Annotated in this window: 52 protein-coding genes (2 of these 52 only partly in view); 34 read left to right on the top strand and 18 right to left on the bottom strand. The window is 60.6% G+C overall.

Annotated features, from left to right (window positions below; genetic code table 11):
* The 6 genes from AC2FF8_RS03985 to AC2FF8_RS03960 all read left to right on the top strand — a co-directional run.
* Positions 1–1,268: the 3' portion of a UDP-N-acetylmuramoyl-L-alanyl-D-glutamate--2,6-diaminopimelate ligase gene (locus AC2FF8_RS03985; protein ID WP_496878970.1), read on the top strand. The gene continues 232 nt to the left of window position 1, outside the view; the window shows 1,268 of its 1,500 coding nt (coding positions 233–1,500); its start codon lies beyond the left edge, outside the window; the stop codon is at positions 1,266–1,268.
* On the top strand, positions 1,265–2,659 hold the full coding sequence (locus AC2FF8_RS03980) for a UDP-N-acetylmuramoyl-tripeptide--D-alanyl-D-alanine ligase (protein WP_496878969.1): 1,395 nt from the start codon (positions 1,265–1,267) through the stop codon (positions 2,657–2,659). The genes AC2FF8_RS03985 and AC2FF8_RS03980 overlap by 4 nt, the downstream gene beginning before the upstream one ends.
* A 36-nt stretch (positions 2,660–2,695) precedes the next feature.
* Positions 2,696–3,778, top strand: coding sequence for a phospho-N-acetylmuramoyl-pentapeptide-transferase (gene mraY / locus AC2FF8_RS03975; RefSeq protein WP_152458667.1), 1,083 nt, complete (start codon positions 2,696–2,698; stop codon positions 3,776–3,778).
* Positions 3,779–3,863: 85 nt separating this feature from the next.
* Positions 3,864–4,133, top strand: coding sequence for a hypothetical protein (locus tag AC2FF8_RS03970; protein WP_257599086.1), 270 nt, complete (start codon positions 3,864–3,866; stop codon positions 4,131–4,133).
* 3 nt (positions 4,134–4,136) lie between these two features.
* Complete coding sequence (gene murD / locus AC2FF8_RS03965; protein ID WP_496878968.1) at positions 4,137–5,537, top strand: UDP-N-acetylmuramoyl-L-alanine--D-glutamate ligase; 1,401 nt, start codon at positions 4,137–4,139, stop codon at positions 5,535–5,537.
* A 105-nt stretch (positions 5,538–5,642) separates the two neighbouring features.
* Positions 5,643–6,017, top strand: coding sequence for a glycine zipper family protein (locus AC2FF8_RS03960; RefSeq protein WP_245217959.1), 375 nt, complete (start codon positions 5,643–5,645; stop codon positions 6,015–6,017).
* Here AC2FF8_RS03960 and AC2FF8_RS03955 read toward each other — a convergent pair.
* The gene (locus AC2FF8_RS03955) at positions 6,014–7,195 is read right to left on the bottom strand and encodes a BaiN/RdsA family NAD(P)/FAD-dependent oxidoreductase (RefSeq protein ID WP_496878967.1); all 1,182 of its coding nucleotides are present in this window, start codon (positions 7,193–7,195) and stop codon (positions 6,014–6,016) included. The two genes, AC2FF8_RS03960 and AC2FF8_RS03955, sit on opposite strands and share 4 nt — an antisense overlap.
* Before the next feature lie 191 nt (positions 7,196–7,386).
* On the opposite strand from AC2FF8_RS03955, the gene AC2FF8_RS03950 reads away from it, so the two are divergent.
* From AC2FF8_RS03950 to AC2FF8_RS03870, 17 genes are all read left to right on the top strand, one after another.
* Positions 7,387–7,722 carry a cupin domain-containing protein gene (locus AC2FF8_RS03950; protein WP_170343711.1) on the top strand — a complete coding sequence of 112 codons (336 nt, stop codon included), beginning with the start codon at positions 7,387–7,389 and terminating at the stop codon, positions 7,720–7,722.
* Positions 7,723–7,951: 229 nt separating this feature from the next.
* Positions 7,952–9,115: a putative lipid II flippase FtsW gene (gene ftsW, locus AC2FF8_RS03945; protein WP_170343712.1), complete on the top strand. Its 1,164-nt coding sequence runs from the start codon at positions 7,952–7,954 to the stop codon at positions 9,113–9,115.
* Entirely contained in the window at positions 9,115–10,212 is a 1,098-nt protein-coding gene (locus AC2FF8_RS03940) for a UDP-N-acetylglucosamine--N-acetylmuramyl-(pentapeptide) pyrophosphoryl-undecaprenol N-acetylglucosamine transferase (protein WP_496878966.1), read from the top strand. The genes ftsW and AC2FF8_RS03940 overlap by 1 nt, the downstream gene beginning before the upstream one ends.
* Positions 10,209–11,618, top strand: a complete 1,410-nt coding sequence (murC, locus tag AC2FF8_RS03935) for a UDP-N-acetylmuramate--L-alanine ligase (protein ID WP_170343714.1) — start codon at positions 10,209–10,211, stop codon at positions 11,616–11,618. Before AC2FF8_RS03940 ends, murC begins: the two co-directional genes overlap by 4 nt.
* A gap of 76 nt (positions 11,619–11,694) precedes the next feature.
* Complete coding sequence (locus AC2FF8_RS03930; RefSeq protein WP_170343715.1) at positions 11,695–11,943, top strand: DUF2484 family protein; 249 nt, start codon at positions 11,695–11,697, stop codon at positions 11,941–11,943.
* A complete protein-coding gene (locus tag AC2FF8_RS03925; protein WP_170343716.1) occupies positions 11,940–12,206 on the top strand; it encodes a DUF2484 family protein in 267 nt (88 codons plus the stop codon). The genes AC2FF8_RS03930 and AC2FF8_RS03925 overlap by 4 nt, the downstream gene beginning before the upstream one ends.
* Positions 12,207–12,230: 24 nt before the next feature.
* On the top strand, positions 12,231–12,524 hold the full coding sequence (locus AC2FF8_RS03920) for a hypothetical protein (protein WP_496878965.1): 294 nt from the start codon (positions 12,231–12,233) through the stop codon (positions 12,522–12,524).
* The gene (murB, locus tag AC2FF8_RS03915; RefSeq protein ID WP_496878964.1) at positions 12,521–13,447 is read left to right on the top strand and encodes a UDP-N-acetylmuramate dehydrogenase; all 927 of its coding nucleotides are present in this window, start codon (positions 12,521–12,523) and stop codon (positions 13,445–13,447) included. Before AC2FF8_RS03920 ends, murB begins: the two co-directional genes overlap by 4 nt.
* Positions 13,448–13,549: 102 nt before the next feature.
* Positions 13,550–14,473, top strand: coding sequence for a D-alanine--D-alanine ligase (locus AC2FF8_RS03910; RefSeq protein ID WP_170343719.1), 924 nt, complete (start codon positions 13,550–13,552; stop codon positions 14,471–14,473).
* Positions 14,461–15,468 carry a cell division protein FtsQ/DivIB gene (locus AC2FF8_RS03905; RefSeq protein WP_496878963.1) on the top strand — a complete coding sequence of 336 codons (1,008 nt, stop codon included), beginning with the start codon at positions 14,461–14,463 and terminating at the stop codon, positions 15,466–15,468. Before AC2FF8_RS03910 ends, AC2FF8_RS03905 begins: the two co-directional genes overlap by 13 nt.
* Before the next feature lie 8 nt (positions 15,469–15,476).
* Positions 15,477–16,811, top strand: a complete 1,335-nt coding sequence (ftsA, locus tag AC2FF8_RS03900) for a cell division protein FtsA (RefSeq protein WP_170344711.1) — start codon at positions 15,477–15,479, stop codon at positions 16,809–16,811.
* On the top strand, positions 16,798–17,217 hold the full coding sequence (locus tag AC2FF8_RS03895) for a hypothetical protein (RefSeq protein ID WP_496878962.1): 420 nt from the start codon (positions 16,798–16,800) through the stop codon (positions 17,215–17,217). The genes ftsA and AC2FF8_RS03895 overlap by 14 nt, the downstream gene beginning before the upstream one ends.
* A gap of 348 nt (positions 17,218–17,565) precedes the next feature.
* A complete protein-coding gene (ftsZ, locus tag AC2FF8_RS03890; protein ID WP_496871836.1) occupies positions 17,566–19,170 on the top strand; it encodes a cell division protein FtsZ in 1,605 nt (534 codons plus the stop codon).
* A gap of 213 nt (positions 19,171–19,383) precedes the next feature.
* Positions 19,384–20,304, top strand: a complete 921-nt coding sequence (lpxC, locus tag AC2FF8_RS03885; protein ID WP_170343723.1) for a UDP-3-O-acyl-N-acetylglucosamine deacetylase — start codon at positions 19,384–19,386, stop codon at positions 20,302–20,304.
* Positions 20,305–20,430: 126 nt separating this feature from the next.
* Positions 20,431–21,294, top strand: a complete 864-nt coding sequence (locus AC2FF8_RS03880; RefSeq protein WP_170343724.1) for an outer membrane protein assembly factor BamD — start codon at positions 20,431–20,433, stop codon at positions 21,292–21,294.
* Positions 21,295–21,330: 36 nt separating this feature from the next.
* Positions 21,331–22,980: a DNA repair protein RecN gene (recN, locus tag AC2FF8_RS03875; RefSeq protein ID WP_496878961.1), complete on the top strand. Its 1,650-nt coding sequence runs from the start codon at positions 21,331–21,333 to the stop codon at positions 22,978–22,980.
* Positions 22,981–23,080: 100 nt separating this feature from the next.
* Positions 23,081–24,766 (top strand): chloride channel protein, encoded by a 1,686-nt coding sequence (locus AC2FF8_RS03870; protein WP_496878960.1) that lies wholly within the window; start codon positions 23,081–23,083, stop codon positions 24,764–24,766.
* A gap of 3 nt (positions 24,767–24,769) precedes the next feature.
* On the opposite strand, the gene AC2FF8_RS03865 is transcribed toward AC2FF8_RS03870, so the two are convergent.
* The 7 genes from AC2FF8_RS03865 to AC2FF8_RS03835 form a co-directional block, all read right to left on the bottom strand.
* Positions 24,770–26,137 carry a DUF3179 domain-containing protein gene (locus AC2FF8_RS03865; RefSeq protein WP_496878959.1) on the bottom strand — a complete coding sequence of 456 codons (1,368 nt, stop codon included), beginning with the start codon at positions 26,135–26,137 and terminating at the stop codon, positions 24,770–24,772.
* A 91-nt stretch (positions 26,138–26,228) separates the two neighbouring features.
* The gene (locus tag AC2FF8_RS03860) at positions 26,229–26,570 is read right to left on the bottom strand and encodes a DUF427 domain-containing protein (protein ID WP_257599073.1); all 342 of its coding nucleotides are present in this window, start codon (positions 26,568–26,570) and stop codon (positions 26,229–26,231) included.
* Between the two features lie 63 nt (positions 26,571–26,633).
* Positions 26,634–28,424: an aminopeptidase P family protein gene (locus tag AC2FF8_RS03855; protein WP_496878958.1), complete on the bottom strand. Its 1,791-nt coding sequence runs from the start codon at positions 28,422–28,424 to the stop codon at positions 26,634–26,636.
* 150 nt (positions 28,425–28,574) lie between these two features.
* Entirely contained in the window at positions 28,575–30,452 is a 1,878-nt protein-coding gene (gene cobT / locus AC2FF8_RS03850) for a cobaltochelatase subunit CobT (protein WP_170343730.1), read from the bottom strand.
* Between the two features lie 121 nt (positions 30,453–30,573).
* A complete protein-coding gene (cobS, locus tag AC2FF8_RS03845; protein ID WP_209832541.1) occupies positions 30,574–31,560 on the bottom strand; it encodes a cobaltochelatase subunit CobS in 987 nt (328 codons plus the stop codon).
* A gap of 190 nt (positions 31,561–31,750) precedes the next feature.
* On the bottom strand, positions 31,751–32,305 hold the full coding sequence (locus tag AC2FF8_RS03840; protein ID WP_496878957.1) for an NYN domain-containing protein: 555 nt from the start codon (positions 32,303–32,305) through the stop codon (positions 31,751–31,753).
* A 168-nt stretch (positions 32,306–32,473) separates the two neighbouring features.
* Positions 32,474–33,097 carry a J domain-containing protein gene (locus tag AC2FF8_RS03835; protein ID WP_170343733.1) on the bottom strand — a complete coding sequence of 208 codons (624 nt, stop codon included), beginning with the start codon at positions 33,095–33,097 and terminating at the stop codon, positions 32,474–32,476.
* Between the two features lie 107 nt (positions 33,098–33,204).
* On the opposite strand from AC2FF8_RS03835, the gene AC2FF8_RS03830 reads away from it, so the two are divergent.
* Entirely contained in the window at positions 33,205–33,459 is a 255-nt protein-coding gene (locus tag AC2FF8_RS03830) for a BolA family protein (protein ID WP_171167246.1), read from the top strand.
* 13 nt (positions 33,460–33,472) lie between these two features.
* Here AC2FF8_RS03830 and AC2FF8_RS03825 read toward each other — a convergent pair whose 3' ends face one another.
* The 7 genes from AC2FF8_RS03825 to pepN form a co-directional block, all read right to left on the bottom strand.
* On the bottom strand, positions 33,473–34,549 hold the full coding sequence (locus AC2FF8_RS03825; protein WP_496878956.1) for a PLP-dependent cysteine synthase family protein: 1,077 nt from the start codon (positions 34,547–34,549) through the stop codon (positions 33,473–33,475).
* 196 nt (positions 34,550–34,745) lie between these two features.
* Positions 34,746–35,165 (bottom strand): DUF4177 domain-containing protein, encoded by a 420-nt coding sequence (locus AC2FF8_RS03820; protein ID WP_170343736.1) that lies wholly within the window; start codon positions 35,163–35,165, stop codon positions 34,746–34,748.
* An 80-nt stretch (positions 35,166–35,245) separates the two neighbouring features.
* Complete coding sequence (gene pepT / locus AC2FF8_RS03815) at positions 35,246–36,502, bottom strand: peptidase T (RefSeq protein WP_496878955.1); 1,257 nt, start codon at positions 36,500–36,502, stop codon at positions 35,246–35,248.
* Positions 36,503–36,649: 147 nt separating this feature from the next.
* The gene (gene gatB, locus AC2FF8_RS03810; protein WP_496878954.1) at positions 36,650–38,161 is read right to left on the bottom strand and encodes an Asp-tRNA(Asn)/Glu-tRNA(Gln) amidotransferase subunit GatB; all 1,512 of its coding nucleotides are present in this window, start codon (positions 38,159–38,161) and stop codon (positions 36,650–36,652) included.
* Between the two features lie 81 nt (positions 38,162–38,242).
* Positions 38,243–39,502, bottom strand: a complete 1,260-nt coding sequence (locus tag AC2FF8_RS03805) for a hypothetical protein (RefSeq protein WP_496878953.1) — start codon at positions 39,500–39,502, stop codon at positions 38,243–38,245.
* Positions 39,503–39,631: 129 nt separating this feature from the next.
* Entirely contained in the window at positions 39,632–40,060 is a 429-nt protein-coding gene (locus AC2FF8_RS03800; protein WP_425078590.1) for a hypothetical protein, read from the bottom strand.
* Positions 40,057–42,609 carry an aminopeptidase N gene (gene pepN, locus AC2FF8_RS03795; protein ID WP_496878952.1) on the bottom strand — a complete coding sequence of 851 codons (2,553 nt, stop codon included), beginning with the start codon at positions 42,607–42,609 and terminating at the stop codon, positions 40,057–40,059. Before pepN ends, AC2FF8_RS03800 begins: the two co-directional genes overlap by 4 nt.
* Positions 42,610–42,815: 206 nt before the next feature.
* On the opposite strand from pepN, the gene AC2FF8_RS03790 reads away from it, so the two are divergent.
* From AC2FF8_RS03790 to AC2FF8_RS03780, 3 genes are all read left to right on the top strand, one after another.
* The gene (locus AC2FF8_RS03790) at positions 42,816–44,951 is read left to right on the top strand and encodes a malate synthase G (RefSeq protein ID WP_496878951.1); all 2,136 of its coding nucleotides are present in this window, start codon (positions 42,816–42,818) and stop codon (positions 44,949–44,951) included.
* A 71-nt stretch (positions 44,952–45,022) separates the two neighbouring features.
* Positions 45,023–45,448, top strand: coding sequence for a GlcG/HbpS family heme-binding protein (locus AC2FF8_RS03785; RefSeq protein ID WP_496878950.1), 426 nt, complete (start codon positions 45,023–45,025; stop codon positions 45,446–45,448).
* Between the two features lie 220 nt (positions 45,449–45,668).
* Positions 45,669–46,448 (top strand): gamma-glutamyl-gamma-aminobutyrate hydrolase family protein, encoded by a 780-nt coding sequence (locus AC2FF8_RS03780; RefSeq protein ID WP_496878949.1) that lies wholly within the window; start codon positions 45,669–45,671, stop codon positions 46,446–46,448.
* 46 nt (positions 46,449–46,494) lie between these two features.
* Here AC2FF8_RS03780 and AC2FF8_RS03775 read toward each other — a convergent pair whose 3' ends face one another.
* Positions 46,495–48,735, bottom strand: a complete 2,241-nt coding sequence (locus AC2FF8_RS03775; protein ID WP_496878948.1) for a xanthine dehydrogenase family protein molybdopterin-binding subunit — start codon at positions 48,733–48,735, stop codon at positions 46,495–46,497.
* Between the two features lie 3 nt (positions 48,736–48,738).
* Positions 48,739–49,203 carry a (2Fe-2S)-binding protein gene (locus tag AC2FF8_RS03770; protein ID WP_496871864.1) on the bottom strand — a complete coding sequence of 155 codons (465 nt, stop codon included), beginning with the start codon at positions 49,201–49,203 and terminating at the stop codon, positions 48,739–48,741.
* 99 nt (positions 49,204–49,302) lie between these two features.
* Here AC2FF8_RS03770 and AC2FF8_RS03765 point away from each other — a divergent pair, with 99 nt between their 5' ends.
* Positions 49,303–49,881 (top strand): TetR/AcrR family transcriptional regulator, encoded by a 579-nt coding sequence (locus AC2FF8_RS03765; protein ID WP_496878947.1) that lies wholly within the window; start codon positions 49,303–49,305, stop codon positions 49,879–49,881.
* Here the strand turns inward: AC2FF8_RS03765 and kynU are convergent.
* Positions 49,874–51,067 (bottom strand): kynureninase, encoded by a 1,194-nt coding sequence (gene kynU, locus AC2FF8_RS03760; protein WP_496878946.1) that lies wholly within the window; start codon positions 51,065–51,067, stop codon positions 49,874–49,876. The two genes, AC2FF8_RS03765 and kynU, sit on opposite strands and share 8 nt — an antisense overlap.
* Before the next feature lie 174 nt (positions 51,068–51,241).
* Between kynU and AC2FF8_RS03755 the strand changes: the two genes are divergently transcribed.
* The 6 genes from AC2FF8_RS03755 to AC2FF8_RS03730 form a co-directional block, all read left to right on the top strand.
* Positions 51,242–51,691: a methyltransferase family protein gene (locus AC2FF8_RS03755; RefSeq protein ID WP_496878945.1), complete on the top strand. Its 450-nt coding sequence runs from the start codon at positions 51,242–51,244 to the stop codon at positions 51,689–51,691.
* Between the two features lie 129 nt (positions 51,692–51,820).
* Positions 51,821–53,392 carry a Re/Si-specific NAD(P)(+) transhydrogenase subunit alpha gene (locus AC2FF8_RS03750; RefSeq protein ID WP_496878944.1) on the top strand — a complete coding sequence of 524 codons (1,572 nt, stop codon included), beginning with the start codon at positions 51,821–51,823 and terminating at the stop codon, positions 53,390–53,392.
* Between the two features lie 13 nt (positions 53,393–53,405).
* The gene (locus AC2FF8_RS03745) at positions 53,406–54,860 is read left to right on the top strand and encodes an NAD(P)(+) transhydrogenase (Re/Si-specific) subunit beta (RefSeq protein WP_152458621.1); all 1,455 of its coding nucleotides are present in this window, start codon (positions 53,406–53,408) and stop codon (positions 54,858–54,860) included.
* A 161-nt stretch (positions 54,861–55,021) separates the two neighbouring features.
* Entirely contained in the window at positions 55,022–55,378 is a 357-nt protein-coding gene (locus tag AC2FF8_RS03740; protein WP_480683935.1) for a VOC family protein, read from the top strand.
* Between the two features lie 107 nt (positions 55,379–55,485).
* The gene (locus AC2FF8_RS03735; RefSeq protein ID WP_496878943.1) at positions 55,486–56,763 is read left to right on the top strand and encodes a DUF3422 family protein; all 1,278 of its coding nucleotides are present in this window, start codon (positions 55,486–55,488) and stop codon (positions 56,761–56,763) included.
* 68 nt (positions 56,764–56,831) lie between these two features.
* Positions 56,832–56,834: the start of an MFS transporter gene (locus AC2FF8_RS03730; protein WP_170343752.1), read on the top strand. Its footprint extends 1,140 nt past the window's final position; the window shows 3 of its 1,143 coding nt (coding positions 1–3); the start codon lies at positions 56,832–56,834; the stop codon falls past the right edge of the window.

Here is a 56,834-nt window from a genome sequence, read left to right as displayed (position 1 = left end):
TGGCAGCCTCGGACGCAGCGCTGGTCGTGGTGGAAGACCCGCGTCAGGCGCTGGCCGGTGCCGCGGCGCTGTGGTTCGGGGCGCAGCCGCAAACCATCGTGGCCGTCACGGGAACGAATGGCAAAACGTCTGTTTCCACCTTTGTCCGGCAGATCTGGACCGAGCTTGGCCATGCCGCCATCAACCTCGGCACTACCGGGGTCGAGGGTGCCTGGACAGCGCCGCTGGCCCATACCACGCCCGAGCCGATCACCTTGCACCGCTGTCTGGCCGAGGCGGCCGAGAACGGCGTGACCCATGCCGCAATGGAGGCGTCGTCCCACGGCCTTGAACAGCGCCGTCTTGATGGCGTTCACCTGACCGCCGCCGGTTTCTCGAACTTCACGCAGGATCATCTGGATTACCACGAAACCTTCGAGGCTTATTTCAACGCAAAGGCTGGTCTGTTCGACCGGGTTTTGCCGCAGGACGGAACAGCTGTCGTCAACCTGAGCGACCCTAAAGGGGCTCAGATCAGGCGGATTGCCGAGGCACGTGGTCAGTCGGTGCTGACGGTCGGGCTGGGCGATGCTGACCTGTGCCTGATCAACCAACGGTTCGACGCCACGGGGCAAGACCTGCGCTTTGCGTGGCAGGGCCGAACGTTCCAGACCCGCCTGAACCTGATCGGCGGGTTTCAGGCCGAAAACATCCTGCTGGCCTGTGGGCTGGTGATCGCAGCCGGGGACGGCCCCGAACGCGTTTTTGAAACTCTGCCCCACCTGACGACGGTTCGCGGGCGGATGCAACTGGCCGCCACGCGTGACAATGGCGCGACGGTGTTCGTGGATTATGCCCACACGCCTGACGCTGTCGCCACAGCACTCAAGGCGCTGCGCCCGCATGTGATGGGCCGTCTGATTGCCATTGTTGGCGCGGGCGGGGATCGCGACGCCACCAAGCGCCCGTTGATGGGCAAGGCGGCAGCCAACCATGCAGATGTGGTCTTTGTCACTGACGACAACCCGCGCAGCGAAGATCCTGCTGTCATCCGTGCGGCCGTGATGGCGGGCGCTTCGGAGGCCGCCGGCGACGCCAGCGTGACCGAAGTCGGCGACCGCGCCGAGGCCATCCTGCGCGGCATCGATGCGCTGCAACCGGGCGACGCTCTGCTGATTGCCGGAAAGGGCCATGAATCCGGACAGATCGTGGGGGATCAGGTTCTGCCCTTCGACGATGTGGAACAGGCCAGCATTTCCGTGGCAGCACTGGACGGGAGGGTCGCATGACGCTCTGGACAGCATCCGATGCGGTTGAGGCGACGGGCGGTCAGGCGACGACCGACTGGGCGGCAAATGGTGTCTCCATCGACACCCGCACCCTTCAGCCCGGCGATCTGTTCGTGGCGCTGAAAGCGGCGCGGGACGGGCATGATTTCGTAGCTCAGGCGTTGGAAAAAGGGGCTGGTGCCGCGCTGGTTTCCCGTGTTCCGGACGATGTACCAGACGGGGCTCCTCTGCTGATCGTCCAGGACGTGCAGGCAGGTCTTGAAGCGTTGGGGCAGGCGGCACGGGCCCGAACGGATGCGCGCGTGGTCGGCGTGACGGGCAGTGTGGGTAAAACATCGACCAAGGAGATGCTGGCGACAATCCTGGAAACGCAAGGGAAAACCCACGCCAGCGTCGCCAGTTACAACAACCATTGGGGCGTGCCCCTGACCCTTGCGCGGATGCCCCGCGACACCGAATTTGCGGTGATCGAGATCGGCATGAATCACCCCGGTGAAATTTCCCCGCTGGCCAAACAGGCCCGCCCGCATGTGGCGCTGGTGACGACCGTGGCGGCGGTGCATCTGGAAGCCTTCGAATCGGTGGCCGGCATTGCCCATGAAAAAGCGGCGATCTTCGAAGGGCTCGAACCCGGCGGGGCCGCGATCGTCAACGCAGATATCGACCACGCGGACATCCTGCGCCAAACAGCGCTGGAGCAGGGGGCAGGGATTGTCGATTTTGGCCGGAACGCAGCGGATTACCGGCTGACCGATGCTCGGGCAGTAGCCGATGCAGTGAAAGCCGAAGCCAAGGTTGGTGATCACGTGATCCAATTCGAGGTGAACTCTGCCGGTACGCATTTCGCGATGAACGCGCTTGGCGCTTTGGCGGCCTGCGTCGAATTGGGGGTCGATCTGGAACAGGCCATCGCGGGCCTGAATGCGTGGTCACCCGTCAAGGGGCGCGGGGTACGTGAAAGCTTGCCATTGTCAGGGGGTGGGCAGATCGAGCTTTTGGATGACAGCTACAACGCCAACCCGACCTCGATGGAGGCTGCGCTGGATGTCTTGGCCGCCTCCAAAGGCACCCGCCGCATAGCGTTTCTGGGTGACATGAAGGAACTGGGCGCCCAGGAAGAGGCCATGCATGCCGCCATGGCAGATATCAAGGCGATGGCGCATGTGGATCAGGTTCATTGCATCGGGCCGTTGATGCAGGCGATGCACCACGCGCTGCCAGAAAAGAAACGTGGACTCTGGTTCGCAACCAGCGCCGAAATGGCCGAACATCTGCCTGCGTTGATCCGGGATGGCGACACGGTGCTCGCCAAGGGCTCACTCAGCATGGCGTTGGCCGCGATTGTTGACGGTCTGCGCAAAATGGGGCAAGGGGGCGCGCTTGATGGGTGAACATGCCCGCGCGCCTCGTGTGAGAAAGGTATTGTCATGCTGTACTGGTTGACCGCTCTGTCGGACGGAGGGGATTTCTGGAACCTCTTCCGGTATATCACCTTCCGTGCAGGCGGTGCCTTCATGACCGCGCTGATCTTTGGGTTCATCTTCGGAAAACCCCTGATCAACGTGCTGCGCAAGAAACAGGGCAAGGGCCAGCCAATCCGTGACGACGGCCCCGAAGGGCATTTTTCCAAGGCAGGCACACCGACAATGGGCGGGTTGCTGATTGTCGGCGCTCTGGTCACGTCAACCCTTGTCTGGGCGCGGTTGGACAACCCGTATGTCTGGATGGTTCTTTTTGTGACCTTGTCATATGCGGCCATCGGGTTTGCGGACGACTATGCCAAGGTTTCAAAACAGAACACGCAAGGGGTTTCGGGCCGGATGCGTCTGGCTTTGGGCGTAATCATCGCCGTGCTGGCCTCGCTTTGGGCGACGTTGCACCATCCCGAAGCCTTGCAGAACCAACTGGCCGTACCCGTCTTCAAGGACACGCTGGTCAATCTGGGCATCTTCTATATCCCCTTTGCGATTGTCGTGATCGTGGGGGCCGCCAATGCGGTGAACCTGACCGATGGTCTGGACGGGCTGGCCATCATGCCGGCGATGATCGCGGCCTCGACCCTGGGCGTGATTGCCTATGCGGTGGGTCGGGTCGACTTCACCGAATATCTCGATGTGCATTACGTCCCCGGTACCGGTGAGATCTTCATCTTCACCTCCGCGCTGTTCGGAGCCGGCCTCGGGTTTCTCTGGTACAACGCCCCCCCGGCGGCGGTGTTCATGGGTGACACCGGATCGCTGGCCCTGGGCGGCGCATTGGGTGCCATCGCCGTAGCCACCAAGCACGAGCTGGTTCTGGCCGTGGTCGGCGGCCTGTTCGTGGTCGAGGCGCTGAGCGTGATCATTCAGGTCCTCTATTTCAAACGCACGGGCAAGAGGGTCTTCCTGATGGCCCCGATCCATCACCACTATGAGAAAAAAGGCTGGGCCGAGCCGACCATCGTGATCCGCTTCTGGATCATCTCGCTGATCCTGGCGATGATCGGTCTGGCGACGCTGAAGGTAAGATAAAGGAATACAAACGATGCATTTTGACTTCACAGACTCGAGCACAAACTCAGGCCGAGTTGCAAATTTCGCTCGAGGATTTGGGGGAATGCTGGGGTTCGGCATAGCAACGCTTTGGTTTGCTGAAAAATTTGCCTTTTCTTTGTATGGTGCGGCTTGTGCGTTTGGCGCTTTTATTTGTTTTTCCGGGTTTCTTTTGAGCCTTGCCTATACTTATGATTCCGGTCTGAAAGTTTTGAGCAAAGGCAAGAGCTTAGAGCTGCAATTCGTGAACTACATGGGGTGGAGGTCGCTCGCGGTAGTAGTGTTTACTATTATTTCCATAGCAATCGTACTCGTCAGGTACTTCGGTGACTAACAAATGATCCCGGTCAAAGGCTTTACAGGACAGAGAGTAGCTGTTCTGGGGCTGGGCCGATCCGGCTTGGCCACTGCGCGCGCCCTGAGTGCGGGCGGGGCCGAGCCAGTGTGCTGGGACGACAACCCGGCCGCCCGTGAAACCGCCGAAGGCGAGGGCTTCTTTTGCGCCGACCTGCGCAAGCACGGGGCGTTTGACGACATCGCGTCGCTGATCGTTTCACCGGGCATTCCGCATCTCTATCCTGAACCGAACCCCGTGGTGGCCGCAGCCCTGGATGCAGGCGTGCCTGTGGACAATGACATCGGCCTGTTCTTCCGCTCGTTCGCGGGGGCGGAATGGAACGGTTACGACACGCCGCCGCGCGTGATTGCGGTGACGGGATCGAACGGGAAATCGACCACGGCGGCGTTGATCCACCACATTCTGACCGAGGCCGGGCGCGAGGCGCAGTTGGCGGGCAATATCGGGCGCGGTGTTCTGGATATCGATCCGGGCGGAGATGGTTCGGTCGTGGTGCTGGAGCTTTCCAGCTATCAGACGGAACTGGCCCGCGCTCTGACCCCCGATGTGGCGGTGTTCACCAACCTGTCGCCCGATCATCTGGACCGCCACGGCGGCATGGGTGGATATTTCGCGGCCAAACGGCGCCTCTTTTCCGAAGGCGGCCCCGACCGCGCGATCATTGGCGTCGACGAAACCGAAGGTGCGTTTTTGGCCGGGCAACTGGCCGAAGGGCCATCGGATGACCGGGTGATCCGTGTCTCGGTGGCGCGGAAGCTGACCGGGCCGGGCTGGCAGGTCTTTGCGCGCAAAGGGTTCCTGTCGGAATACCGCAAGGGGCGGCAGGCGGGGTCTATCGACCTGCGCGCCATCAAGGGCCTGCCCGGTGCGCATAATCACCAGAATGCCTGCGCGGCCTACGCCGCCTGCCGGTCGCTGGGCCTTGCCCCGCGCGTGATCGAGGATGCGCTGCATTCCTATCCGGGTCTGCCGCATCGCAGCCAGATCATCGCCGAGGCCGATGGGGTTACCTACGTCAACGACTCCAAGGCGACCAATGTCGACAGCGCCCTGAAGGCATTGACCGCGTTCAAAAAGATCCGATGGATTTGCGGCGGTCTTGAGAAAGAGGGCGGCATATCAGCCCTGAACACGGCGACGGGCGAGGTCATCAAGGCGTATGTGATCGGACGCGAAGCGGCCGGTTTTGCGATGCAGCTTGAAGCAGACGCGCAGGTCTGCACCACGATGGAGGCCGCCGTGGCACAAGCCATGGAGGATGCCGAGGCCGGTGACACGGTGCTGTTGGCACCGGCCGCCGCCAGTTTCGACCAATATGACAATTTCGAACAGCGCGGCGATGACTTTGCAACGCAAGTCAGGCTCAGGCTGACGGAATAGCCATTTGCAATAGATCGCCGGCTGGGCCAAGCTTGGATGCTATCAGCTTGACGCGGCATCACTATTGGTTTTGCCTGCCTCCAGATTCAACACGAGGTTATGACTATGCCATTTCGTAGACTTTCTCTGATCCTGCCTGCCATTCTTGTTGCGGGGGCCTGTACCAATACGGGTGCCAACTATCAGCCCATTGTCGACGGCCCGGTCGGTCCGAACTACAACGTGGACCTGCAACAATGCCAACAACTGGCGGCATCGCAGAGCAGCGTTGATGGCTCTACCGCAGGGAACGCGGCAATTGGCGCAGCGGGTGCCGCGGCCGTTACCGGGATCGTTCAGGACAGCAGCGACAATCTTGGTCGCGCGGCTGTGGCAGGTGCCCTGGTAGGTGCTGGCGCAGACGTCATCAACAAAAACCAGAACAAGGAAGTGATCGTGCGCAACTGCATGCGTGGGCGCGGGTACAACGTCGTAGGCTAACGCCCTGCGGCAATTGCAACACCTGCGGCATGGCCTGACGACCATGCCCACTGGAAGTTGTAGCCGCCCAACCAGCCGGTGACATCCACCGCTTCACCAATCGCATAGAGGCCGGGGACATCCTTGGCCTCCATCGTTTTCGAGGACAAGTCGTCCGTGTCGATCCCGCCCAAGGTGACTTCGGCGGTGCGATACCCTTCGGTTCCCGACGGCGCCAGTTGCCACGCGGACAAGGCCGCGGTCAGCTCGGCCAGTTTCGCGTCCGACTGATCCGCCAGCTTCCCGGACATCGGAATGATCCGGCACAGGTGATCGACCAGCCGGGCCGGCAGATGCCGCGCCAGTTCAGTGGTCAGCGCCTTGCGCCCTGCGCTTTGCCGCTGTGTGCGCAACAGATCAAGCAGAGGCAGATCGGGGATCAGGTTCACCCGGATCGGCTCACCTTCGCGCCAGTAAGACGACAATTGCAACACTGACGGTCCGCTGAGGCCGCGATGGGTGAACAGCAGCGCCTCGTCGAAGCTGGCGCGATCATTCGACAGTCGCACGGGCAGTGAAACACCGGACAGGTCCTTGAACCGCCCGTCCGAGAAGGTGAACGGCACCAGCGCCGCCCGCGTCTCGGTCATCCGCAACCCGAACTGGCGCGCGATGTCATAGGCCAGCCCGGTAGCGCCCATCTTGGGAATCGATTTCCCGCCCGTTGCCAGCACCATATTGGTGCAGGTCAGATGCTGCCTTTGCCCGTCACGCTCCACCTCCAGTGCAAAGCCGCTTTCGGTCTTGCGCAGATCACGCAGCGAGGTTTGAACCCACAGCTCTGCTCCTGCACCGCTCATTTCATCCAGCAACATCCGGATGATCTGTTTCGAAGAGCCATCGCAGAACAGCTGGCCCAGGGTTTTTTCATGCCAGGCGATGTTGTGACGTCCGACCAGATCGACGAAATCCCATTGCGTGTACCGTGCAAGGGCGGATTTGCAGAAATGCGGGTTCTGCGACAGGAAATTGCCCGGCGCGGCATGCATGTTGGTGAAATTGCAGCGCCCGCCACCCGAGATGCGGATTTTCTCGCCGGGTGCCTTGGCGTGATCAATCACCAGCACGCGCCCGCCGCAATGGGCCGCACACATCATGCCGGCAGCCCCGGCCCCAAGGATGATCGTGTCGTAGGTCATGGGCGGGGGATGGCGTGGATTAATCGGGATGGCAAGGCCTCATGCCGAAGTAGTGCATGAGACGCACTGCCCGCGCATTCCCGGATTTGAGGTCAACCGACATGCCGATTGCCAGATGTTCAGCGCGCTGTCATGCTGCGGCTTTAACGCAAAGAGGCTTTGACAAAACAAGCTGACAAAAGGAATTTCCAATGCAGTTTCCCGAATTTATTTCGTCATTTCCAAAACTGGATGTGCCTTTTCCTGAAGACGTGGTGCAGACGGCCGTCATTCGATCAGATGCAGGGCTGGTCGCTTTCTTCACTTTCCTCAAGGACATGGAGCTTCCCCTGCATTCGCATGGTGCCCAATGGGGGACAGTGGTCGAGGGGGAAATTGAACTCACGATCGGTGGCCAGACACGCATCTACCGCCCCGGCGACAGCTACTCGATCCCAAGCGGAGTGGAGCACGGAGGGACCATCAAGGCGGGGTCTCGTGTCATCGATGTTTTTGAAGAGCCCGACCGATATCCGATCAAAGGTTAGCGCAATGAGCAACACCTAGTAGGTTTCATCACACGCCGCTCGACCAAGTGGCGCGGCTGACATTGCGATATCAAAGGTCAGCCAGATGCAGAAGGGGGACACCTTGGGCATGGCAGGTTGATTTCTGCCTTATTGCTTCATTCTGCTAGCCCAAAAACAAAAATCCCTGTAAAGTCTCAAACAGACCCCGAAAACGGGGCGTTGACGAGGCAGAGAGTGGCGGTATCTCATGACTGAGATGGTGTATGGCGCGGTCCAGGACCAGCGCGGCGAACCGATTCTACCGAAATGGTGGCGTACAATCGATCGCTGGACGATGTCCTGCGTTCTGATCCTGTTTGCCATCGGTCTGTTGCTGGGGCTGGCGTCTTCGCCTCCGCTGGCCGGGCGAAACGGGTTCGATCCGTTCCATTATGTCGAACGTCAGGCCATCTTCGGCGGATTGGCGCTGATTGCGATGCTGCTGACCTCGATGATGTCGCCGACGCTGGTGCGGCGGCTGGCGGTGCTGGGCTTTCTGGGGGCATTCGTGGCGCTGGTTTTCCTGCCCGTGTTCGGAACTGATTTTGGCAAGGGCGCGGTGCGCTGGTACTCGCTGGGCTTTGCCTCGCTTCAGCCGTCCGAGTTTCTGAAACCCGGCTTCGTCGTCGTCGCTGCATGGCTGCTGGCTGCCTCACAAGAGATAAACGGCCCGCCGGGGCGGATCTGGTCGTTTGCCCTGTGCATGGCGATAGTCGGCATGCTGGTGATGCAGCCTGATTTCGGCCAGGCCTGCCTGATCCTGTTCGGCTGGGGGGTGATGTATTTTGTCGCCGGGGCGCCGATGCTGCTGCTGGTCGGAATGGCCGGGTTTGTTGTTCTGGGCGGTATGTTCGCCTATTCCAATTCTGAACACTTTGCCCGCCGTATCGATGGCTTTCTGAATCAAGAGGTCGATCCGACCACGCAGCTGGGCTATGCCACCAACGCCATTCGTGAAGGTGGTTTGTTCGGTGTCGGTGTGGGTGAGGGGCAGGTGAAATGGTCTCTGCCGGATGCGCATACCGATTTCATCATTGCCGTCGCGGCCGAGGAATACGGCCTGATTCTGGTGCTCATCATCATCGCGCTTTATTCGTTGATCGTGGTACGCTCGCTGCTGCGCCTGATGCGGGAACGCGACATGTTCATCCGTCTGGCGGGCACCGGTCTGGCGTGCATGTTCGGCGTGCAGGCGATGATCAACATGGGTGTTGCGGTACGTCTGCTGCCCGCGAAGGGGATGACGTTGCCTTTTGTCAGCTATGGCGGCTCATCCCTGATTGCAGGCGGTATTGCGGTCGGAATGCTGTTGGCCTTCACCCGAAACCGCCCACAGGGCGAACTTGGCGATATTCTGCGCGGACGAGGATAATGGGGACTCCATACCTGTTGATTGCGGCTGGTGGGACCGGGGGGCACATGTTCCCTGCTCAGGCGCTGGCCGAGGCGATGCTGAACAAGGGCTGGCGTGTGCGGCTGTCTACCGATCCGCGCGGCGCCCGCTATACCGGTGGTTTCCCGCATTCGACCGAAATTGTCGAGGCGTCCTCGGCCACTTTCGCGCGTGGCGGTCTGGCGGCCAAGGCCATGGCCGGCCCCAAGATCGCCGGCGGCGTGGCTGGCATGGTATTCCAGATGATGCGGGACAAGCCCGATGTTGTTGTGGGCTTCGGCGGGTATCCTTCGATCCCGGCGCTGAGCGCGGCGACCATGCTCAAAGTCCCGCGCATGATCCACGAACAGAACGGAGTGTTGGGACGTGTGAACCAGGTGTTCGCCACCCGCGTCGCGCAGGTGGCCTGCGGTGTCTGGCCCACGGACCTGCCCGAAGGCGCACATGGCATCCACACTGGCAACCCGGTCCGGTCCGCCGTTCTGGACCGCGCCGCAGCCGGTTACATTCCGCCCGGTGATTACCCGATGTCGGTCCTTGTCATGGGCGGGTCGCAAGGCGCCCGCATCCTCAGCGATGTTGTGCCCGGAGCCATCGCCGCACTGCCCGAAGACATCCGCAATCACATCCGCGTCTCGCATCAGGCGCGGGACGAGGACGGCGAGCGCGTCACAGCCTTCTACAACGAACACGGCATCCGCGCCGATGTGCAGCCCTTCTTCGATGATGTCCCCCGTCGCATGTCGGATGCCCAGCTGGTGATCTCACGGTCTGGCGCGTCCAGCGTTGCCGATATCTCGGTCATCGGGCGCCCGTCGATCCTGATCCCCTTTGCCGCCGCCGCCGGAGATCATCAGACGGCGAACGCACGTGGGTTGGTACAGGCGGGCGGGGCCATCATGATCCCGGAAAAGGCACTTGACGTTCCTGCGCTGACACAGCAAATCACCACGGTTCTCACGAACCCCGAAGCCGCACAGAAAATGGCCCATGCCGCCTTGTCCGTCGGGGCACCTGACGCCACCGAGCGTCTGTCGGCCCTCGTCGAGCAATTGGCGCAGAAGGAGACCACATGAACCCAGCAACCAAACTGCCGCAGGACGTAGGGCCGATTCACTTTGTGGGGATCGGCGGGATCGGGATGTCAGGTATCGCCGAGGTGCTGCTCAATCTGGGGTACCGGGTGCAGGGTTCGGACCTCAAGGCATCGAAGATCACCGACCGGCTGGCAAGTCTGGGGGCCGAGATCTTTGTCGGTCAACGCGCCGAAAACCTTGAAAACGCGGCCGTTGTGGTTGTTTCGACCGCGATCAAACCGGGCAATCCGGAACTGGACGAAGCGCGGGCACAGGGCCTGCCTGTTGTCCGCCGGGCTGACATGCTGGCCGAACTGATGCGGCTGAAATCCAACATCGCCATTGCCGGGACCCACGGCAAGACCACCACGACCACCATGATGGCCGAACTGATGGTGGCAGGGGATTTTGACCCGACCGTGATCAATGGCGGCATCATCCATGCCTATGGCTCGAATGCCCGTATGGGACAGGGCGAATGGATGGTGGTCGAGGCCGACGAATCCGACGGCTCGTTCAACCGCCTGCCCGCGACCATCGCCATCGTCACCAATATCGACCCCGAGCATATGGAGCATTGGGGCGATTTCGACAAGCTGCGCGCGGGTTTCCATGAATTCGTCTCGAACATCCCCTTCTACGGGCTGGCCGTGTGCTGCACCGACCATGCCGAGGTGCAGGCTCTGGTGGGCCGCATCACCGACCGCCGCGTGCGCACCTATGGCTTCAACGCGCAGGCCGATGTGCGGGCCGAGAACCTGACCTACAAAGGCGGCGTCGCGCATTTTGATATCCACCTGCAATACGAAGACAAGGTGATCGAAGGCTGCACCCTGCCGATGCCCGGAGACCATAATGTCTCGAACGCGCTGTCCGCCGTGGCCGTTGCCCGCCATCTGGGCATGAAAGCCTCGGAAATCCGCGACGCGCTGGCCAATTTCGGTGGCGTCAATCGCCGCTTCACCAAGGTCGGAGAAGTCGACGGCGTCACCATCATCGACGATTACGGCCACCACCCGGTCGAGATTGCCGCTGTTCTGAAAGCCGCGCGCCAGGCGACCGAAGGCCGCGTGATCGCGGTGCACCAACCGCACCGCTATTCGCGCCTGTCCAACCTGTTCGACGATTTCTGCACCTGTTTCAACGACGCCGATGTCGTGGCCATTGCCGACATTTTTGCCGCCGGCGAAGACCCGATCGAAGGCGCATCGCGGGATGATCTGGTGCAGGGCCTGATCCGTCACGGCCACCGCCACGCCCGCGCGCTGCTGGACGAGGCCGATCTGGAACGGCTCGTGCTGGAACAGGCCCGCCCGGGCGATATGGTTGTCTGTCTCGGGGCTGGCACGATCAGCGCCTGGGCCAACGGCCTGCCCGAGAGACTGCAACGAAAACAAGCTGTTTGACGCCCCTTCTGTTTGGCGCACAACCTGAAAGTGTGGTAACCTGCCCGCAACCGTCGCATACCCTCGGAGGGGACAAGTGGACTATTCGATGATCCTTGCCGCCCTTTGGGTGATCTGCGCCACGATCGTGGCGTTCTTGCCGATGCGAATGCAGTTTCCGCCGGGCGTGACCCTGCTGATCTGCGCTCCGGTTCTGATCGTCTGGCTGGGATATGACCACGGTTGGTTCTGGTCCGTTTTTGCCTTTGGCGGTTTCGTTTCGATGTTCCGCAACCCGATCCGGTTCTATTGGCGGAAATGGGTGCGAGGGGAGGTCATGGAATGAACTGGTCCATCGCCCTTGCCGGTCTGTGGGGCGTTTCCGCGAATCTGCTGGCAATGATCCCGAGCAAAGACAACCATTGGACGCGCGCCTATATCCTGATCGCCGTGGGCATTCCGATTCTGGGGTATGTCACCTATCAGAACGGCCCGTGGATCGGCTTGCTGGTGCTGGCCATGGGGATGTCCGTGCTGCGCTGGCCCGTCATTTATCTGACCCGTTGGACAAAGACGAAAATGCAGGGCATGAAGGCGGCTGACAAATAACCGGCCAGTTTCAGGAGATCCGCCATGGCGTCGGTCGCTACATTTGCCTATCTGCCACTTCTTTCCTTCCTTCTCGGGGCCAGTGCCGGTTTCACGGCGGGCCGCTGGTTGGGCCTGCGCGGCCTGTTATGGCTGATCGGTCTGGCCTCGGCCGTCGGCTTGGCGTTGATCGTGGTGCTGGCCGGTATCGGAACCGGCGAAGAAGAACAGGCGTTCGGCCCGCTGGTCTGGCTGACCGCCGGCGTTCTTCCCTTTCTGTTCGCCGCGATCATGGGCGGTGTGGGCGGACGCAGCCTGGCGGTGCGTGCTGACGCATGACAACGTTTCCCGTTCCGAAAGGCCGCCTGTCGCGCGCGCGGCCTCTCTCTGACCTCACTTGGCTTCGCGTCGGCGGCCCGGCCGATTACCTGTTCCAGCCTGCCGATATCGAAGACCTGCAAGCGTTCCTGCGGGAACTGCCCGCACAAACCCCGATCTTTCCGATCGGTGTCGGTTCGAACCTGATTGTTCGGGATGGGGGTCTGCGGGCCGTTGTGATCCGGTTGGGGCGCGGGTTCAACACGATCTCGGTTGACGGCAATACGGTTACGGCAGGGGCTGCGGCGCTGGATGCGCATGTGGCGCGCAAGGCGGCGGACGCGGGCGTAGACCTGACCTTTCTGCGTACCATTCCCGGCTCGATCGGCGGTGCGGTGCGCATGAATGCGGGCTGTTATGGCAGTTACACGGCGGACGTGTTGCGCAAGGCCACCATTGTCACCCGGCAAGGGGATATCGTGGACCTGACGCCCGAAGACTTGAACTTTCGCTATCGCCAGACGGACCTGCCGGAAGGCGCGGTGCTGATTTCGGCTGTGTTCGAGGGCCCTTCGGGCAATCCCCAAGACCTCCATGCCCGGATGGCGGCACAGTTGAAAAAACGCGACGAAACCCAGCCCACCAAGGACCGCAGCGCGGGGTCGACCTTCCGCAATCCAGCCGGGTTTTCCTCGACCGGACAGGCGGATGACGTGCATGATCTCAAGGCGTGGAAGGTGATCGACGATGCGGGGATGCGCGGTGCGACGCTTGGCGGCGCGCAGATGAGCCCGAAACACTCGAATTTCCTGATCAATACCGGTTCAGCCACCGCTGCCGACCTCGAAGGCCTTGGCGAAGAGGTGCGAAAAAAGGTTTACGAAACAAGCGGCATCACGCTAGAGTGGGAAATCATGCGGGTCGGAGATCCGGTGAAAGAATAAAGCCCGGACCGTCAGACCAAAACAGGCAAAATCAGGCGACGGATCAAAGGCATAAACGCAGTACGGACCACCATATAAGGTCCGGGGACATTGAGGCGCACGTTGGGTATGTCGAGCAGGACAAACCCCAAAGTGGCGGTATTGATGGGTGGCCCCTCGGCGGAACGCGAGGTGTCTCTCAGCTCTGGGCGCGAATGCGCAGCCGCCCTTGTGGGAGAAGGCTTTGAAGTGGTCGAACTGGACGCAGGTCCCGACCTCTGCGCGCGCCTTGCGGACATCAAGCCGGATGTGGTTTTCAACGCCCTGCATGGCCGCTGGGGCGAAGATGGCTGTGTGCAGGGCCTGCTGGAATGGATGCGCATTCCCTACACGCATTCCGGCGTGTTGGCCTCGGCGCTGGCAATGGACAAACAACGCAGCAAGGACGTCTATCAGGCCGAAGGTCTGCCTGTCGTTCCAAGCGTGATCGTTCCCAGGCTTGAGGTGATCGAAGCCCACGTGATGGAGCCGCCCTATGTGGCCAAGCCAAACAACGAAGGCTCCAGCGTCGGGATTTACATCGTCCACGAAAATGCCAATGGCCCGCCGCAGCTGTCCGAAGACATGCCTGATCAGATCATGGTCGAGAAATATGTCGCGGGGCGCGAACTGACCGTAACGGTGATGGGCGACCGCGCCCTGACCGTGACCGAGATCATGACCGATGGCGGTTGGTATGACTACGATGCCAAATACAAACCCGGCGGGTCATGGCACGTTCTGCCTGCCGATGTGCCACCGGACATCTTTGATCGCTGCATGGATTATGCCGTGCGCGCGCATGTTGCCTTGGGGTGCAGAGGCGTCAGCCGCACCGATTTCCGCTGGGATGACCGCTTGGGTGCCGATGGGCTGTTCCTGCTTGAGACGAACACCCAGCCCGGCATGACGCCCACATCTCTGGCCCCGGAGCAGGCCGCCCATCTGGACATGACATTCGGCCAGCTTTGCGCCTGGATGGTGGAGGACGCCTCATGCGACCGCTGACCGCCAGCCGCGCGTTGGAAATCCATCGAACCAAACCTGTTGCAGGGCCGGATGCGGATTTCGCTTCGGCCGACACGGACTCGCACGAGGCCGAACCGCTTCTGCGCCTGCGTGGCGCGCGGGTGTTTTCCCGCACGGCCCGTCGCAGCGACCCGGCGCCGTCGCGCCTCAGCTACCGGCTCCAGCGCTGGATGCTGACACCTGGCATTCGCCTCGGTGTCAAGGTCGGCCTGCCGATCTGCGCCATCGCTGCCGCAGTTGGCATCTTCTTTGCCTCGCAGGACCGTCGCGACGCACTGGCCGCTTACATCGCCGATGTGCGCACTTCGATTCAGGAGCGCCCCGAGTTCATGGTCAACCTGATGGCCATCGATGGGGCGGGAACCGGCCTGTCCGAGGATATCCGCGAAATTGTGCCACTGGATTTCCCGATCAGTTCCTGGGATCTGGATGTTGAACAGATCCGCGACACGATAACCGGGCTGGACCCGGTAAAATCCGCAACCGTCAGAATCCGCCCCGGAGGCATCCTGCAAGTCGATGTCGTCGAGCGTCAGCCAGTAATTGTCTGGCGAACGCATGACGGGCTCGAACTGCTCGATAAGACAGGCGCGCATGTCAAGGAAGCCACCTCTCGCAAGGACCACGCCGATCTGCCGCTGATCGCGGGGGCGGGCGCCAACGATCACGTGGGTGAAGCGCTGGAACTTCTTCAGACCTCGCGCAGCCTGGGCAATCGCGTGCGCGGCTTGGTGCGCGTGGGAGAGCGACGCTGGGATCTGGTGCTGGACCGTGGTCAGCGCATCATGCTGCCGACCGAACGGCCGGTACGGGCGCTGGAACGCGTGCTTGCCGTGAACGAGGTGCAGGACCTTCTGGAACGTGACGTGGCCGCGGTCGACATGCGCCTCGGGCAGCGTCCGACCATCCGAATGACCAAAGCCGCCAGCGAAGACTGGTGGAACACAAAAGTGACAGTGAGTAACGGGCAGTAACGACCATGATGACCGATCTTTATCAGTCCCAACGCGCCATGCGTCAGATGCGGCGGCAGGCTTTGCAACGCGGTGTGATTGCGATTCTGGATGTGGGCAGTTCGAAAATCGCCTGTCTTGTGCTGCGCTTTGACGGAACAGGTCGGCTGAGCGAGGACAACACCATCGGGTCCATGGCGGGGCAGACGGGCTTTCGCGTCATCGGCGCCGCGACCACCCGGTCGCGGGGGGTCCAGTTCGGCGAAGTCACCGCCATGCAGGAAACCGAGCGTGCCATCCGCACCGCGCTTCAGGCCGCACAAAAGATGGCCGATATCCGCGTCGACCATGTGATCGCCTGTTTCTCGGGCGCGAACCCGCGCTCTTACGGGTTGGATGCACAAGTCGATCTGGACGGTCAGATCGTGACCGAGGCCGAAGTGGGCCGCGTTCTGAACGCCTGCGACGTGCCGGATTATGGCGACGGGCGCGAAGTGCTGCATGCTCAACCGGTGAATTTCGCGCTCGACAACCGTTCGGGCCTGATCGACCCGCGCGGGCAGATGGGTCAGAGCCTTGCGGTCGACATGCATATGCTGACCGTGGATTCGTCAGCGATCCAGAACATCGTGCGCTGTATCAAGCGCTGCGATCTTGAACTCGCAGGTATTGCCAACTCGGCCTATGTCTCGGGCATCTCGGCTCTGGTCGAAGACGAGCAGGAACTGGGCGCGGCCTGTATCGACATGGGCGGCGGCACCACAAGCGTTTCGATCTTCATGAAGAAGCACATGATCTATGCCGATTGCGTGCGCATGGGCGGCGATCACGTGACCGCCGATATCTCGATGGGTCTGGGTGTGCCTGCCGCCGTGGCGGAACGGATCAAGACATTCAATGGTGGCGTTCATGCCACCGGGGCCGACGACAGGGATATGATTGATATCGGTGGTGACACCGGCGACTGGGAACACGACCGCCGCACCGTCAGCCGCGCCGAGCTGATCGGCATCATGCGCCCGCGTGTCGAGGAAATTCTTGAAGAGGTCCGCGTCCGGCTTGACGCCGCCGGGTTTGAACATATGCCAAGCCAGCAGATCGTACTGACCGGCGGCGGCAGCCAGATCATGGGGCTGGACGGGCTCGCCACCCGCATCCTCGGCCAGCGCGTGCGCCTTGGCCGCCCCTTGCGCGTGCATGGGCTGCCACAGTCAGCCACCGGGCCCGGGTTCTCATCCGCTGTCGGCCTCAGTCTGTTTGCGGCCCATCCACAGGACGAATGGTGGGATTTTGAAATCCCGGTCGACACCTACGCCGCGCGCCCGTTCAAGCGCGCCGTGCGGTGGTTCCGTGACAATTGGTAGGCACCTGCGCGGGGTTGCGCTGGGCGCGGCCCTGTTGCCGTGCTGGGCATCGGCCCAGACCATGATCACGCCCGAGGCGTTTCTGGATGCGGCTGTCGGCAAAACCCTCACGTTCTATGAAATTCGCAGCGGCGGTCTGGTCGGAACGGAACAGTTCCTGAACCGAAGTGTCTCGGTTTGGCGCGAAGAGGGGCAGGGCTGTGTCTACGGGCAGATCACGACGCCTAACGGTCAGTTGTGTTTTCTGTACGACAATGATCCGGACGGCATTCCGGTCTGCTGGTGGCCGTTTTTGCACGAAGGCCGCCTGATGGTGCGGCTTGCCTCTTTCGTCGATGGGGAAATCCAGGAAGTGCGCTCCATGACGGACAGCGGCCTGAACTGCCCAGGTGCTCCGCTCAGCTAAAGAAACCGGTTGCAGCGTGTCGATTTATCCCTCAAGATATCCACAAGGCCCGAAAGAGGCCTCGCGGCAGGACCTGAGCAGTTTTCCGCAGTGTAGATGACAGTTGATCAGAGCGCGATGAACGAATGTGTCCTCGCGTTCATGCCGGTTGTCTAGTGATGGTCGCCGTTGTTTCCGCTATATCTGGCATGACCTGCGAAATGCCGCCGGTTTCTGCCTTATTTCCTCCATATTTTGTGGGAAAACGCGATTTTTGACGTGACCTTTTGGCATCAGGCCGCTAGAATCGACCAAGGATAGGTAAGAAAAACACCGCTTTGGCGGGACATAAATACAGGCGGACAGAGCATGACATTGAATCTTTCGATGCCCGGGCACGACGAACTGAAGCCTCGGATTACAGTATTTGGCGTTGGCGGTGCAGGCGGGAACGCCGTCAACAACATGATTGAAAAACAGTTGGACGGCGTTGATTTCGTGGTCGCCAACACCGACGCGCAGGCACTGCAACAAAGCCAGTCTTCGGCGCGGGTGCAACTGGGCGTGAAGGTCACCGAAGGTTTGGGGGCAGGGGCCCGCCCGACCGTCGGCGCGGCCGCCGCCGAGGAAAGCATCGAACAGATCGTGGACCACCTTGCCGGCGCGCATATGTGCTTCATCACCGCCGGTATGGGCGGCGGTACCGGAACGGGCGCTGCTCCGATCATCGCGCAGGCCGCCCGCGAACTGGGTGTTCTGACCGTCGGTGTCGTCACCAAGCCCTTCCAGTTCGAAGGCGCCAAGCGGATGCGTCAGGCCGAAGACGGCGTTGAGGCATTGCAGCAGGTTGTCGACACGCTGATCATCATCCCGAACCAGAACCTGTTCCGTCTGGCCAATGAAAAGACCACCTTTACCGAGGCGTTCTCGATGGCTGACGACGTTCTGTATCAGGGCGTCAAAGGCGTGACCGACCTGATGGTGCGCCCCGGCCTGATCAACCTCGACTTTGCCGACGTTCGTGCCGTGATGGACGAGATGGGCAAGGCGATGATGGGTACCGGCGAGGCAACAGGTGAAGACCGCGCCATCCAGGCGGCGGAAAAGGCCATTGCAAACCCGCTGTTGGACGAAATCAGCCTCAAGGGCGCCAAAGGCGTGCTGATCAACATCACCGGGTCGCACGACCTGACCCTGTTCGAACTGGACGAAGCCGCAAACCGCATCCGCGAGGAAGTGGACCCCGAGGCCAATATCATCGTCGGCTCGACGCTGGATACCGCCATGGAAGGCGGAATGCGCGTGTCGGTTGTCGCGACTGGCATCGACGCCAGCGAAAAAACGACCGAAGTCCCGGTGGCCCGCCGTTCGATGTCAGAACCGCTGACCCGCACGGTTTCGGCTGAAGAGCATATTCAGGAAGAAACCCGGATAGCTGCCGACGCAGCAGAGCCCGCCCCGCAACCGGAAGAAAACCGCGAACCTTCGCTGTTCGAAGCCGCTGAAGAGCCGGCGCAACCGCAATTCCAGCCGCGCGACGAGCGTGACGATGACGGCTTGCCGCCACCCGCTTATCAGCCGCGTGTGGCCGAGTTCGAACCGCAGCCCGAGCATGTTGAACCCGCGCCCGAGGCATTCGTGGCGCCGCGCGGACATGCCGCCGGCACCCCGTCGCCCGAAGCATTGCAGCGTTTGCAGGCCGCTGTGCAGAAGGTTCCGTCGGCGCAGCAGCGTCCGGCAGCGCCCCGCCAACCCGAAGCGGTTTCGCAGCCGGAACCCGAGGAGCGGTCGCGTTTTGGCTTCAATCGTCTGATCGATCGGATGACCGGTCATGCCTCGGATACACCGGCCCAACCGCCGCGGCAGCAGCCCGTTTTGCGACAGTCCGAGGCGACCGCGCCGATTCAGGAGGAGGCCGATCCGGATCAGGACCGTATCGAAATTCCGGCCTTCCTGCGCCGTCAAGCCAACTGATCGCGGTAACAAAATCCACTCAAGGGGCTGCCATTTGGCGGCCCTTAATCGTTTATTTACAGTATCTTGCAGGCATGTAAGCAGGGTTTTGCCGATCTGTTACATACATGTTTCAATCGGTTGCAAAGAGTGAGTTGAGCCTTGACGCGGGCTTCCTTAACTGGGTGTCCAACACGGCCCAAGCAGGCTGGACACCACTCACCGAGGCCCATTTTGCAACATACGCTCAAATCTCCGGTCACGTTTACAGGCGTCGGGCTGCACAGCGGCAAGCCGGCGACCATGGTCCTGAAACCGGCGGCAGCGGGTCACGGCATCTGGTTCAAGCGGACGGATATTCAACTGGGCGATGCGATGATTCCGGCGCTCTACCATGTGGTCGAACGGACCCCGCTTTGTACGCGACTGGTGAATGATGCCGGCGTTTCGGTTTCCACCGTCGAACATATCATGGCTGCTCTTGCCGGGTGTGGCGTGCACAACGCGCTCATCGAGATCGACGGTCCCGAAGTTCCGATCATGGACGGGTCCTCGATTGACTTCGTGCGTGGCATCATGGCCAGGGGCGTGCGCCGTCAGGCCAGCCCGGTATTGGCCTATGAGGTTCTGAAAACCGTCACCGCATCCCGTGAAGGGGCCAGCGCCAGCATAGCACCTGCTGACGGGCTGATCATCGACTTCCACATCGATTTCGAAGACAGTGCCATCGGCAGCCAGAGCAAGACGCTGGACATGCGCAACGGTTCCTTCGCGCGCGAACTCAGCGATTGTCGCACGTTCTGCCGTCGCACGGATGTCGAGGCGATGCGCCGAAACGGGTTGGCTTTGGGTGGCACGCTTGAAAATGCCGTGGTCGTTCAGGGCGTCGAAGTACTGACACCGGGCGGTTTCCGCCGGGTCGATGAGGCGGTGCGCCACAAGATGCTGGACGCCCTGGGTGATCTCTATCTGGCTGGTGGGCCGATCTTGGGTCACTTCACCGGAAACAAGTCGGGTCATTCGCTGACCAACACATTGCTGCGCAACCTGTTCGAAACGCCGGGTGCCGTGCGTCCGGTGCTGTGTACGCCTGAACAGGCCGCGCGCCTGCCGGGGCAGGGGCTTGTCGTCAACGAAATCCCCGAAGTGGCCTGATCAGATCAACTCTGACGACATTTGCACCAGAAGTCGCATAAGGCGTTTTGCACCGGAATTTTCTGTGCTAGACCATGGCTCAAATCGGGGCAAACCCCATTAAGCAAGACGACAAGGATGGGCGGTATGGTTGGCAGCAAAGCGGCAGTCAGATTCGCGGGTGCGATTCTTCTGGCAGCAGTTTTGACGGCATGCGGCAACGCCGGCGGCCTTTTTGGTCGCAAGGGCGCGGACCGTGAACAGAACCTGGAAGGGTTTACGCCGGAACAGATATATACCCGTGGTGAATACGAACTGTCGCAGAATCGCTCGGACGACGCGGCGTGGTATTTCTCGGAAGTCGAACGTCTGTATCCGTATTCCGACTGGGCCAAGCGTGCGCTGATCATGCAGGCGTTTTCGTTCCATTCGGACCAGAATTACGAAGAAAGCCGTGCGGCGGCGCAGCGTTATATCGACTTCTATCCGACGGATGAAGATGCGGCTTATGCGCAGTATCTGCTGGCGCTCAGCTATTACGACCAGATTGACGAAGTCGGGCGCGACCAGGGCCTGACCTTCCAGGCGCTGCAATCCCTGCGGACCGTGATCGAGGTCTATCCAGACAGCGAATACGCCACATCGGCGGTTCTGAAATTCGATCTGGCCTTCGACCATCTGGCGGGCAAGGAAATGGAGATCGGGCGCTATTACCTGCGTCAGGATCACTATATCGCAGCCATCAACCGGTTCCGTGTCGTGGTTGAAGACTTTCAGACCACATCCCACACCGCCGAGGCACTGTATCGTCTGGTCGAGGCCTATCTGTCTCTTGGCCTGCTGGACGAGGCGCAGACCGCAGGTGCCATTCTTGGTTACAACTACCAGTCCTCGGAATGGTATGACGATGCGTACAAACTGTTGACCTCTCGCGGGCTTGATCTCAAGAGCCGCGGTAACAACTGGCTCAGCACGATTTATCGTCAGACCATCAAAGGTGAATGGTTGTAATCGCGATGGCCTCGGGTCCGGGACGCTGAAGACCTCATGCTGCGCGCCCTTGATATCCGCGATATGCTGATCATCGACCGGCTGGAACTGGGCTTTCAGCCGGGCTTGAACGCCTTGACCGGCGAAACCGGTGCGGGCAAATCGATTTTATTGGACTCACTGGGTTTCGTGCTTGGCTGGCGCGGTCGGGCCGAACTGGTGCGGCAGGGTGCCGCGCAGGGTGAGGTCGTCGCCGAGTTCGAGCTTTCTGCCGATCATCCCGCACATGCGGTTTTGGCCGAAGCCGGTTTGCCGGGGGGGCAAGAACTGATCCTGCGCCGCGTCAACACGGCCGAGGGGCGCAAGACCGCCTGGGTCAATGATCGCCGGTGCTCGGGCGAAGTTCTGCGGGCGCTGTCCGAGACCCTGATAGAACTGCACGGACAGCATGATGACCGCGGTTTGCTGAACCCGCGTGGTCATCGGGCGACGCTGGACGAATTTGCACAGGTCTCGGAGCAGCTGTCAAACGTGCGAACCGCCTGGGCCGCGATGTCCCGTACCCGCAAGGCGCTGGCCGAGACCGAGGCCGCTCTGGCTGCCGTCCGCAGCGAGGAAGAATTCCTGCGCCACGCGGTCGCCGAGCTTGACCAGCTTGACCCGCAACCCGGTGAGGATGCCGAACTGGATGCCCGCCGCCGCATGATGCAAGGGGCCGAGCGGATTCGCGACGATGTTGCGCGAGCCTTTGCCCTGTTGTCCGGGGACGGGGCGGAAGGGGCCATGTCCGACGCCATCCGCTGGCTGGAAGGCGTCTCGGACAATGCGGGCGGCCAGTTGGAAGAACCGATAGCAGCGCTCGGGCGCGCGATGATCGAATTGGGCGAGGCGCAGGATGGCGTGAATGCCTGCCTTCAGGCGCTGGACTTCAATCCGGCAGAATTGGAACAGGCCGAGGAACGCCTGTTTGCCATCCGGGCGCAGGCCCGCAAACATGACGTGGCCCCGGATGATCTGGGTTCGTTTGCCGACACTCTGCGTGACCGGTTGAACCGGTTGGAGGCAGGAGATGCCGACCTGGCAGACAGACGAGCAGCCGTAGAAGCGGCGCAACAGGCCTATGACGCCGCCGTCGCCGACCTCAGCGCCGCGCGCAAGGCGGCCGCCGGGCGGCTTGACGCGGCCGTCATGGCGGAACTGGCCCCGCTCAAGATGGAACGTGCTGTGTTTCAGACCGAAATCACCCCGGCTGAACCCGGCCCCGAGGGCACCGACGCGGTGGCTTTCACCGTGGCCACCAACCCCGGTGCGCCGGCGGGGCCGTTGAACAAGATCGCCTCGGGGGGTGAACTCAGCCGCTTCCTGCTGGCCCTCAAGGTCTGCCTGTCTGGCGACGACGGTGCCCGGACGATGATCTTTGACGAGATCGATCGCGGTGTCGGTGGGGCAACCGCTGATGCGGTCGGGCGCAGGCTGGCGTCGCTGGCGCAGGGCGGGCAGGTTCTGGTTGTCACACACTCTCCGCAAGTCGCCGCGCGGGCGGCGCATCACTGGCGGGTGCAGAAACAGGTCACCAACGGGCAAACCCTGTCCACCGTCATTCCTCTGGCCGAACCGGATCGGGTGGACGAGATCGCGCGCATGGTGGCCGGCGATACCATCACCGAAGAAGCCCGTGCCGCCGCCCGGGCTCTGTTGCAGGCCTGATGGGGCGATGGCGTGAATTGGTGCTCACACTGTCGCTATCTCACTTTTATATGGACGCTCCGTGGCTTACTAAGGGTTAAGTGATGATCCCCGAGGGCCAATGACCCAATCGACCCGCACCGTTCTGCGCAACCAGTTCAATCAGGCTCTGGCCGCGATCAAGGATGCGTGGCGGGTCATGCTGCGCCGGGGGCCAAGCCAGATCCAGTTCTGGTTCATCGCGCTGGCCATCGGGATCGCAGCGGGTTTCATGGCGCTTGGCTTCCGCAAAGCCATCCGTGCGTTGCAGGCCTATCTTTACGATACCGATGACATCCTGCTGCTGCACAGCCACGCCGAGAAACTGCCTTGGTTCATGGTTCTGATCATTCCCATCATCGGCGGTTTGATCGTCGGTGTGATCCTGAACCGGTTTACCAATGACGGCCGCGTCCGGTCGGTTGCCGACGTGATCGAAGGTTCGGCCATCACTGACGGGCGGGTCGAGGTCAAGGCGGGCATCGCGTCGTTTTTCGCCTCGCTGATCACGCTCAGTTCGGGCGGGTCAACGGGGCGCGAAGGCCCGGTGGTGCATATGGCCGGGGTCATCTCCACATGGGTCAGCAACCGCATACATGCGGATGGGATCACGGGCCGTGATCTGCTGGGCTGCGCCGTCGCTGCGGCCGTGTCGGCCAGCTTCAACGCCCCCATCGCCGGGGCATTGTTCGCGCTCGAGGTCGTGCTGCGCCACTTCGCCGTTCACGCCTTTGCACCCATCGTCATCGCCTCGGTCGCGGGAACGGTGATCAACCGGCTGGAATATGGCGACGTTACCGAGTTCACGCTCGAGACGCCGGGATCGCTGCAATTCTATGTCGAACTTCCGGCCTTCCTGATCCTGGGCCTGATCTGCGGACTTGTTGCGTTGCTGCTGATGCGGTCGATCTTCTTTGCCGAGGATATCGGCAGCCATATTCAGAACCGTCTGTCAATTCCGGGCTGGCTGCGCCCTGCGGTGTCTGGGGCGATGCTGGGGCTGATGGCGATCTGGTTTCCGCATATCATCGGCGTGGGGTACGAGACGACAATTCGCGCCCTGACCGGTGATCTGGTGCTGAGCACGGCCATCCTGTTTGCGGTGACCAAAACGGTTGCGGTGGCGATTACCATGGGCGGGCGCATGGGTGGCGGTGTTTTCTCGCCTTCTCTGATGGTCGGCGCGCTGACCGGGCTGGCCTTCGGGCTTATCGCCACCGGGTTGCTGCCGGATGTGTCGGGCACGCACACGCTTTATGCCTTTGCCGGTATGGGTGCCGTGGCTGCGGCGGTGCTTGGGGCGCCCATCTCGACCACTCTGATCGTTTTTGAACTGACCGGCGACTGGCAGATCGGTCTTGCGGTTATGGTCAGTGTGTCCATGTCCACTGCGCTGGCCTCGCGCCTGGTGGACAGGTCGTTCTTCCTGACCCAGCTGGAACGACGCGATGTCCACCTGGCCGCGGGGCCGCAGGCGTATCTGCTGGCAATGCTTCGCGCCGGGGCCGTGATGCGCCCGCTTGGGGATCCGCGGTCGATCACGAAGGAAGAGGCACAGGGGCTGATCGACCAGGGCCTGTGCATTCAGGCCAGCGCCACGCTGGAAGCCGCCATGCCCTACTTTGATCGTGACGACATCCCCTGCATTCCGGTTATCATTCTGGAAAAAGACGGATCCGAAACACCGGTTGGCGCGCTCTATCACGTCGATGCGCTCAAGGCGTATAACAGGGCGCTTGCGGCCACGGCTGCCGAAGAGCATTCCTGAGTTTCACTCACCATACACGCTGGCTGCGTCGCCCAGATAATTGTCCCACGCAAACCAGTACGATATATGCCCGGCGACCCGAGGCAAACGCGTGCCATCCGGCCCGATCAAAGCCTCTTCCGTGACGGTCCAACCATTCCCCGCGCTATCCTGCAATCCGTCTTGCGTCGCCCGGAACACATGAGATTTTCGTTCATAGGCCCGCACGCTGCGCTCTTTGGGATCGCCAATCAGAACCAGAGGTGTCTGGCCGATTGCATCGTTGATCACCGGTTTGCCCTTGAACACATCCAGAGGCCAGGCGCGGGCGGCACCAAACTGGCGCACGGCAAAGATGTAATCCTTCTGCCGATGCCGGGACTGATCCACAGTGGCCGGGAACATCAGCTCGCTCGAGGCGAAATAGTCGCGATAAACCACCCCTGATCCGTAATTGCGCCGATGCCCGGTGTTCAGCGACAGAACACGGGTTTTGGGATGCGAGGTCCTCCAGCTGTCCCATGTCGTGATCACCACCGGGCGCTGTTTCAACGTGATGCCGCTGTTGGCCAAAGGCCCGACCACAGGCTTGCCGGTATACTGGTTCCACAGCGAATGCGTTTCGCGGTCAAACATCAGCTTGTTCGAGCGATAGAGGAAACCTGACGACCCGAAAATGAACGGCTTTCGCCGCCCCGCCACCTGGGTTTCGAACAGGATGCCCGACCCGCAAAGCGTGCAATAGGCCAGCGCCACGGGCACGCCTCCGATCACCTCGTTGAACATCTCGTGCCATCCCATGATCCGAAGGGGATAGGCGCGCTCATCGCCGTTGATGGCGACGCCGAACACCAGATCATCGCCCTTCAGATACCCCGCATTCGAAGCCGAGATCAGGGTTGGGTTGTCCAGCGACGGAATGCCATCCTTGTACACACCGCCCCAGGCGATCTCTTCCAGGCGGATCTTCATCCTGCCGCGTTGCAGATACTCAGACCGCAGGAACAGATCGAAATTCGGGTCGATCCCCAACAGAACTTCGCGCTTGAACGGGATCAGCGAAGGATGAGGGACAATCTGCGGGTTTCGTTCCTGCCACAGCATCCACGCGAACCAGTCGTTGCCATGACGCTGCCCGGTCAGGGCCTCCATCACCTCGACAATCTCATCCCGCCGCCTGTCGGCATAGCGCATCGCGGTCAGCAACCCGGCCACAACATCCGGCTGGCCGCGGTCCTTCAGATACGCCATCTGCGCCTCAAACGCGGTCCGACGCCCGTTCAGCGTGCTGCGCAACGCCTCCAGAACCGGATCCTGCTGCGCCCAAAGCGCGTCGGGTGCCATTGCACCAGCCCCGATCATCCCAGCAAAACCGCGACGTGACATCGCCATGGAAGCCTCCGGTGTTACCCCGGAGCAAGTGTGCCGCAAATACCGCTCACGTGCATGCCACAGCTGCGTGAGGTGGGCGCTGGGGCTGGCGTTAAATCTGCTCCACCTTTACCGACTCGACCGGATAAAATGCCAGATGGTCCCTGATCTCGGCCACCGCCTGAATCGGATCCTCATAGCTCCAGACCGCATTGGCGGTCACGGATGACTTGTTTACGATGGAAAAATGCGTCGCGTCGCCCTTGCCGGGGCAGTGGGTCACCTTGTCGGTCCGATCCAGAAACGCCATCGCAATATCGTTGCGCGGAAAATAGATCACGGGATCCTTGTCGCCTTCAAGCAGTTCCAGCGCGTTGTTCGTTTCGCCCAGGATCGCACCGCCCGAGCGGACAGTCCATTTGCCCGGCGCTTTCCGGATCGTGATCTCAGCCATTCCATTTCCTTCCGTCGTCGTATCAGGGCCACCCCTCTCCCTGTTCTATGTAACAGACCAGTGTCAGACCGGAGCAGTTGCGGCATCCAACCACAGTTGCGCGTCATGTCCCAGCCTTGGGCGGATTTTTTCCGCAACGTCGCGGTGATAGGCATTCAGCCAGTCGCGTTCGTCGGTCGTCAACATATCGACCATGATCAGCCTGCGGTCAATCGGCACAAAGGTCAGGGTACGCCAGTTCAACATTGCGCGTTCGGCGTCGCCAGAGGGCAGGGCGGGCGCCTCTTCGACCACCACAAGGTTCTCGATGCGGATGCCAAATGCGCCTTCCCGATAATACCCGGGTTCGTTTGACAGGATCATGCCGGGTTGCAGCGGTACATGGCTGACTTTCGACAGCCGCTGCGGCCCTTCATGCACGCTCAGATAGGCGCCGACCCCATGTCCGACCCCATGGTTGAAATCCTGTCCCGCGGACCACAGCGGCACGCGGGCCACACATTCGATATCCCGCCCGGCAAGGCCGGCAGGCCAGCGCAGCATCGACATGGCAATCATGCCCTTCAGCACCCGGGTAAAGCAGGTTTTTTCCTCGGCTCCGACGTCACCGATGGCGATGGTTCGCGTGATGTCGGTGGTGCCGTCCAGATACTGCCCGCCACTGTCCAGCACCAGCATATGTCCGTTTTCCAACCGGCTGTCAGTCTCTTCCGTCACGCGGTAATGCATGATCGCGCCGTTCGGACCCGTGCCTGCAATGGTATCGAACGAGATGTCCTGAAGCGCATTGTCCTTGCGCCGGTTTTCCTCCAACCGGGTGACAACCTGTGTTTCGGTCACGCTGCCCGGGGCCTGTTGGTCCAGCCAGCACAACGTCTCGGTGACCGCCACCGCATCGCGCAAATGCGCCTCGGCGCTGCCCGCGATTTCAGCCGGATTCTTGCAGGCTTTGGGCAGGGCGCAGGGATCACCGCCATCCGTCATCGCATCCCCCAGCGCATCCGCCACGATCTGAGGCACCGAAGCGGCATCCACCTGCACCGGACCGGCCAGAGCCGCAACCGCATCCAGAAAATCGCCCACAGCGCGCAAAGTCACCTGAGAACCCAGATGATCCCGCACCCCGGCCAGTTTCTCTGCCGCCATGAACAGATCGACCTGACCTCCTGCATGAAGAATGGCAAAGCCGTGGGCCACCGGATTATAGGCGATATCCGACCCACGGATATTCAACAGCCACATGATCGAATCCGGCAGGGTGATCACCGCTGCCGTGTGCCCGTCCCGCCTAAGGTCTTCGGCCAGACGGGCGATCTTGCTGTCTGCACCTTCCCCGGCAAACTCGATCGGATGCGCCTTGACCGGGTTCATCGGTGGGGCCGGCTGATCTGGCCAGATCCGGTCCACAAGGTTTTCGCATCTCACCAGTTCGATGCCCGATCCATCCAGATCACTCAATGTGCCGGAAATCTGCCCCGCCGCATGCAGCCACGGATCAAAACCGATCTTGCCGCCGTTGGGCAACTGCTGTTTCAGCCAGGCGCTCAGGCTTACCTCGGGCCAGGGGACCGGGGTGAAATCTTCGGCAACCTGTGCCTTGACCTGGGTGCGATACCGCCCGTCGATGAAAACCCCGGCCACGTCGCGCAGGGCGGCGCAAAACCCGGCCGAGCCCGTGAACCCGGTCAGCCAGGCCAGACGTTCATCGCGCGCCGCGACATACTCTCCCTGATGCGCATCCGCCCGCGGGATCAGAAACCCGTCCAGCCCTTCTTGCACCATCTGTTCGCGCAAGGCGGCCAGCCGCGGTGGCCCCTGTTCCGGGCGGGCGGTCACTTTGAAGGATTGGAACATGGGCGGCCTCATTCACAGCATTCGTGCGTGACCCTGAGGCGCATTTCAAAAAATGTCCAGACGGGAACACCCCGCCTGAACAGGCCGATGATCAGCAACGAAAAACGCGTCGCCCTCGGGGAAATTGGCCCGCTGGGCAGAAGATCAGCCTCAGCCGGCCTTTCTCATCCCCATGACCCGCGCCCGCGCCCGCGGGTCGCTGTCAAACAGAGCTGCCAGTTGTTCGGTCATCGCGCCGGCCAGTTGCTCTACGTCGGTAATCGTCACCGCCCGGTCGTAATACCGGGTCACGTCATGGCCGATCCCGATGGCCAAGAGTTCGACCATCTTGCGCTTTTCGACCATCGCGATCACGTCACGCAGGTGTTTTTCCAGATAGTTGGCCGGGTTCACGCTCAGTGTCGAATCATCGACCGGCGCACCGTCCGAGATCACCATCAGGATCTTGCGTTGCTCGCGCCGTGCCAGCATCCGGCGATGTGCCCATTCCAGGGCTTCACCATCGATGTTTTCCTTCAGCAGGCCCTCTTTCATCATCAGCCCCAGATTGGGCCGCGCACGACGCCAAGGGGCGTCCGCGCCCTTGTAGATGATGTGGCGCAGGTCGTTCAGACGGCCCGGCTGCTGCGGGCGGCCATCGTTCAGCCATGCCTCACGTGCCTGACCGCCTTTCCACGCCCGTGTGGTAAAGCCCAGAATTTCGACCTTTACGTTGCACCGCTCCAGCGTCCGCGCCAGAACATCCGCGCAAATGGCCGCGATCGAAATCGGACGACCCCGCATCGACCCCGAATTGTCCAGCAGCAGCGTCACCACCGTGTCGCGGAACTCGGTGTCCTTTTCGACCTTGAAACTCAGCGGAGTGGTGGGGTTCGCGACCACACGTGCCAATCGGCCCGCGTCCAGAATGCCTTCCTCGCGGTCGAACTCCCAGCTGCGGTTCTGCTGCGCCTGCAAGCGGCGTTGCAGCTTGTTGGCCAGACGCGATACCGCCCCTTTCAAGGGCTCCAGCTGCTGATCCAGATAGGCCCGCAGACGTTCCAGCTCGGCCGGTTCCGCCAGATCCTCGGCGGCGATCTCTTCGTCATGGGTGTCCAGATAGACTTTGTAATCCGGATCCGCTTCGGATGCGGGCGGCGGGGCAGGCGGCTCCAGCGGCGCCTCGCCATCCGGCATCTCAGCCTCGTCGCCCATCTCGTCTTCGGCCATTTCGTCCATCGAGACCTGGGCCTGAGACTGATCCTGCTGCTCTTCCTGCGTCTGCTCAGGTGTTGCGTCCGCGTCCTGTTCGTCCTGATCATCCTGACCAGTGCTGTCGGGATCGGGCTGTTCCTCCGCGTCTTCCTCGGCCTGGTCTTCCTGTTCGTCGTCCAGCTCGTCCGGGTCTTCCCCAAGCTGGTCGCCATATCCCAGATCCTTGATCACCTGACGGGCGAATTTGGCAAACTCCGCCTGATCCGAGAGGATTTCGTCCAGGTTTTCCAGCGTTCCGCCAGCTTGCTCTTCGATGAACCCACGCCACAGGTTCATGATATTATCAGCGGCAGAGGGCAGATCACGCCCGGTGGCCAGATGTCGGATCAGGTACCCTGCTGCAATCGACAGAGGGGCATCGGCGGGTTGCTTGCACTGATCATAGCCCCGCCGGATCGCTTCATGCCCGATCTTGACGTCAATATTGCTGGCGGTGCCCGGCATGTCCCGCGCGCCCATCGCTTCGCAGCGGGCGGTCTCCATCGCTTCGTACAGATCCCGCGCCATATCACCCGGTGGCGCATAGCGCGCATGGGTCGCGTCGTCATGATACTTGCGCTGCAACGCCAAGGCATCCGCCGTGCCACGCGCCAACAGCACTTCTTCGCGCGTCATCCGGCGCGAGACCTGTGGCAGCCGCATCGACTCGCCCGACATGCCCGAAGGGTCGACCGTATAAGTCACCGACAGCTCGGGATCATCGGCCATGACCTTGGTTGCTTCGGCCAGGGCCTTCTTGAACGGATCAGCAGGGTTGTCGTTCTTCTGTGCCATGTCCTTAAGCCCTCATCAAAATGACCTGTCCGGCGTTGAAAACTGTAACGGATCCGACTTCATCTGGCCAAAAATATCCCCGCCGGAGGCATTGCGCCCGGAACGGGCGCAATTCGGGTGCTTACCCCAAGCTTGCGCTCGCGGCGCTCTCGGGCAACTCCTCATCGAAGCAGCGCTGATAGAATTCGGCCACGGTCTGACGCTCCAACTCATCGCATTTGTTGAGGAAGGACAGGCGGAACGCATAGCCCACGTTGCGGAAGATCTCGGCGTTCTGGGCCCAGTTGATCACGGTCCGCGGGCTCATGACGGTGGACAGATCGCCATTCATGAAGGCGGTTCGGGTCAGGTCGGCGACCGTGACCATCTGGCTGACGGTCTTGCGGCCCTCGGCGGTGTTGTAATGCGGCGCCTTCGACAGAACGATCATCGTCTCGGCGTCGTGGCTCAGGTAGTTCAGCGTCGAGACCAGCGACCAGCGGTCCATCTGCGCCTGGTTGATCTGCTGCGTGCCGTGATACAGGCCCGTGGTGTCGCCCAGACCGACCGTGTTGGCGGTGGCAAACAGGCGGAAATTCGGGTTCGGGGTGATGATCTCGTTCTGGTCCAGCAGGGTCAGCTTGCCGTCATGCTCCAGCACACGCTGGATGACGAACATCACGTCGGCGCGGCCCGCATCATATTCGTCGAACACGATGGCCACGGGGTTGCGCAGCGCCCAGGGCAGGATGCCTTCGTGGAACTCGGTCACCTGCTTGCCGTCGCGCAGCTTGATCGCATCCTTGCCGATCAGGTCGATCCGGCTGATATGGCTGTCCAGGTTCACACGAACGGCGGGCCAGTTCAGACGGGCGGCGACCTGTTCGATATGGGTCGATTTGCCGGTGCCGTGATAGCCTTGGATCATGACGCGGCGGTTATGGGAAAAGCCCGCCAGAATCGCCAGCGTGGTTTCCGGATCGAACTTGTAGGTCGGGTCGATGGCGGGCACACGGTCTGTCGCTTCGGCAAAACCCTTCACCGCCATGTCGCTGTCAATGCCGAACACGTCACGGACCGAGATATCCTCGGTAGGTTTTGCGTTGATATCGATCGATCCGTCAGCCATGCGCCTAGTCCTTATCCTTTGGCCCGTTCACCGGGTATGAACCCGTGTGTGGTGCAACATATTGCAGGCAAGGGCAAGGGAAAGAGGAACACGTCCAAAGGTGCGCATGTTTTTCTTGCAAACTGGCCCTATCTGTACACCGGACAGGCGTATCAAGCAGTGTTTTCCGGACAGGTGGACCGATCCCGCCTCAGAGTGAGAACCAAAGTTCACCCTTTTGAAAGCCGCCTTTCACGAGGCGATCCGCGTTCAACACATCCGGATACTCGTCCGCCCAATCCCGAAACCGGTCATTTGTAACGATGCGCGCCTGGCTGTCCCGCGCCGCCTGCAAGATCAGCGGGTCGGCGGGTGTTCCTTTGGGGGCCACCATGACCTGCCTGGATCGTAGGCCCAGGGCGCGGCTCAGCATCCGGTCGTCCATATAATCACCTTCGACCTTGTACCCGACATTCGCATCGAACATGACGCCCGGTTTGAATCCGGCCTGCTTCAAAGTCTCAAGGACCTTCTTCAACGTGTCCAGATCCGGGGTGCCGTCTTTCCAGTGCATGACGTTCGAGCCGTCCACGATGATCCATGTGTTGGCTCTGCGCCAGCTGAACCAGGCCCGTATGAACAGGATGGCGCTGGCCATCACGCAATTCAGCGCCAGTAGGAACAGCCAATCGGCATCGGTCGGAATGAAACTGGCGACGATGAGTCCGCTTACCGAGACGAGCAACAGGCAAATGGATGTGCGCAACGAAACTGATCCCTGGAAATTCCTGTCCCAAATCTTCCACCACTTTCGCGGGGATTGAAACAGGTTTCCATACGGAAATCGCGCAGTTGTTTCAGGTTGTGTCATCCGCGGCACCCAACCATTCAGGCAGGGCGCACCGCGAAGGTAAAGCAGGCAAAGCCGTGACCCTTACTTGAAGTTCCGGCTGTCCTTGATCTGATCCCAGGCCCAGACAACTTCCTGCAACTGCTCTTCCTGCGAGCGGTCGCCGCCGTTCATGTCCGGATGCAGCACTTTGATCAGCTTCTTGTACGCTTTGCGAACCTCGGCCTTGGTCCAGCTGTCCTTGGCCTCGAGAATCTCGATCGCACGGCGTTCGGTCGGCGGCAGGCGGCGTCCGCTGCCCGTGTTGCGGCCCTTGTTCTGCGTGCTGTTGGCGCCGAGCACCTGATGCGGATCCTCGATCCCCAAACGGGCCCAGGCGCGCGCTTCGGGGTCGCCCATCGGCTTGGTCTCGCGCTCCCAAACCTTGTCTTTCGATCGCTGCGCGTTCAACTCGGCCTCGGTGGTGCCGTCAAAGAAGTTCCACTTCTGGTTATATTCCCGCACGTGTTGCTGGCAGAACCAGAAATAATCATCCAGGACATCCGGTGCCTTCGGCGCGCGGAACTTGCCCGGCTCGTCACATCCCTCGTGATCACACACCCTGACAGAGGTTTCGGACGCACCTGACATGCCTCGACGACCCCGCGGATTCTTCTTCTTGGCGCTGGAAACGGACATATCGAATCCGAAGGGGTCTGATTTCGCCATGCTCTAATCCTCAAGAACGCGTCTTTTCGACTCGGAGGCAGCAGTTTAATCTAAGCAGCCGAAAGTAGAAGAGGGGTGCGGCAATATTTTTGCCGCTGAGCGAAAAAATGAGCGTGACCGACGAAATCCGAACCCGCCTGCAAGCCGCCTTTGATCCGCGCGAGCTGGAAGTGATCGACGACAGCGAAAGCCACCGGGGCCATGCGGGCTATCAGGAAGGCGGTGAAAGTCACTTCAACGTCCGCATCCGCGCCAGCGCATTCGAAGGCAAATCCCGCGTCGCCCGCCACCGCGCCGTGCACAAGGCGCTGGGCGACATCGTGCCGCGCATCCATGCGCTGGCCCTGGATATCGGCGTTTGAAGACCTTTGCGTGTCAGTCCGCCTTCATCTGTGCGGACGGCGTCGATGCCGAGATGGAATATTCTTCCTCCGTCATGCCCTCTTCGATTCCCTCGAACAGGGGGGTCGACAGGTATCGCTCGCCCGTGTCCGGCAACATGACCAGCATGACAGAGCCTGCCGGTGCGGATTCCGCCAACTTCATGGCCACCGCAAAGGTCGATCCTCCTGAAATCCCAGTGAAAACACCTTCCTCCGAGGCAAGCCTGCGCGACCATTCTATCCCTTCGGGTCCTGAAATGGGGATCAGCTCATCATAATAGGAATTGTCGATGGCTTCCTGAAGGACCCACGGGATGAAATCCGGTGTCCAGCCTTGAATCGGATGAGGTTCGAAACTGGGGTGGCTTTCGGTCGGCTGGTGATCATCGTTTCGGGTGTTGACGTAACCCGATGACACGATGGCTGCATTGGCCGGTTCGGTCAGGATGATCCTGGTGTCGGGCCGCTCTTTCCGCAATACCCGCGAAACACCCGAAACGGTGCCGCCGGTCCCGTAGCCCGTCACCCAATAATCCAGCCGTTCGCCTTCGAAATCGGCAAGTATTTCCCGCGCCGTCGTGTTCTCGTGAATATCGGCATTGGCAGAGGTCTCAAACTGGCTGGCAAGGAACCATCCGTTTTCCTCGGCCAGTTCCTTGGCTTTGGTATACATGCCGAACCCTTTTTTCGCCTTCGGGGTCAGAACAACCTTTGCGCCCAGAAACCGCATCAGCTTTCGCCGCTCGACCGAGAAGCTCTCGGCCATCGTCACGACCAGTGGATATCCCTTGGCCGCGCACACCATGGCCAGCCCGATCCCGGTGTTGCCGGATGTCGCTTCGACAACGGTTTGTCCGGGTTTCAGCCGTCCGTCACGTTCCGCGGCCTCGATGATGTTCAGCGCCAACCTGTCTTTGACCGAGCCTGCCGGGTTGAAGGCCTCGAATTTCACATAGACGGTCACATGCTCTGGCGCGATCCGATTGACCCGAATGCAGGGCGTGTCACCGACCGTGTCGAGAATGCTGTCATACAGGCGTGTCCGCCCTTGTGTCTGTCGAATAGCCATTTCGATGTCCCTCCAGAATATCTGGCTAACATGCCACAGATTTCCCGAGGGTGTAGCCCTTATTGCCTGCCAATACCGTTATGAAGACACGGGCCGTACCCGGATTGACTTGCGATACGTCAGAGAGAAAACGGACGTTCTGCACAAGACCACAGGTCGATTGCATTCGGTCCGTCGTTCGTACCAGTCCCCAAGCCTATGTTTTTGAAGGGCCACTTTCATCAGCGGCGTCATCAGACCGCTTCAGCGACAAAGGTGGCTCGTCCGGCTCTGCGGCAATTGGTTTCGGCGCCTGCACCTCGTCGGGGCCTGGAACCGGCTGGGCCAGCGGGGTGTCATCCATCTCAGGTACTGCGCCGACCCACGAGGCATCGACTTCTTCTTCCACCACGCGGCGGAACACCAGCACATTGCGCCAGTTCGTGGTCGATCCGGTCAGGCCCGTGCGTTCCTCGCTGGGCAGCAATTCGGCCCGCTGGTATTCCCAGCCATCCTGACCCATCTGATTCAGCAGTTGCTCGACCGAGACGGCAAAGCGGCCCTCGGCCGTTTTCACGCCTTTGGCTTTGACACCTTTTTGCGGGGCGGGGATGACCTTGTATTCGTAGCGCTTCATCTACTGTTCCTAAATGCGTTTCCGCGCCAACTTAACACGCTGCCCCCCGGGTGAAAGGGCCCTTGCCCATCCGGCGGATTTCAGCCCTGACCATTCGTTTCGGTCTGTGCCGCCTTGGCCACAACCGACAGGCACAGTTCCGTCGCCAGCGCCATGTCCTGCACTGAAATCCATTCCAACGGGCCGTGGACGCATTGCATCCCGGTGAAGATGTTGGGGCAGGGGGTGCCGAATTCGGTCAGGCGCGATCCGTCCGTGCCGCCCCTGATCGGTACCGACAGCGGTTCAATCCCCAACTCGCGACACGCATCCCGCGCCAGCTCGACCGGAGTCATGTCGTTTTCCAGCCAATACCGCATGTTGCGGTACTGGTGGCTGATGTCGCAGCTGATGGTCGCGCGCGGTTCGGTGGCCTGCACGGCGGCGCAGACCTGCCGCACGATGTTTCGTTGCGCTTCCAGCCCGTCCATCTCGAAATCACGCAGGATCAGCTTGATCTCCATCTCGGATGATCCGCCGTTCATGTCCGTGACATGGATGAAGCCTTCGCGCCCGTCCGTGGTTTCGGGCGTCATGGTGGCCTGAGGCAACGTCTGCACGATCTTCGCCGCCAGATGCGTGGCATTCACCATCTTTTCCTTGGCCAGGCCGGGATGGATCGAAACACCCTCGATCCGGATCACGGCGCGGTCGGCCGAGAAGCTTTCATACTCGATCTCACCCACTTGCTGCCCGTCCAGCGTATAGGCAAAATCCACGCCCAGATCCTTGGGCAGCTGTTCCGTGACGCCCCGGCCGATCTCTTCATCCGGTGTGAACGCGATACGGATCGGGCCATGTGGAATGTCCTGATTTTCGATCAGGTGCCGCGCCATCGTCATCAGAATCGACACACCGGCCTTGTCATCCGCGCCCAGCAGGGTTGTGCCCGATGCGGTGATCAGGTCATGGCCGATCTTTTCGGCCAGATAGGGGTGGTCTTCCGGGGAAAGAACCAGATCCGGGTTGTCGGGAAAGGTGATGTCGCCACCGTTATACCCCTTGATCACCCGCGGCTTGACGCCGGTTGCGTTGAACTGAGGGGCCGTATCGACATGGGCCAGAAAGCCCACGGTCGGTCCCGGCGCCGTTCCGGGAATGGTGGCGACGACAACACTGTCGCCCGTCATCTCGACATCCTGAGCGCCAATCTGGTTCAGTTCATCGCGCAACAGGTTCAACATGTTGAACTGGATCTGAGTGCTCGGGGTCGATGGGGATGTCTCGTCACTTTGACTGTCGATGGCGGCGTAACGCACCAGCCGGTCTTCGAGTTCCTGATCAAATCTGCTTTGCATAATACCTCACCTCTCGGTGACGGAGGAAAGGGCGCGAACAGCGGGAAGTCAAGCCGATGGCTTGACCCCAAGTCTTAAGATTTCGTGAGAAACCGGATTGTACAAACCCGCCAAAGACGGCCGGCAGGCTTGTACAAAACGAAAGGTTTACGACCCCAGCTTCTTGCTGACCAGTTCGTTGACGGCTTTCGGGTTGGCCTTGCCGCCGGTGGCTTTCATGACCTGACCAACGAACCAGCCCGCAAGCTTCGGGTTCACTTTGGCCTTCTCGACCTGTGCCGGGTTGGCTGCGATGATTTCGTCCAAAGCGGCCTCGATCGCGCCGGTGTCGGTCACCTGTTTCATGCTACGATCTTCAACGATCTGCGCCGGATCACCGCCTTCTGTGTAAACGATTTCGAACAGATCCTTGGCAATCTTGCCCGAGATCGCATCCGACGAGATCAGGTCGATGATCCCGCCCAATTGTGCCGGTGACACGGGTGAATCGGTGATGTCGTGGTCTTCTTTCTTCAGCCGACCGAACAGTTCGTTGATGACCCAGTTCGCGGCCAGTTTTCCGTTGCGGCCCTTGGCCACTTCCTCGAAATAGGCGGCGGATTCAACCTCGGCGGTCAGCACCGAAGCATCGTAATCGGTCAGGCCGAAGTCTTTGATGAAACGCGCCTTTTTGTCGTCGGGAAGTTCCGGCAGCCTGGCGGCAATGTCATCGACCCAGGCCTGCTCGATCTCGAGCGGCAGCAGGTCAGGGTCGGGGAAATAGCGATAATCATGCGCTTCTTCCTTGGACCGCATGGAACGGGTTTCGCCCTTGTCCGGGTCGTACAGGCGCGTTTCCTGCTCGACCTCGCCGCCGGCTTCGACGATGGCGATCTGACGGCGGGCTTCGACCTCGATCGCCTGCTGGATAAAGCGCATCGAGTTCATGTTCTTGATCTCGCAGCGCGTGCCGAGATGCGAAAAATCCTGTGTTTCCTGATACTTCTCATAGGCGCCGGGCAAACAGATCGAGACGTTCACGTCCGCGCGCAGGTTGCCGTTTTGCATGTTACCGTCGCAGGTGCCCAGGTAACGCATGATCTGGCGCAGCTTGGCGATATAGGCCGCGGCCTCTTCCGGCCCGCGGATGTCAGGGCGGCTGACGATCTCCATCAGGCAGACGCCGGTGCGGTTCAGGTCGACGAAGGACATATGCGGGTCCATGTCGTGGATCGATTTGCCCGCGTCCTGTTCCATGTGGATACGCTCGATCCGCACCTTGCGTGCGGTGCCGTCACCCATCTCGACCAGTACTTCGCCTTCACCCACGATCGGGTGATACAGCTGGGAGATCTGATACCCTTGCGGAAGGTCGGGGTAGAAGTAATTCTTGCGGTCAAAGGCCGATTTCAGATTGATATCCGCCTTCAGGCCCAGCCCGGTGCGCACCGCCTGTTCAACGCAGTATTCGTTGATCACCGGCAGCATGCCCGGCATGGCCGCGTCCACGAAGGCCACGTTCGAATTCGGTTCGGCCCCGAATTGGGTGGATGCACCCGAAAACAGCTTGGCATTGGATGAGACCTGAGCATGCACCTCCATCCCGATGACCAGTTCCCAATCGTGCTTGGCCCCGGCAATGGTTTTGGGTTTGGGCATTTCGTATGTCAGATCGAGCATGGCGCGCCTCATTTCCGCAGAAGTCTAAGCCTGCGTATTAGGCCCGGCAGGGCCTAGGGGCAAGGGGGAATCCTGTCGTGTTCAGTTCTGGGAAAACCGCAGGCCCGAAGGTGTGAACGTCACATCCATACCGCTGCGCAATTCTTCCCGGAACAGATCCGAGATGGCGCGCAAGGCATCGCGCTGACCGCGCGCAGCAAATCGCTCGGGCGAGTTTATGCGGACAGAATTGTTGAAGCCGTTGGCCGCATGCGCCCAGATCAAGGGGTGCAATTCCGTCAGATGATCGCGGATAAGCCAGTTTGCCGTGTCGCGCATCTGAGACCGGACAAGGTCGGCCTGATCGTTCAGGCCAAATCCGTTCTGGACGGTGATCGCGCAGTAGGATGACAGCATGTTGATCATCTGCTGATCGGGCCGCAGGCGCACGATATCACGCAGACCTTCAAGGAAATACTCGATATCGACGCGGGCACAGGCCTCTTCGTCCAATGCGATGGCGTCGAACTGAACCCATGTGTATCCGCCCGCGCCCCAGATATCCTGTGTCCTGGCGGCCGTGCGCAAGGCTTGCAGCTCCAGCTCTTCGTAGCTGCCGAACCAGCGGGGCAGAAGGTGGCTGCCCATCGCGCGCATGTGGCGCTGGTTGCGTGGATCCAGCGTGATCAGGCGTTCATATTCGTCAGACACCCGCGCGTTGGATTTGCGTTGACCAGCCAGTAGCGCACATCCGGCCGCAGCAATCAGGGGGCTGTCGGGGGCGTTTTTCCTGCACTTGGGCAGGATCGCTGCGGCACGGTCGAAATGAGCGGCGCAGCGTGACCGGTGCAAGGGTGGCAGCGTCGCGTCCGAGGCCGTGCCGCGCCAAGCCCATGCCAGATCGATATGGGCAAGGGATACGACGGTGGCGATCATTGGATCATCGGGGTTGTCCGCCATCTCGCCTTCAAGTTCCGAGATGCCCCCCAACAAGTCGTAATCCGAGATGGCCTTGCCATCCGAAAGCGCATGTTCAGCGGCCAGAACCACGTCAGATCTGGCGCCGAACGCCAACAGATCGGCAACCGGCATACCATCTGAAACAGCGGCGCGACCCTGATCGGCCACGCGCATTTCCTGCGACAGCTCTGCCCAGCGGCCCTGCCGGGCGAGGTAGCGGCCATGTTCGATCGTGGAATGTCCGATCAGATCATCGCGGTCGGATCTTGCAACGGGAATATTGAGCTGACCCTGCTCGGGCAAGGCTGCCGCAAGCGCGGATTTTGTCGCGCACAGGTCTGCTGAAGCATTTGTAGGACTGGCTGTGGATGGGGCGAACAGTGCCCTTAGCGACCGAAACATGGCGAAACTCAAAACTGAAAAAACTGATAACTGACACCGAAGTCTGGCGGGATATCGGGTTCAAATCAAGTAAATTGCCGAATAATTTTCCTTTTTAGTGTCCAATTCACCCTTCAATGGTCCAGTGTTTCAGAAAACGGTGAAATGATGCCGTTCCACGCGAATTCCGGCTTGGTTTAGAAGGGTTTCCAAATCCCGATGCAGCGGAAGCGACTCATCCGGCAGACGGATTCGTTTGCCGGAATGCAGAACGATCGACACTCGAACCGAGAAATCCCAACGGGTGTCAAAGCGGAAATGGTCGATGTCGCGCAGCGCGACCTCTGCCTGCCGGTTCCCCGTGAACCAGCTCAGTGCATCCTGATCCAATTGCATGCCCGCGCGGGTGTTCTGAACCACGTCCCAAAGTGCGGGCAGGGTGGCCAGGGACAGCAGCCCAGCGATCCACCAGGCCGCGTCAAACAGGACAACCAGCGCCAGCAACGCCGCATAAACACCGGCCAGGATGGCCAGCGTTCGCAAACTCCGGTTGCTGCGGGCAAAGCTGTAAGGCGTCATGCGCCGAGGATGCGGGACACCATTTCGGTCGTGTCCCGCGACAGGTTCGGTGTTTCCGCGATGCGGGAAAGCTGCGCACGCATCAGGGCCTGACGATCCGGATCATACCGTTTCCAGGTCTGAAACGCCGAGCACATACGCGCAGTGGTCTGTGGGTTCACCGGGTCCAGACGGATCAGCCAGTCTGCAAGCAGGGCGTATCCGGCGCCATCCGGCTGGTGGAATCCTGCGTGGTTCATCGCCAGGGCCCCCATGACGGCGCGGAACCTGTTCGGGTTTTTCCAGTTGAAATCCGAATGCTCGGTCAGGGTCGTGGCAATCGCGGGTGTCGCCTCGGGTGCTGCCATCGCGACTTGCAGGCCGAACCATTTGTCCATGACCAGCCGGTCATGCTGCCACTGTTCGTAGAATGCGCCCAGCTGCGCCTCACCCTTGCGGGCGCGTAAAAGGCAAGACAGCGCAGTCAGTTGAAATGTCATGTTGTCGGCTGTGTCGTACACCTCAGCCGCCATCGCCCCACCATCCAGACGAGAGGTCAATGCCAGCGCAGCGCTGCCAAGTGCCCGTTTGCCGGACTGCTCGGCGTCCGGGCTGTAGGGGCCGTCCACAAAGGCCTCACTGTGCAGGCGGGGCAGCAAATCCTGCACGTTCTGGGCCGTTGCCTGCCGCAGCGTTTCCACCGCGGCCCAGATCGCCATGGGGTCGGGCGTGTGACCGCGGTCATGCAGGGCCGCTGCCAATTCCGACTGTGTAGGCAATCCCAGCATCAACGCACGATAGGCCGGGTCCAGTTCGTCATTGCGCAGCACGGCCAACACTCCGTCAAGGTAATCTGTATCCGGTGCCGCATCCTGAAGGATCATCCGCATCAGGGTGTCTTGCGCCAGATCCCGTCCTGCCTGCCATCGGTTGAACGGGTCCGTGTCATGCGCCAGAAGAAATGCACGTTCTGCGTTCGACTGGTCATGCTCCAGAATAACAGGTGCCGAGAAATCGCGCAGGATCGAGGGCGTGGGTTTCGCCGCCAGGCCGGTGAATTCAAAGCTCTGTTCGGCCTGTGTCAGTTCCAGAACTTCGGTCGCGCGAACCTCATCGCCGTTGGGCCCAAGCAGGCCAACTGCAACCGGGATGACCTGCGGCAGTTTCTGATCCTGTCCCGGCGTGGGGTCGGTTCGCTGTTTCAGCGTGAGGGTATAGGTGCCGTCGGCCCAGTCTTCCTTAACCCTGACGCGCGGTGTGCCCGACTGGCTGTACCAACGTTTGAATTGTGTCAGATCGCGCCCAGTGGTGTCTTCGAAAACCTTCAGCCAGTCCTCGATCGTGCAGGCCTGACCGTCATGGCGTTCAAAATACAGATCAAGCGCCTTGGCATAGGCCGCATCCCCGACCAACCGTTTCAGCATGCCGATGACCTCGGCGCCCTTCTCATAGACAGTGGCGGTGTAGAAGTTGTTGATTTCCTGAAAGCTTTCGGGGCGCACAGGATGCGACAACGGACCGTTGTCCTCGGGGAACTGCCGGGCACGCAGGTCTATCGCGTCGTGGATGCGTTTCACCGGGGCCGAGCGCATGTCCGAGGTAAACTGCGCATCCCGGAATACTGTCAGACCTTCCTTGAGGCACAGTTGAAACCAGTCTCGGCAGGTGATGCGGTTGCCGGTCCAGTTGTGAAAATACTCATGCGCGATGATCGCCTCGATCCGTTCGAAATTGGCGTCGGTCGAAGTTTCCGGGCTGGCCAGAACGGCGGACGAGTTGAAGATGTTCAGCCCCTTGTTCTCCATCGCGCCCATGTTGAAGTCATCGACGGCCACGATGTTGAAGACATCCAGATCGTATTCACGGCCATAGACGTCCTCGTCCCACTTCATCGACTTCTTCAACGCCTCCATTCCGAAAGCGCATTTCCCCTCGTCTCCGGGACGGACCCAGAGGTTCAGATCGACGTTGCGACCTGACTTGGTGGTGAACTGACCGGGATGTGCGATCAGGTCTCCGGCGACCAGGGCGAACAGATAGGCGGGTTTGGGCCATGGATCGACCCATTCCGCCCATCCTTCACCCTTGCCGGACGGGTTGCCGTTCGACAGCAGAACCGGCAAGTCGCCATTGATGCGCACGGTAAAGGTGGACATCACGTCCGGCCGGTCGGGATAGAAGGTGATCTTGCGGAACCCCTCAGCCTCGCACTGGGTGCAGTACATGCCGTTCGACATGTACAGACCTTCCAGCGCTGTGTTGTTGCCGGGGTCGATTTCAACCTCGGCTTCCCACAGGAACGGCGCGTCGGGGACATCCGCGGTTAGCCCCTTGTCGGTCACGTCTGGCGTGATCTCGGCCCCGTCAATGGCGGCGCGGATCAATTTCAGTTCTTCCCCGTGCAGAAAGAATGTGCGGTCAGTGGCGTCAGGATTGGGCCGGAACGCAATGCGCGAGGTGACGCGCGTGGCGTGCGCGGCCAGATCAAAGGTCAGGTGCACGCTGTCCACCAGATAGCCAAACGGTGTGTAGTCTTTCAGGTAGATCGTGGTGGGAGCAGCGTCGTGCATCTTGGGCCTCGTATCTGTTCGGGACTGGCGCGACGTTAGGGGCTTCGTTCGGGCGCTGCAACCGGCCCTGCCATTGCCTTGAGGTTTTTGAAACAGCTTCAAGCCGAAGCGAATGCCCCAAATGACGGGATGAAAGTTGCCTATCGGAAACTTTCCGCCTAAGTCACAATGCATACAATGGCGCACAATCGCGGGAGAGCAGGAATATGACGGACAGACAGACCCTGAGCGGATTGCAGATCGATCCGGTTTTGGCTGAGTTCATCGAGACACAGGCGCTGCCGGGAACGGGCGTCTCTTCGCAGAGGTTCTGGGCCGGCATGGCGCGGATGGTGAACGAACTGGGGCCGAAAAACCGTGAGCTGCTGGCCAAACGGGCCGAGATCCAAAGCCGCATCGATGGGTGGCACATGTCCCGAAAGGGGCAGAACACCGATGCCGCTGAATATGAGGCTTTCCTGAAAGAGATCGGGTATCTGGTCGAAGAAGGCGACGAGTTCCAGATTGAAACGGCCAATGTCGACCCCGAAATCGCCCTGATCCCGGGCCCGCAACTGGTTGTTCCGATTACCAACGCACGCTTTGCCCTGAACGCGGCCAACGCGCGCTGGGGCAGCCTGTATGATGCGCTTTACGGAACGGATGCAATGGGGGATCTGCCGGCAAGCGGTGGCTATGACGCGGCGCGCGGCGCGCGGGTGATCGCATGGGCCAAGGCGTTTCTGGATGATGCTGTGCCTCTGGCGTCTGGATCATGGGCGGATGTCACCGAATTGAGCGTCACCGACGGTGCTTTGACCCCTGCGCTGGGCGATCCCGCTCAATTTGCCGGGTTCGGCGGCGCGGCGGACAAGCCCGACTTTGTGCTGTTGAAAAACAACGGTCTGCACATCCAGATCATGATCGACCCCACAAGCAACATAGGCGCGACCGACCCCGCAGGCGTTGCAGATGTCCGGCTGGAATCCGCGCTGTCCACCATCATGGATTGTGAAGACTCGGTTGCCTGCGTCGATGCTGCCGACAAGGTTGTGGCCTATGGCAACTGGCTGGGCCTCATGAAAGGCGACCTGACCGAAGAGGTCTCAAAGGGCGGCGCCACGTTCACTCGAAAACTGGCCGAGGACCTGAGCTTTACCACTCCGTCGGGTGATAAGGCCAGGCTGAAAGGCCGGTCCTTGATGCTTGTGCGCAACGTGGGCCACCTGATGACCAACCCGGCCGTACTTGACGCAGAAGGGCGCGAGATCGGCGAAGGTTTGATGGATGCTCTGTGTACCACCCTGATCGCCATGCACGACCTGAAGCGAGACGGGGGCAATTCTGTGGAAGGCTCTGTCTATGTGGTGAAACCCAAGATGCACGGGCCCGAGGAAGTCGCGTTCTCGGTCGAGATTTTCGACATGGTCGAAGACATTCTGGGCCTGCCGCGCAATACCGTGAAACTGGGCATCATGGATGAAGAACGCCGCACCTCGGTCAACCTCAAAGAGTGCATTCGCGCCGCAAAATCACGGGTCGCCTTTATCAACACGGGGTTTCTGGACCGGACCGGCGATGAAATACACACCTCGATGGAGGCGGGTCCGATGCTGCCCAAGGGCGACATGAAAAATACGCCATGGATTGCGGCCTATGAAGATCGCAACGTCGATATCGGGCTGGCCTGTGGCCTGAAGGGCAAGGCACAGATCGGCAAGGGCATGTGGGCCATGCCGGATCGCATGGGCGAAATGCTTGAGACCAAGATCGGCCACCCGATGGCCGGAGCGACATGCGCCTGGGTGCCGTCACCCACGGCCGCGACCCTGCACGCTACGCATTACCACAAGGTCGATGTGCTGGCCCGTCAGGACGAGCTGGCCGCAGGCGGTGCGCGGGGCACTTTGAGGGATCTGTTGACCATCCCTTTGCTGGCTGGACGCAACCTGAGCGACGAAGAAATCACGCGTGAACTTGAAAACAATGCGCAGGGTATTCTGGGTTATGTCGTGCGTTGGGTCGATCAGGGCGTGGGCTGCTCCAAGGTGCCCGACATCAACGATGTCGGCCTGATGGAAGACCGCGCGACCTGCCGGATTTCGTCACAGGCGCTGGCCAACTGGCTGCATCACAGCATCGTGGATGACGCCCAGGTCATGGCCGCTCTGCAAAAGATGGCCGCCGTCGTGGATCGCCAGAATGAAAACGATCCGAATTACACCCCTATGGCTCCGGGATTTGACGGCATCGCCTTTCAGGCGGCCTGCGATCTGGTGTTCAAGGGCCGGGTTCAGCCCTCGGGCTATACCGAGCCGGTCCTGCACGCGCGCCGGCTGGAGTTGAAAGCCAGCCAAAGATAACCCCGGCAAAAGCCCACAGACCAATCGTTTGCGGGCTTTTTCGAACTCCAATCCGAGAAGAGGATCATCAGATGTCAGTTTCCCTACGCAAAGCCCGCACCATCATCCGCAAAACCCTGGAGAAGGGCCGAGAGATGGAGTTGAAGCCGCTCTCAGTCGTGGTTTTGGATGCCGGTGGGCATGTCATCGCGTTCGAGCGCGAGGATGGTGCTGCACCGGGCCGGTTCGGGATTGCGCAGGGCAAGGCCTATGGGTCGGTCATGCTGGGAATGGCGGGCACCGCGCAGATGCAGCGCGCCGAAGCGCAGGCCTATTTCATGGCCTCAGTGAATGGCGTCTATGGTGGTCAGGTCGTGCCGGTTCCGGGTGGCGTGCTGTTGCGTGATCGCAAGGGGGCCGTGATCGGCGCCGTCGGGGTCACCGGCGACACATCTGACAATGATGCGCTGGCCGCAATGGCGGGGATCGAGGCGGCCGGCCTGATCGGTGAGATTTGACAAGAGCGTTGTATTGATACGTTTTTCGAACTGGGCGGGGAAACTATCCCCCCCGCTTGGCGGCTTCTTGGAAAACGTTTCCAATTAAACAGGGCGGATCAGAACGTACAGTGCGTCTTCGAACACGTCCCTGCGCTTTCATGCAGGGCGTGTATTCTTGCACGTTTAAACCGCTGCCGCTAGCTTCCTTGACAGGCACAACAACAGCAGGGAAAGCGGAATGTCTCGGCCTGTCGTCGGTATCATCGGCAACTCGTATCTCATGAACGACCAATACCCCACACATGCTGGGGGAACGATGAATTCGGATGCCGTGGCCAACGTGTCAGGATGTCTTCCTTTGTTGATACCCGCAGATCCGCGTTACGTTTCGGTAGATGAGTTGCTGGAGGTCTGCGACGGCTTTCTGCTGACGGGCGGTCGCCCGAACGTGCACCCGGAAGAATACGGGGAACCTGCAACCGATGCACATGGCGAATTCGACCGGGCTCGAGACGCCATAACTCTGCCGCTGGTTCGCGCCTGCGTAGAAAGGGGGCAGCCGTTTTTGGGCATCTGCCGGGGGTTTCAGGAAGTCAACGTTGCCATGGGCGGAACGCTTTATCCCGAGATACGCGATCTGCCGGGGCGGATGAACCACCGGATGCCACCCGATGGAACCCTGGAAGAAAAGTTTGCTCTGCGTCATGTGGTGACACTGGAAAACGGCGGTGTTTTCCACAAGCTGTTCGGCGCAACCGAGGTCATGACCAACACCTTGCACGGTCAGGGCATCAAAACGATTGGGCATCGCGTTGTCATTGACGGCCATGCACCGGACGGGACGCCCGAGGCGATCTATATCAAGGATGCGCCCGGCTTTACCCTGTCGGTTCAATGGCATCCGGAATGGGACGCGATCAATGACCCGGTCTCGCGCCCCCTGTTCGAAGCCTTCGGCGATGCGGTGCGTGGATGGGCCGCCGGAACGGTTCATCAGGCAGTTCAAAAATCTGCCTGAATTACACCGGCCCGACGAGGGGAAAAATCGGGCCGGTGCCGTGCGATCAGACCAGCAAGTTGAACTGATTGATCAGCGGAAGGGAACGTGCGCGCTTGCCCGTCAGGTCGAAAAGCGCATTGCCGAGCGCCGGCATCGAAGGCGGTGTTCCGGGTTCGCCCGCACCGCCCATATGCCGATTGGTTTCCAGCACGCGCACCTCGACCTGCGGGGCTGTGTGCATCCGCATCGCGTCATAGTCGGGGAAGTTGAACTGCTCGACTTCGCCTTCGGCAAAGGTGATCTCGCCGAAACATGCGGCGGACAGGCCGTACATCATGCCGCCGAACATCTGCGCCTTGACGTTTTCCGGGTCCAGCGCCAGCCCCATGTCGCAGGCAATCCAGGCCTTGCTGATGCGGATGGCGCCGTCTTCGTCTACCACTTCGATGACCTGAGCCACCGGGGTGCCGAAGCTGTATGTGAAGGCCACGCCCCGGCCGACGCCTTCGGGCGTCTGACCCGTCCAGCCTGACATCTCCTTCACGGCTTCCAGACATCCCGCCGACGGCGCATGTTCGGTCTTCATCAGGTCCAGCCGGAACTCCAGCGGGTCACGGCCTGCGGCATGGGCCATCTCATCCATGAATGTCTCATGAAAAAAGCCGTTATGGCTGTTGCCGACCGAGCGCCAGAACCCCACCGGGACAGCCAAATCGGCAATGTGGCCGCTCATGCGGTAATTCGGTACCGCGTAGGGCTGGTTGAAGAAACCTTCGACCAGCACTTTGTCGGGTCCGCCGCCGGGGAACCCGGTGTAGCGCTCGACCGCCTGTTGGGTCGGAGATTGCGCAGCGACCTTGCCGTCAATGACCACGGCCTTGCCGTCCTGAACCGCGCCGCGCATCCGGGCGATGGCGCCGGGGCGGAAATAGTCGTGGCGCATGTCCTCTTCACGGCTCCAGGTTGTCTGAACCGGCGTGCCGGGCATGGCCATGGCAACCTTGGTGGCGATTTCGCCGAAATCCAGTTCGCCCCGGCGCCCAAAGCCGCCACCCAGATAGGTGGTGTGGATTTGGACGGCTTCGGTTTCCAGACCGGCGGTGTTGGCGACGCGGAACTGGATCAGGGTCGGGGCCTGGTTGCCGCACCACAGTTCCAACGCATTTCCCGTATAGAGCGCGGTGGCATTCATTGGCTCCATCGTTGCATGGGCCAGATAAGGCACGCGATATTCGGCGGTGATTTCCGTTGCGTTTTCCGGGCTTGCGCTGACATCGCCGTCGTCGCGCATGGTCGAGTTCGGTGCCTCGTCAAAAGCTTCGGCGATCCTGGCAAAGATGCCCTCGGTATCCGGCGGATAAGGCGCGTCGCCCCAATCGACGTCGATGGCCTCGACTGCCTGATTGGCCAACCATGTGTTGCTTGCGATCACGGCTACGCCTGTGCCCAGATCGACGATCTTCTCAACCCCGGGCATGGTTCTTGCGGCGCTGTCGTCAAAGCCGTTCATCGCACCGCCCAGTTTGGGATTCATTCGGACGCTGGCGAACTTCATACCGGGCAGGCGGACATCGACGCCGAATTCAGCAGTGCCCGTCGCCTTGCCCACCATGTCGAGACGCGGTTGGCTTTGGCCCAGATAGCGCCATTCAGACGGGTCTCGCAACGGCACCTCAACGGGTTCCAGCCCGGCGGCATCCTCGGCAAGCATTGAATAGGCGATCTTGTCGCCGTTGGGGGCAATGACATGGCCCGACGCCGTTTTCAGGTCCGAGGGGTCGACACCCAACCGGTCTGCGGCAGCGCGTTTGAGTGTTTCACGGGCCGAAGCACCGGCTTGCCGCATCCGGTCGAACCCATCTTTCATCGAGGTCGAGCCACCCGTGACTTGCAGGCTGAGCGTTTTGCCCAGTACCCCCAGTGCCTCGCCCAGATTGTGCTGGAAATTCGAGATATCGTACCCCTTGTTCGGCAACCCTTCGCCCACAAGGGCCGAGTTGTAATAGGCCGCCGCAGCGGGACCATGCAGAACGGTGATCTGATCCAGATCGACATCCAGTTCCTCGGCGATCAGCGCGGCCCATGTGGTTCGGACGCCCTGGCCCATTTCCGCGCGGGGCGCAAACAAGGTGACGCCATTCTGGTCAATCAGCACAAACGGGTTCAGTGCCGCCTCGCCTTCACCGGGCTTCAAGGGGTTGGCCGCGGGTCGGGTAACGTAATAGGTGCCAAAGGCCACGCCGCCAACGATCGCGGCAGAGCCGATCAGGAACGTTCGGCGGAGGATTTTTCCAACGGAAGCCATTGCTTACGCCTCCTTCAGCTTGGATGCCGCGTCATGGATTGCTGCGCGGATAAGGGGATAGGTGCCGCAGCGGCACAGGTTGCCCTGCATCGCTTCGTCGATGTCTGCGTCAGTGGGGTCCGGGTTTTCCGCCAGCAATGCAGCGGCCTGCATGATCTGGCCCGACTGGCAGTATCCGCACTGCGCGACCTGATGTTCGATCCAGGCCTGTTGGATCGTGGCCAGCGCGTCCGGTGAGCCGAGCCCTTCGATCGTGGTCACGTCACCCCAGACATCCGACAGCGCCACCTGGCACGAGCGCACGGCCTCACCATCGATGTGCACGGTGCAGGCCCCGCATGCGGCCACGCCGCAGCCGAACTTGGTGCCGGTCAGGCCGACCTCGTCCCGCAGAGCCCAAAGCAGGGGGACGTCATCTGGCAAGTCCACCTGGTATTGCTTGCCGTTGATCTTCAAGGTCGTCGCCATGGCGCACCTCTTGTTGCTGTGGCTGGTTTCTGACATAATTGCGTAAAAATGTCAGGGTGTCAATTGACAAATTGGACAAAAAATGTCAGGGCTTCGGATATGAAAGACAATGGTGACGGCTCACGGCAACAGGCGATCCTGAACTCGGCGTTTCAGGCGTTTTCCACTTATGGATACCGAAAGACCTCGATGGACGACATCGCGCGCGGCGCGGGGATGTCTCGGCCGGCGGTGTATCTGCATTACAAGAACAAAGAGGCGATCGTCAGCAAACTGACCGAGCTGTATTATGCCGAAAAGAGCGTTGCGGTGGCCGAAGCGTTGGCCACCCAGGGTTCGGTGCTCGAGGTTCTGAGCCGCGCGATCCAGGCGCAGACCGAGGGGATGGCAAAAATTCTGGCCTCGCCCCACGGGCTTGAGATACTCGACAACACAAAGTCCCTGTCTGCGGAAATCATCGCGGCGGGCGAGGCCAAGCTGGCCGCGCTTTATGCGGACTGGCTGGTGCAACAGGAAAAGGCGGGCCGGGTTCGCCTGCTGGCTGACGCGGCAGAGACCGGTCGGACGATCACGGCCACGCTCAAGGGGCTGAAGCTGATTGGTGCCGGCGCCGAGGTCTATGAACGGCAGGTCGCACAGGTCGCGGCCCTTTTCGGCGCCGGACTCGAAGTCAGGTAACGCGCTGACGGATCTTGTATTCGGGCGTGTCCCACAGGCGGTTCTGCATGATATCGGCCATAATCCCGACGGCGCGTTCAACATCGCCTTCGTCGATATACAAAGGTGTAAAGCCGAACCGCATGATGTCGGGTGCACGAAAATCTCCGATCACGCCGCGGGCGATCAGGGCCTGCATGGCGGCATAGCCTTCCTTGAAACGGAACGAGATCTGACTGCCACGCTGCTGCGGATCACGGGGGCTGGCCAGTTGCAGATCCGGGCAGGTTGCCTCGACGCGTTCTATGAAAAGCTCGGTCAGTTCAACAGATTTGGCGCGGACGTCGTTCATGTCCGCCAAATCCCAGATGTCCATGGCGGCCGACAAGGCCGTCATCTGGATGATGGGTGGCGTTCCCACCCGCATCCGCTCAATGCCGCTGCCGGGGCGGTAGTCGAGATCGAAGGCAAAGGGTGCTTCGTGCCCCAGCCAACCGGACAGGGCAGGGCGTGTGTTGTCTGCCAATCTGGGTGCGACATAGATGAAGGCTGGTGCGCCGGGTCCCCCGTTGAGGTATTTGTACGTACACCCGACCGCGAAATCGGCGTTGCATCCTGAAAGGTCTACGGGGATGGCCCCTGCGGAATGGGCCAGATCCCATACCGTCACTACGCCGGCGGCATGCGCCAGTTCGGTCAGCGCCCTCATGTCGTGCATCCGGCCCGAGCGGTAATCCACCTCGGTCAGCATAAGAACGGCGACCTCTTCGGTGATTGCGTCGGCCACGGTTTCCGGATCGACAATCCGCAATTCGTAGTCGTCGCCGAGTGACCGCAACAGGCCATCCGCCATGTACAAGTCCGAAGGAAAGTTGCCGTTATCCGACAGAACCACTTTGCGATCCGGATTCAGTTCAAGGGCCGAGGCCAGGGCCTGATAGACCTTGATCGACAAGGTGTCGCCGGTCACCACGCTGCCGGGCTCTGCTCCGATCAGGCGGCCAATCCGGTCACCAAGCCCGGTGGGCAGGCCCATCCAACCTGCCTTGTTCCATCCGGTGATCAGCATCTGGCCCCATTCTTCGGTCAGCATCCTTTGTACTCGCGCGCCTGCCGATTTCGGCAGCGGGCCCAGAGAATTGCCGTCCAGATAAATGACGCCCTCGGGCAGGTCGAACATGGCTTTGGTTGCTGCAAAATCAGTCATGAGGGCTCGCTAACTTGTGTGAACGTCGGTGATTGCTTTTGAGGTAGTCGATCCTCAAATGTGAGTCCATGCGATGCGACATACTGGTCTTTTGCCATTTTGACCCAAAAGCGGTAGGACATCGCTCAGATGCGACATGTACTCGATCTTGTCGTCACTCAATGAGGGCTCTGCATGCGCTGGATAGACGTGCCGCCGGTTTGGCTGATTGCTTTTGCTGCGCTTGCTTGGTTGCAGGGCAAGTATCTGAAACTCGGCCTGTCGCTTGAGGGCGGTTTGACGGACCTTCTGAGCGGGCTGTTGATCGGAGGTGGAATCCTGATAGCTGTCCTGGCGGTGGTCGAATTCCGCCGTCACAAGACAACTGTTGTTCCTCATGAAACACCATCGTCGATGGTGCAATCCGGCATCTACAAGCGCAGTCGCAATCCGATCTATGTGGGCGACGTTCTGATCCTTGCAGGCCTTATTCTTCGTTTTGACGCCGTATTGTCTCTGGTTCTTGTGCCAGTCTTCGTCTGGGTGTTGGAGCGTCGGTTCATCCTGCCGGAAGAAGATCGCCTGCGTCGAACCTTTCGCGCCGACTTCGCGCGTTATGAACGCAAGACACGGCGCTGGATCTAGGGTGAATTCTGCAATGACATCACGTCAGGAATGCTGCGCTTGCGAAATAATGTTGCGCAGGATACATCTTTGCTTAACAAAGAATACCGATCACCCGCTCAGACAGATTAAGAATTAGGGGGACTGCCAGTGAAGATAGGCACGCCAAAGGAAATATTGGACGGCGAAAACCGGGTCGCGATGACTCCGGATTCGGCCGTGCAACTGCAAAAACTGGGCTATGAGTGCCTGATCGAAAAAGGCGCAGGTGCTGCTGCCGGTTTTTCGGACGCGGCGTATGAGGCTGTGGGCGTTGAGGTTGTCAAGACCGCGGCATCGCTGTGGAAGACCGCAGATATCATCGCCAAGGTTCGTATCCCGACCGAGACGGAGCTGAAACGTCTGACCAAGGGCAAGACGTTGATTTCCTTCTTCAATCCTGCCGGAAACGAAGAAGGAATGGAACTTGCCAAGTCCAAGGGCGCAAACGTGATCGCCATGGAAATGGTGCCGCGTATTTCGCGCGCGCAGAAGATGGACGCATTGTCGTCGATGGCCAATATTGCCGGCTATCGCGCGGTGATCGAAGCCGGCAACAACTTTGGCCGTTTCTTCACCGGTCAGGTGACTGCGGCCGGTAAAGTGCCGCCTGCAAAGGTTCTGATCGTCGGGGCCGGTGTTGCCGGGCTTGCCGCGATCGGGACGTCGACCTCGCTGGGTGCAATCACCTACGCGTTCGACGTGCGCCCCGAGGTGGCCGAGCAGGTCGAATCGATGGGGGCGGAGTTCGTCTATCTGGATTTCGAAGAAGAACAGCAGGATGGAGCGGCCACCGGTGGGTATGCGTCGGTCCAGTCAGAAGAGTTCCGCAATGCGCAGTTGGCCAAGTTCCGCGAACTGGCCCCGGAAATGGACATCGTCATCACCACGGCCCTGATCCCCAACCGCCCGGCGCCAAAGCTGTGGCTGGAAGATATGGTCAAGGCAATGAAGCCGGGCTCGGTCATCGTTGATCTTGCGGCAGAGCGCGGCGGGAACGTCGAAGGTACCGTGCCGGACGAAAAGGTCGTGACGCCCAATGGCGTGACCATCATCGGCTATACCGACTTCCCCAGCCGGATGGCGGCGCAGTCTTCGTCTTTGTACGCGACCAACATTCGTCACATGATGACGGACCTGACACCCAACAAGGACGGCCAGATCAATCACGACATGGAAGATGACGTGATCCGTGGCGCGACCGTGACCTATGAGGGTGAGATCACCTTCCCGCCGCCGCCACCCAAGGTGCAGGCGATCGCGGCGCAGAAGAAGTCCGAGGTCAAGGAACTGACCCCGGAAGAGAAGAAGGCGCAGGAGATTGCGGCCTTCAAGGCGCAGACCAAGCAGCAGTTCACCCTGCTGGGTGTTGGTGGCGCGCTCATGCTGCTGGTGGGGCTGATCGCTCCGGCCAGTTTCATGCAGCACTTCATCGTCTTCGTGCTGGCCATCTTTGTGGGCTTCCAGGTGATCTGGAACGTCGCACACAGCCTGCACACTCCGCTGATGGCGATCACCAACGCGATCTCGTCGATCATTATCGTCGGTGCTTTGATGCAGATCGGATCGGGGTCGTTCCTGGTCATTCTGCTGGCGGCACTGTCCGTCTTCATGGCCGGGATCAATATCTTCGGCGGTTTCCTCGTAACCCGGCGCATGCTCGCCATGTTCCAGAAATCTTAAGGAGGCCGGGCACATGGATTATGGCTTCACCACTGCCGCCTATGTTGTTGCGGCTGTCCTTTTCATCCTTTCGCTCGGCGGTCTGTCGAACCAGGAAAGTGCCAAGCGCGCGGTCTGGTATGGCATCGTCGGCATGGCGCTGGCGGTTTTCGCCACGCTGGTCGGCCCGGGTTCGGGCCTGTGGTTGCTGTCACTGCTGCTGATCGCGGGCGGTGGTTTCATCGGCCAGTATGTTGCACAGCGCGTGCAGATGACCGAGATGCCGCAGCTTGTTGCGGCGATGCACTCGCTGGTCGGTCTTGCGGCCGTGTTCGTCGGTTTCAACGCGCATTTCGAGATCGGCAACGTGGCGCAGGTCATGGCCATTGCTGACAGCGCCAGCCAGGCGGACCTGTCCGATCTGGGGTCTTTTGCCAAGCTGATTGCCAAGAAAACTCCGGCTGAGCTGGCTATTCTGCACGTGGAACTGTTCCTGGGCATCTTCATCGGTGCGATCACCTTTACCGGGTCGGTCGTCGCCTATGGCAAGCTGGCGGGCAAGGTGACCTCGGCAGCGACAAAGCTGCCCGGTGGCCACGCACTGAATGCGGCGGCGGCGGGTCTCTCGCTGATCTGCCTGATCTGGTACACTTCGACAGGGGGCCTGTTTCCGCTGATCCTGATGACGCTGGCGGCTTTGTTCATCGGCTATCACCTGATCATGGGCATCGGAGGCGCCGACATGCCGGTGGTTGTGTCGATGCTGAACAGCTACTCGGGTTGGGCAGCCGCGGCGATCGGTTTTTCGCTGGGCAACGACCTGCTGATCGTGGTTGGTGCGCTGGTGGGCTCGTCGGGTGCGATCCTGTCCTACATCATGTGCAAGGCGATGAACCGCCACTTTGTCAGCGTGATCCTGGGCGGCTTTGGCGGACCTCAGGGTGAACAGATGGCCGTTGAAGGCGAGCAGATCGCTATCGAGGCCGACGGTGTGGCCGCGGCCCTGAACGACGCGGACAGCGTGATCATCATCCCGGGCTATGGCATGGCCGTGGCACAGGCGCAGCAATCGGTTTCCGAACTGGTGCGCAAGCTGCGGGCCAAGGGCAAGAATGTTCGTTTCGCTATTCACCCCGTTGCGGGCCGCTTGCCGGGCCATATGAACGTTTTGCTGGCCGAAGCGAAGGTGCCGTATGATATCGTTCTGGAAATGGATGAGATCAACGATGACTTTCCGGACACCGATGTGGCCATCGTCATCGGTTCAAACGACATCGTGAACCCTGCGGCGCAGGAAGACCCCAACAGCCCCATCGCCGGCATGCCGGTTCTGGAATGCTGGAAAGCCAAGCAGGTGTTCGTCTCGAAACGTGGTCAGGGCACCGGGTACTCGGGTATCGAGAATCCTTTGTTCTTCAAAGAGAACACCCGGATGTTCTACGGCGACGCCAAAGAGTCACTGGACAAGCTGCTGCCGATGATCGATTGATCGTCGCGTTGGATCAGATTGCAAAGGGCGCCTTTGGGCGCCCTTTTCTTTGTGAATGTGCATGGGGGCGTTGCCCCCAAACCCCCAGGATATTTCCAGCCAGATGAAGCAGGCGGAGTGTGGTAGTCTGGGGTGCCGACAAAGATGGCAGGAGGTCGAAGATGGAGAAGGTGAACGGTATCGGCGGTGTGTTCTTTCGCGCCCGCGACCCAAAGGCGTTGAGCGCCTGGTATGAGAAGCACTTGGGCGTCAATCACTATGACCCCGTGCCCTGGAAGCAGCGTGAAGGCTATACGGTCTTTGCGCCATTCGCTGAGGACACCGAGTATTTCGGACGGGCCGATCAGCAGTGGATGATCAATTTTCGTGTCGATGATCTGGCCGCGCTGACGGCGCAGCTTGAGCAGGCTGGAATCACGGTGGAAACCAATCCTGACTGGGACAGCGAAGTTGGAAAATTTGCCCGCATCCTTGATCCCGAAGGCAACCCCATCGAGCTGTGGCAGCCAAATCAATGAGATAGCGGTGTTGTATACCGTTGTATCCTTGTAAGTGTATGAAATAAAAAGAGAATTGATGTCTCGTTTGTGTGGCGTATAGTGCGCGTGACGAGGCGGAGCCCTGAATGACACCGATAGATGACCATCCCCTTCGCTATGCGCTGGCCAATGAATTGCATGCTCGACCGTTCCCGGTCGCGTCAATGCCCTGTACTGTGGTCTTTCTGGCGATCAAGAAACCAGAGGCTGCGGTCGCTCGTGATCGTCGTGAGGATTTGGCTCATTTGATCGACCTGCTGGACCGCCACGGCGCGCAGCATCCTCAGCCTGATGCAACACATTACGCGGGTCAGATTGGTCGCCACTGGTTGAAGTGGGAGCAGCATACCGAATTCGTGACCTACACCGCGATCGCTCAGAATGTGAGTGATCGCGCGTTCAACCCGGCCGACTTTGAAGTCTTTCCGCCTGATTGGCTGATGGCCAGCCCAGGGCAAAGGGTAACGTCGGCGATGATGCGCGTCGTTGAACGCGAAAGTGACGATGTGGTAAAGTCAAGGCTGCTGGATTGGTTCGAGCCGGAAAGCCTGGCCGTGTCCAGGGTGTTGGACGATGCAGCGGTTTGTGCCAGTGATTTTCGGATCGATCCGGCAGGTCATATGCGCTTTGCCTTGTTCGTGGCCGAGGGCACCGGACGGCGCCGGACGGGACGCATTATTCAGCGCCTGTGCGAAATCGAAACGTACAAGGCGATGTCGATGCTGGGTTTCGCGCGCGTCAAGCAACTGATGCCGCGTATCGGGGAACTGGATGGGCAACTCACCCGGTTGATGGGGCAGATGACCGACAACTCGGCGCAACCTGACGTGCTGTTGCAGGATTTGCTGGCAACGTCGATCGAGCTCGAAACACTGTCGGCCCGATGTTCTTTCCGGTTCGGTGCCACCGGGGCGTATGAGGCCATCGTCAACCAGCGGATCGAAGTGTTGCGAGAAGAACGTTTCGAAGGCGGACAGAATTTCGCCGATTTCATGATGCGCCGCTATGACCCTGCAATCCGCACTGTGAAATCCACGGAACGCCGCCTTCAGGCCTTGTCGGACCGGGCGATCCGTGCCGGTGAGTTGCTGCGGACAAGGGTGGATGTGGAACGCAGCGCACAAAACCAGGCGTTGCTGGAAAGCATGGACCGTCGGGCCGATCTGGCATTGCGGTTGCAACACACGGTCGAGGGGCTTTCCGTGGTTGCCATCAGCTATTATGCGGTTTCGCTGGTCAGCTATCTTTTGTATCCGTTGACGGCCTCTGGCATCAGCAAGGGCATGCTGACGGCGGCGGTTACGATCCCGGTTGTCGTCGCGGTGTGGTACGCGGTCCGACGCATCCGCAAACGGCTCGGTTGAGCGGCAATTGCCAGGTTTCGTCTGGCCTGTAGAACACGGGCACTTGGCACGCAGAGCGAGGGAGTCATATG

Source organism: Ruegeria sp. YTSA144 (genome assembly GCF_059610125.1).
Note: the sequence above shows the minus strand (reverse complement) of the source record. Positions and strands in the feature narration are given on the sequence as shown.

What these genes read in the sequence shown, in the direction of transcription:
- AC2FF8_RS03980 (WP_496878969.1), top strand. Translation starts at nt 1,265, where the DNA reads ATGACGCTCTGGACAGCATCCGATGCGGTTGAGGCGACGGGCGGTCAG.
- mraY (WP_152458667.1), top strand. Translation starts at nt 2,696, where the DNA reads ATGCTGTACTGGTTGACCGCTCTGTCGGACGGAGGGGATTTCTGGAAC.
- AC2FF8_RS03970 (WP_257599086.1), top strand. Translation starts at nt 3,864, where the DNA reads ATGCTGGGGTTCGGCATAGCAACGCTTTGGTTTGCTGAAAAATTTGCC.
- murD (WP_496878968.1), top strand. Translation starts at nt 4,137, where the DNA reads ATGATCCCGGTCAAAGGCTTTACAGGACAGAGAGTAGCTGTTCTGGGG.
- AC2FF8_RS03960 (WP_245217959.1), top strand. Translation starts at nt 5,643, where the DNA reads ATGCCATTTCGTAGACTTTCTCTGATCCTGCCTGCCATTCTTGTTGCG.
- AC2FF8_RS03955 (WP_496878967.1), bottom strand. Translation starts at nt 7,195, where the DNA reads ATGACCTACGACACGATCATCCTTGGGGCCGGGGCTGCCGGCATGATG.
- AC2FF8_RS03950 (WP_170343711.1), top strand. Translation starts at nt 7,387, where the DNA reads ATGCAGTTTCCCGAATTTATTTCGTCATTTCCAAAACTGGATGTGCCT.
- ftsW (WP_170343712.1), top strand. Translation starts at nt 7,952, where the DNA reads ATGACTGAGATGGTGTATGGCGCGGTCCAGGACCAGCGCGGCGAACCG.
- AC2FF8_RS03940 (WP_496878966.1), top strand. Translation starts at nt 9,115, where the DNA reads ATGGGGACTCCATACCTGTTGATTGCGGCTGGTGGGACCGGGGGGCAC.
- murC (WP_170343714.1), top strand. Translation starts at nt 10,209, where the DNA reads ATGAACCCAGCAACCAAACTGCCGCAGGACGTAGGGCCGATTCACTTT.
- AC2FF8_RS03925 (WP_170343716.1), top strand. Translation starts at nt 11,940, where the DNA reads ATGAACTGGTCCATCGCCCTTGCCGGTCTGTGGGGCGTTTCCGCGAAT.
- AC2FF8_RS03920 (WP_496878965.1), top strand. Translation starts at nt 12,231, where the DNA reads ATGGCGTCGGTCGCTACATTTGCCTATCTGCCACTTCTTTCCTTCCTT.
- murB (WP_496878964.1), top strand. Translation starts at nt 12,521, where the DNA reads ATGACAACGTTTCCCGTTCCGAAAGGCCGCCTGTCGCGCGCGCGGCCT.
- AC2FF8_RS03905 (WP_496878963.1), top strand. Translation starts at nt 14,461, where the DNA reads ATGCGACCGCTGACCGCCAGCCGCGCGTTGGAAATCCATCGAACCAAA.
- ftsA (WP_170344711.1), top strand. Translation starts at nt 15,477, where the DNA reads ATGACCGATCTTTATCAGTCCCAACGCGCCATGCGTCAGATGCGGCGG.
- ftsZ (WP_496871836.1), top strand. Translation starts at nt 17,566, where the DNA reads ATGACATTGAATCTTTCGATGCCCGGGCACGACGAACTGAAGCCTCGG.
- AC2FF8_RS03880 (WP_170343724.1), top strand. Translation starts at nt 20,431, where the DNA reads ATGGTTGGCAGCAAAGCGGCAGTCAGATTCGCGGGTGCGATTCTTCTG.
- recN (WP_496878961.1), top strand. Translation starts at nt 21,331, where the DNA reads ATGCTGCGCGCCCTTGATATCCGCGATATGCTGATCATCGACCGGCTG.
- AC2FF8_RS03870 (WP_496878960.1), top strand. Translation starts at nt 23,081, where the DNA reads ATGACCCAATCGACCCGCACCGTTCTGCGCAACCAGTTCAATCAGGCT.
- AC2FF8_RS03865 (WP_496878959.1), bottom strand. Translation starts at nt 26,137, where the DNA reads ATGGCGATGTCACGTCGCGGTTTTGCTGGGATGATCGGGGCTGGTGCA.
- AC2FF8_RS03860 (WP_257599073.1), bottom strand. Translation starts at nt 26,570, where the DNA reads ATGGCTGAGATCACGATCCGGAAAGCGCCGGGCAAATGGACTGTCCGC.
- AC2FF8_RS03855 (WP_496878958.1), bottom strand. Translation starts at nt 28,424, where the DNA reads ATGTTCCAATCCTTCAAAGTGACCGCCCGCCCGGAACAGGGGCCACCG.
- cobT (WP_170343730.1), bottom strand. Translation starts at nt 30,452, where the DNA reads ATGGCACAGAAGAACGACAACCCTGCTGATCCGTTCAAGAAGGCCCTG.
- cobS (WP_209832541.1), bottom strand. Translation starts at nt 31,560, where the DNA reads ATGGCTGACGGATCGATCGATATCAACGCAAAACCTACCGAGGATATC.
- AC2FF8_RS03835 (WP_170343733.1), bottom strand. Translation starts at nt 33,097, where the DNA reads ATGGCGAAATCAGACCCCTTCGGATTCGATATGTCCGTTTCCAGCGCC.
- AC2FF8_RS03830 (WP_171167246.1), top strand. Translation starts at nt 33,205, where the DNA reads ATGAGCGTGACCGACGAAATCCGAACCCGCCTGCAAGCCGCCTTTGAT.
- AC2FF8_RS03825 (WP_496878956.1), bottom strand. Translation starts at nt 34,549, where the DNA reads ATGGCTATTCGACAGACACAAGGGCGGACACGCCTGTATGACAGCATT.
- AC2FF8_RS03820 (WP_170343736.1), bottom strand. Translation starts at nt 35,165, where the DNA reads ATGAAGCGCTACGAATACAAGGTCATCCCCGCCCCGCAAAAAGGTGTC.
- pepT (WP_496878955.1), bottom strand. Translation starts at nt 36,502, where the DNA reads ATGCAAAGCAGATTTGATCAGGAACTCGAAGACCGGCTGGTGCGTTAC.
- gatB (WP_496878954.1), bottom strand. Translation starts at nt 38,161, where the DNA reads ATGCTCGATCTGACATACGAAATGCCCAAACCCAAAACCATTGCCGGG.
- AC2FF8_RS03805 (WP_496878953.1), bottom strand. Translation starts at nt 39,502, where the DNA reads ATGTTTCGGTCGCTAAGGGCACTGTTCGCCCCATCCACAGCCAGTCCT.
- AC2FF8_RS03800 (WP_425078590.1), bottom strand. Translation starts at nt 40,060, where the DNA reads ATGACGCCTTACAGCTTTGCCCGCAGCAACCGGAGTTTGCGAACGCTG.
- pepN (WP_496878952.1), bottom strand. Translation starts at nt 42,609, where the DNA reads ATGCACGACGCTGCTCCCACCACGATCTACCTGAAAGACTACACACCG.
- AC2FF8_RS03790 (WP_496878951.1), top strand. Translation starts at nt 42,816, where the DNA reads ATGACGGACAGACAGACCCTGAGCGGATTGCAGATCGATCCGGTTTTG.
- AC2FF8_RS03785 (WP_496878950.1), top strand. Translation starts at nt 45,023, where the DNA reads ATGTCAGTTTCCCTACGCAAAGCCCGCACCATCATCCGCAAAACCCTG.
- AC2FF8_RS03780 (WP_496878949.1), top strand. Translation starts at nt 45,669, where the DNA reads ATGTCTCGGCCTGTCGTCGGTATCATCGGCAACTCGTATCTCATGAAC.
- AC2FF8_RS03775 (WP_496878948.1), bottom strand. Translation starts at nt 48,735, where the DNA reads ATGGCTTCCGTTGGAAAAATCCTCCGCCGAACGTTCCTGATCGGCTCT.
- AC2FF8_RS03770 (WP_496871864.1), bottom strand. Translation starts at nt 49,203, where the DNA reads ATGGCGACGACCTTGAAGATCAACGGCAAGCAATACCAGGTGGACTTG.
- AC2FF8_RS03765 (WP_496878947.1), top strand. Translation starts at nt 49,303, where the DNA reads ATGAAAGACAATGGTGACGGCTCACGGCAACAGGCGATCCTGAACTCG.
- kynU (WP_496878946.1), bottom strand. Translation starts at nt 51,067, where the DNA reads ATGACTGATTTTGCAGCAACCAAAGCCATGTTCGACCTGCCCGAGGGC.
- AC2FF8_RS03755 (WP_496878945.1), top strand. Translation starts at nt 51,242, where the DNA reads ATGCGCTGGATAGACGTGCCGCCGGTTTGGCTGATTGCTTTTGCTGCG.
- AC2FF8_RS03745 (WP_152458621.1), top strand. Translation starts at nt 53,406, where the DNA reads ATGGATTATGGCTTCACCACTGCCGCCTATGTTGTTGCGGCTGTCCTT.
- AC2FF8_RS03740 (WP_480683935.1), top strand. Translation starts at nt 55,022, where the DNA reads ATGGAGAAGGTGAACGGTATCGGCGGTGTGTTCTTTCGCGCCCGCGAC.
- AC2FF8_RS03735 (WP_496878943.1), top strand. Translation starts at nt 55,486, where the DNA reads ATGACACCGATAGATGACCATCCCCTTCGCTATGCGCTGGCCAATGAA.